General features: G+C 65.6%; 49 protein-coding genes and 2 tRNA genes (1 of these 51 only partly in view). 13 read left to right on the top strand and 38 right to left on the bottom strand.

What is annotated here, in order from left to right; all coding sequences use genetic code 11:
* Positions 1-657, bottom strand: the beginning of a protein-coding gene (locus tag AC1Q9M_RS24345) for a hybrid sensor histidine kinase/response regulator (protein WP_492436196.1). The gene continues 1659 nt to the left of window position 1, outside the view; only the first 657 of its 2316 coding nucleotides appear in the window; the start codon lies at positions 655-657; its stop codon lies off the left edge, out of view.
* Positions 658-872: 215 nt separating this feature from the next.
* On the opposite strand from AC1Q9M_RS24345, the gene AC1Q9M_RS24340 reads away from it, so the two are divergent.
* On the top strand, positions 873-1556 hold the full coding sequence (locus AC1Q9M_RS24340) for a histidine phosphatase family protein (protein WP_444688111.1): 684 nt from the start codon (positions 873-875) through the stop codon (positions 1554-1556).
* A gap of 2 nt (positions 1557-1558) precedes the next feature.
* Here the strand turns inward: AC1Q9M_RS24340 and AC1Q9M_RS24335 are convergent, their stop codons facing one another.
* On the bottom strand, positions 1559-2401 hold the full coding sequence (locus tag AC1Q9M_RS24335; RefSeq protein ID WP_492436193.1) for a creatininase family protein: 843 nt from the start codon (positions 2399-2401) through the stop codon (positions 1559-1561).
* A 45-nt stretch (positions 2402-2446) separates the two neighbouring features.
* On the opposite strand from AC1Q9M_RS24335, the gene AC1Q9M_RS24330 reads away from it, so the two are divergent.
* Positions 2447-3226 carry an alanyl-tRNA editing protein gene (locus tag AC1Q9M_RS24330; protein WP_382322974.1) on the top strand — a complete coding sequence of 260 codons (780 nt, stop codon included), beginning with the start codon at positions 2447-2449 and terminating at the stop codon, positions 3224-3226.
* Between the two features lie 62 nt (positions 3227-3288).
* On the opposite strand, the gene AC1Q9M_RS24325 is transcribed toward AC1Q9M_RS24330, so the two are convergent.
* Entirely contained in the window at positions 3289-4509 is a 1221-nt protein-coding gene (locus tag AC1Q9M_RS24325; RefSeq protein WP_382322973.1) for a class I SAM-dependent methyltransferase, read from the bottom strand.
* Positions 4510-4733: 224 nt separating this feature from the next.
* Here AC1Q9M_RS24325 and AC1Q9M_RS24320 point away from each other — a divergent pair, with 224 nt between their 5' ends.
* The 4 genes from AC1Q9M_RS24320 (at position 4734) to priA (ending at position 11402) form a co-directional block, all read left to right on the top strand.
* Positions 4734-6953: a protein-disulfide reductase DsbD family protein gene (locus AC1Q9M_RS24320; RefSeq protein ID WP_492436190.1), complete on the top strand. Its 2220-nt coding sequence runs from the start codon at positions 4734-4736 to the stop codon at positions 6951-6953.
* Positions 6954-7000: 47 nt separating this feature from the next.
* Positions 7001-7627 carry a thioredoxin family protein gene (locus AC1Q9M_RS24315; protein ID WP_382322972.1) on the top strand — a complete coding sequence of 209 codons (627 nt, stop codon included), beginning with the start codon at positions 7001-7003 and terminating at the stop codon, positions 7625-7627.
* A 76-nt stretch (positions 7628-7703) separates the two neighbouring features.
* Positions 7704-8807 (top strand): uroporphyrinogen decarboxylase, encoded by a 1104-nt coding sequence (gene hemE, locus AC1Q9M_RS24310; protein WP_492436188.1) that lies wholly within the window; start codon positions 7704-7706, stop codon positions 8805-8807.
* Between the two features lie 447 nt (positions 8808-9254).
* A complete protein-coding gene (gene priA / locus AC1Q9M_RS24305; protein WP_492436186.1) occupies positions 9255-11402 on the top strand; it encodes a replication restart helicase PriA in 2148 nt (715 codons plus the stop codon).
* Between the two features lie 95 nt (positions 11403-11497).
* Here the strand turns inward: priA and AC1Q9M_RS24300 are convergent, their stop codons facing one another.
* Both AC1Q9M_RS24300 and AC1Q9M_RS24295 read right to left on the bottom strand, forming a co-directional pair.
* Positions 11498-11905: a response regulator gene (locus AC1Q9M_RS24300; protein ID WP_492436184.1), complete on the bottom strand. Its 408-nt coding sequence runs from the start codon at positions 11903-11905 to the stop codon at positions 11498-11500.
* A complete protein-coding gene (locus tag AC1Q9M_RS24295; protein ID WP_291117651.1) occupies positions 11902-12405 on the bottom strand; it encodes a GAF domain-containing protein in 504 nt (167 codons plus the stop codon). The genes AC1Q9M_RS24300 and AC1Q9M_RS24295 overlap by 4 nt, the downstream gene beginning before the upstream one ends.
* Before the next feature lie 140 nt (positions 12406-12545).
* Between AC1Q9M_RS24295 and AC1Q9M_RS24290 the strand changes: the two genes are divergently transcribed.
* Positions 12546-13511 carry an MBL fold metallo-hydrolase gene (locus AC1Q9M_RS24290; RefSeq protein ID WP_382327590.1) on the top strand — a complete coding sequence of 322 codons (966 nt, stop codon included), beginning with the start codon at positions 12546-12548 and terminating at the stop codon, positions 13509-13511.
* 7 nt (positions 13512-13518) lie between these two features.
* On the opposite strand, the gene AC1Q9M_RS24285 is transcribed toward AC1Q9M_RS24290, so the two are convergent.
* From AC1Q9M_RS24285 to AC1Q9M_RS24270, 4 genes are all read right to left on the bottom strand, one after another.
* Positions 13519-14454, bottom strand: a complete 936-nt coding sequence (locus AC1Q9M_RS24285) for a type III secretion system chaperone family protein (protein WP_492436181.1) — start codon at positions 14452-14454, stop codon at positions 13519-13521.
* A 9-nt stretch (positions 14455-14463) separates the two neighbouring features.
* The gene (locus AC1Q9M_RS24280) at positions 14464-15189 is read right to left on the bottom strand and encodes a hypothetical protein (RefSeq protein ID WP_492436179.1); all 726 of its coding nucleotides are present in this window, start codon (positions 15187-15189) and stop codon (positions 14464-14466) included.
* Between the two features lie 197 nt (positions 15190-15386).
* Positions 15387-17531, bottom strand: coding sequence for a catalase/peroxidase HPI (katG, locus tag AC1Q9M_RS24275; protein ID WP_492436177.1), 2145 nt, complete (start codon positions 17529-17531; stop codon positions 15387-15389).
* Positions 17532-17664: 133 nt separating this feature from the next.
* On the bottom strand, positions 17665-18627 hold the full coding sequence (locus tag AC1Q9M_RS24270; RefSeq protein WP_382162620.1) for an AEC family transporter: 963 nt from the start codon (positions 18625-18627) through the stop codon (positions 17665-17667).
* A gap of 102 nt (positions 18628-18729) precedes the next feature.
* Between AC1Q9M_RS24270 and AC1Q9M_RS24265 the strand changes: the two genes are divergently transcribed.
* Both AC1Q9M_RS24265 and AC1Q9M_RS24260 read left to right on the top strand, forming a co-directional pair.
* Positions 18730-20808 carry an ATP-dependent helicase gene (locus AC1Q9M_RS24265; protein ID WP_444688105.1) on the top strand — a complete coding sequence of 693 codons (2079 nt, stop codon included), beginning with the start codon at positions 18730-18732 and terminating at the stop codon, positions 20806-20808.
* Positions 20805-21287: a hypothetical protein gene (locus tag AC1Q9M_RS24260; protein WP_382162625.1), complete on the top strand. Its 483-nt coding sequence runs from the start codon at positions 20805-20807 to the stop codon at positions 21285-21287. The genes AC1Q9M_RS24265 and AC1Q9M_RS24260 overlap by 4 nt, the downstream gene beginning before the upstream one ends.
* Before the next feature lie 15 nt (positions 21288-21302).
* Here AC1Q9M_RS24260 and AC1Q9M_RS24255 read toward each other — a convergent pair whose 3' ends face one another.
* From AC1Q9M_RS24255 to AC1Q9M_RS24240, 4 genes are all read right to left on the bottom strand, one after another.
* Positions 21303-21554, bottom strand: a complete 252-nt coding sequence (locus AC1Q9M_RS24255) for a hypothetical protein (protein WP_382162628.1) — start codon at positions 21552-21554, stop codon at positions 21303-21305.
* On the bottom strand, positions 21554-22837 hold the full coding sequence (locus AC1Q9M_RS24250; RefSeq protein WP_382322962.1) for a TRAP transporter large permease: 1284 nt from the start codon (positions 22835-22837) through the stop codon (positions 21554-21556). The genes AC1Q9M_RS24255 and AC1Q9M_RS24250 overlap by 1 nt, the downstream gene beginning before the upstream one ends.
* Positions 22838-22860: 23 nt before the next feature.
* Positions 22861-23376, bottom strand: a complete 516-nt coding sequence (locus tag AC1Q9M_RS24245; RefSeq protein ID WP_382162635.1) for a TRAP transporter small permease — start codon at positions 23374-23376, stop codon at positions 22861-22863.
* Between the two features lie 71 nt (positions 23377-23447).
* Positions 23448-24431: a TRAP transporter substrate-binding protein gene (locus AC1Q9M_RS24240; protein WP_382163770.1), complete on the bottom strand. Its 984-nt coding sequence runs from the start codon at positions 24429-24431 to the stop codon at positions 23448-23450.
* Between the two features lie 107 nt (positions 24432-24538).
* On the opposite strand from AC1Q9M_RS24240, the gene AC1Q9M_RS24235 reads away from it, so the two are divergent.
* Complete coding sequence (locus tag AC1Q9M_RS24235; protein ID WP_382162638.1) at positions 24539-25456, top strand: LysR family transcriptional regulator; 918 nt, start codon at positions 24539-24541, stop codon at positions 25454-25456.
* A 7-nt stretch (positions 25457-25463) separates the two neighbouring features.
* On the opposite strand, the gene AC1Q9M_RS24230 is transcribed toward AC1Q9M_RS24235, so the two are convergent.
* The 6 genes from AC1Q9M_RS24230 to AC1Q9M_RS24205 all read right to left on the bottom strand — a co-directional run bounded on the left by AC1Q9M_RS24230 (position 25464) and on the right by AC1Q9M_RS24205 (position 31386).
* Positions 25464-26108 carry an N-acetyltransferase gene (locus AC1Q9M_RS24230; protein ID WP_382322960.1) on the bottom strand — a complete coding sequence of 215 codons (645 nt, stop codon included), beginning with the start codon at positions 26106-26108 and terminating at the stop codon, positions 25464-25466.
* Positions 26109-26509: 401 nt separating this feature from the next.
* Entirely contained in the window at positions 26510-26911 is a 402-nt protein-coding gene (locus AC1Q9M_RS24225) for a hypothetical protein (protein WP_382322959.1), read from the bottom strand.
* 275 nt (positions 26912-27186) lie between these two features.
* Positions 27187-28554, bottom strand: a complete 1368-nt coding sequence (locus tag AC1Q9M_RS24220; protein ID WP_492436172.1) for a phosphoribosyltransferase-like protein — start codon at positions 28552-28554, stop codon at positions 27187-27189.
* A 7-nt stretch (positions 28555-28561) separates the two neighbouring features.
* Entirely contained in the window at positions 28562-29482 is a 921-nt protein-coding gene (locus tag AC1Q9M_RS24215; RefSeq protein WP_492436170.1) for a hypothetical protein, read from the bottom strand.
* Between the two features lie 930 nt (positions 29483-30412).
* Positions 30413-31015, bottom strand: coding sequence for an ImmA/IrrE family metallo-endopeptidase (locus AC1Q9M_RS24210; protein WP_492436168.1), 603 nt, complete (start codon positions 31013-31015; stop codon positions 30413-30415).
* A 2-nt stretch (positions 31016-31017) separates the two neighbouring features.
* On the bottom strand, positions 31018-31386 hold the full coding sequence (locus AC1Q9M_RS24205) for a helix-turn-helix domain-containing protein (protein WP_492436166.1): 369 nt from the start codon (positions 31384-31386) through the stop codon (positions 31018-31020).
* Between the two features lie 314 nt (positions 31387-31700).
* Between AC1Q9M_RS24205 and AC1Q9M_RS24200 the strand changes: the two genes are divergently transcribed.
* Complete coding sequence (locus AC1Q9M_RS24200) at positions 31701-32297, top strand: recombinase family protein (protein ID WP_492436164.1); 597 nt, start codon at positions 31701-31703, stop codon at positions 32295-32297.
* A gap of 667 nt (positions 32298-32964) precedes the next feature.
* Here the strand turns inward: AC1Q9M_RS24200 and AC1Q9M_RS24195 are convergent.
* On the bottom strand, positions 32965-33450 hold the full coding sequence (locus AC1Q9M_RS24195) for an SHOCT domain-containing protein (protein WP_492436162.1): 486 nt from the start codon (positions 33448-33450) through the stop codon (positions 32965-32967).
* Between the two features lie 133 nt (positions 33451-33583).
* Here AC1Q9M_RS24195 and AC1Q9M_RS24190 point away from each other — a divergent pair, with 133 nt between their 5' ends.
* Positions 33584-33838, top strand: a complete 255-nt coding sequence (locus AC1Q9M_RS24190; RefSeq protein ID WP_492436160.1) for a helix-turn-helix domain-containing protein — start codon at positions 33584-33586, stop codon at positions 33836-33838.
* Positions 33839-33962: 124 nt separating this feature from the next.
* A complete protein-coding gene (locus AC1Q9M_RS24185) occupies positions 33963-35204 on the top strand; it encodes an HNH endonuclease (RefSeq protein ID WP_492436158.1) in 1242 nt (413 codons plus the stop codon).
* A gap of 54 nt (positions 35205-35258) precedes the next feature.
* Here AC1Q9M_RS24185 and AC1Q9M_RS24180 read toward each other — a convergent pair whose 3' ends face one another.
* The 18 genes from AC1Q9M_RS24180 to AC1Q9M_RS24095 form a co-directional block, all read right to left on the bottom strand.
* Complete coding sequence (locus AC1Q9M_RS24180) at positions 35259-37067, bottom strand: DUF6538 domain-containing protein (RefSeq protein WP_492436156.1); 1809 nt, start codon at positions 37065-37067, stop codon at positions 35259-35261.
* A 94-nt stretch (positions 37068-37161) separates the two neighbouring features.
* Positions 37162-37237, bottom strand: a tRNA-Phe gene (locus AC1Q9M_RS24175).
* A gap of 58 nt (positions 37238-37295) precedes the next feature.
* Positions 37296-38000 (bottom strand): response regulator, encoded by a 705-nt coding sequence (locus AC1Q9M_RS24170; protein WP_382322953.1) that lies wholly within the window; start codon positions 37998-38000, stop codon positions 37296-37298.
* A 30-nt stretch (positions 38001-38030) separates the two neighbouring features.
* Positions 38031-40319, bottom strand: coding sequence for an ATP-binding protein (locus tag AC1Q9M_RS24165; RefSeq protein WP_382322952.1), 2289 nt, complete (start codon positions 40317-40319; stop codon positions 38031-38033).
* 5 nt (positions 40320-40324) lie between these two features.
* Positions 40325-41008, bottom strand: coding sequence for a DUF4390 domain-containing protein (locus tag AC1Q9M_RS24160; protein WP_382162653.1), 684 nt, complete (start codon positions 41006-41008; stop codon positions 40325-40327).
* 34 nt (positions 41009-41042) lie between these two features.
* Entirely contained in the window at positions 41043-42404 is a 1362-nt protein-coding gene (gene rsmB, locus AC1Q9M_RS24155) for a 16S rRNA (cytosine(967)-C(5))-methyltransferase RsmB (protein WP_492436153.1), read from the bottom strand.
* A gap of 44 nt (positions 42405-42448) precedes the next feature.
* Positions 42449-43471 (bottom strand): M48 family metalloprotease, encoded by a 1023-nt coding sequence (locus AC1Q9M_RS24150; protein WP_382162659.1) that lies wholly within the window; start codon positions 43469-43471, stop codon positions 42449-42451.
* Complete coding sequence (locus tag AC1Q9M_RS24145) at positions 43471-44064, bottom strand: LemA family protein (protein ID WP_382322950.1); 594 nt, start codon at positions 44062-44064, stop codon at positions 43471-43473. Before AC1Q9M_RS24145 ends, AC1Q9M_RS24150 begins: the two co-directional genes overlap by 1 nt.
* 248 nt (positions 44065-44312) lie before the next feature.
* Positions 44313-48533, bottom strand: coding sequence for a DNA-directed RNA polymerase subunit beta' (rpoC, locus tag AC1Q9M_RS24140; RefSeq protein WP_444688053.1), 4221 nt, complete (start codon positions 48531-48533; stop codon positions 44313-44315).
* 26 nt (positions 48534-48559) lie between these two features.
* Positions 48560-52684, bottom strand: a complete 4125-nt coding sequence (gene rpoB, locus AC1Q9M_RS24135; protein WP_291121844.1) for a DNA-directed RNA polymerase subunit beta — start codon at positions 52682-52684, stop codon at positions 48560-48562.
* 308 nt (positions 52685-52992) lie between these two features.
* Positions 52993-53373, bottom strand: a complete 381-nt coding sequence (gene rplL / locus AC1Q9M_RS24130) for a 50S ribosomal protein L7/L12 (protein ID WP_291121845.1) — start codon at positions 53371-53373, stop codon at positions 52993-52995.
* A gap of 43 nt (positions 53374-53416) precedes the next feature.
* Positions 53417-53944: a 50S ribosomal protein L10 gene (rplJ, locus tag AC1Q9M_RS24125; protein ID WP_291121846.1), complete on the bottom strand. Its 528-nt coding sequence runs from the start codon at positions 53942-53944 to the stop codon at positions 53417-53419.
* 232 nt (positions 53945-54176) lie between these two features.
* The gene (gene rplA / locus AC1Q9M_RS24120) at positions 54177-54872 is read right to left on the bottom strand and encodes a 50S ribosomal protein L1 (RefSeq protein ID WP_291121847.1); all 696 of its coding nucleotides are present in this window, start codon (positions 54870-54872) and stop codon (positions 54177-54179) included.
* Entirely contained in the window at positions 54873-55304 is a 432-nt protein-coding gene (gene rplK / locus AC1Q9M_RS24115) for a 50S ribosomal protein L11 (protein WP_137922451.1), read from the bottom strand.
* A 116-nt stretch (positions 55305-55420) separates the two neighbouring features.
* Positions 55421-55987 (bottom strand): transcription termination/antitermination protein NusG, encoded by a 567-nt coding sequence (gene nusG / locus AC1Q9M_RS24110; protein ID WP_291121848.1) that lies wholly within the window; start codon positions 55985-55987, stop codon positions 55421-55423.
* Entirely contained in the window at positions 55984-56367 is a 384-nt protein-coding gene (gene secE / locus AC1Q9M_RS24105; protein WP_291121849.1) for a preprotein translocase subunit SecE, read from the bottom strand. The genes nusG and secE overlap by 4 nt, the downstream gene beginning before the upstream one ends.
* A 158-nt stretch (positions 56368-56525) precedes the next feature.
* Positions 56526-56601 (bottom strand) — tRNA-Trp (locus AC1Q9M_RS24100).
* Between the two features lie 29 nt (positions 56602-56630).
* Positions 56631-56706: EF-Tu C-terminal domain-related protein (locus tag AC1Q9M_RS24095; protein ID WP_198556962.1), on the bottom strand; the 76-nt coding region annotated here is incomplete at its 5' end.

Here is a 56706-nt window from a genome sequence, read left to right as displayed (position 1 = left end):
GCGGATCAGCAGGCCCTGGCGCGCGCGATCGCCTTCGAGCCGCAGCCGGTAGGTCACCAGGGCCCCATAGAGCACCACGCGCAGCAGGCCCGCGAGCAGGAAGAAGAACACCGTGACCGGCCCCACCTGCGACAGCGGCAGGCCCGCCACCGGCCCGGCCAGGGCGAACAGCAGCATGGCGACGAACTCCACCGCGGTCAGCAGCTTGAGGGCCTGCATCTCGGGCACGCGCCGCTGCGGGTCGGCGCTCACCATGTCCCGGTACGCCATGCCCATGACGATGAGCACCGCCAGGGCGAACACGGCCTGGCGCGCCTGCGGCAGGTCCCACACGAAGATGAACACGGTCTGCAGCGCGGCCGCCACCAGGCCGGCCGCGGCCACCCGCGCCACCGGCTGCAGGAACTGCAGGTGGCTGCGAAGGCCCATCCAGGCCAGCAGGGGCGCGATGCACAGGGCCGCGTTGCCGACGCCGTAGGCGAGGAAGTCGGGCACGCTGCCACGCAACCACAGGCCCAGCGACCCCAGGATGGACACCGTGGCCGACAGCGACCACCAGCCCGGCCCCCCGATGGTCGGGTAGCGGCGCAGCAAGCCAAAAAATGCCAGGGCCGTGAGCCCATCGATGCCGACCCGCATCGCGAGCAGGGTGGGCATGTCAAACAGCATGGCAACGGGAAAAGACGCACATGCCGACGATTGAAGCACAGGGCCTGTGCCGCCTAGCAATGGAAAAAGACCGCAAAGCCGCGCGAGTTCGGGCGACCGACATCCGTCACGGTTGCGGGGGCAGACACCTGCGCGACTGCCGGGCGGCTGCCCAGTCGCTGCCGGGACAAAGTCGGGCCGCCACGCGGCCACAGAATGCCGCCATGGGAACCCTCTACCTTGTGCGCCACGGCCAGGCCTCGTTTGGCTCGGACGACTACGACCGGCTCAGCGACATGGGCCAGCGCCAGAGCGTGCAGCTGGGCCGCTACTGGGCCGAGCGCGGGATGGTGTTCGACGCCGTGATCACCGGCACCCTGCGCCGGCACCAGCAGACCTGGGCCGGCATCGCCGAAGGCGCGGGGCTCTCACACGAACCCCTGGCCTGGGCCGGCCTGAATGAGTACGACAGCGAGGCGGTGATCCGCGCCATCCACCCGCACCCCTTGCAGAAGCCGCGCAGCGCCGCCGAGGCCCCCGAGCTCTACCGCCACCACTTCCGCCTGTTGCGCGACGGCCTCGCGCAGTGGATGGCTGGCACCGTGAGCCCGCAAGGCATGCCCAGCTACACCGAGTTCGTGCGCGGCGTGACGGGCGCGCTCGACCATGTGCGCGCGAACCACCACGGCCAGAACGTGCTGCTGGTGTCCAGCGGCGGGCCGATCTCCACCGCCGTAGGGCATGTGCTCGGGCTGAGCCCCGAGGCCACCATCGAACTGAACCTGCGCATCCGCAACAGCGCGGTGACCGAGTTCCAGTTCAACCCCAAGCGCCACACGCTGCTGAGCTACAACACACTGCCACACTTGGACCGGGCAGAGTTCAGGGACTGGATGACCTACGCCTGAGGCTAGACCTTGGGCGGATAGGCGACGCGCTCGGTGAGCGTGTCCGGTGGCAGCCGGTCGATCTCGCTCAAGAGTTGGGCCAGCGCGCGGCCGGCGGCTTCGAGCACGGCCTGCCCCTTGTCGGCGCTGGCGGCGGCGGCGTTGCCCACGGCACCCTGTGGGTTGTAGTCCTGCATCTGCCAGGCCAGCTTCGCGCTCTTGCCGTTGCCCAGGATGGGGAAACGCTGGGCACGGCCCTGCGAGGCCGACCGGAAGTGCTCGGCCTCGCGCAGGTGCACCCGCTCGGGTGACAGCGCGAGCATGAGCGAGGTCTCGATCTCGCCCGCGTGAATGCCGAAGCGGTGCTCCTCGGCGCTGAACAGCGCGTTCAGGTCGTGCCCCTTGGCGTCGGTCAGCGGCAGGTGGAACCAGTTCACGCTGTAGACCAGCATGCCCAGCCGCGCGCGCAGGTCGCGCGCCACGAGGTCGAGCGCGCCCACCTGGCCGCCGTGCGCGTTGAACAGCACGAGCTTCTTCACGCCGCTGGCCGCCACGCACTCGGCCAGCTCGGTCCACACCCGCATCAGGGTCTCGATCCTGAGCGTGAGCGTGCCCGCGAAACCGGTGTGCTCGGGGCTGTAGCCCACGGCCTGCGTGGGCAGCACCAGCACCGGCAGCTCGCTGGCGATGTGCGGCAAGGCCGCGCGCAGCACGCCGTTGACGATGTCGGTGTCGACCGACAGCGGCAGGTGCGGCCCGTGCTGTTCGGTGGCGGCCACCGGCAGCACGGCGATGGCGCGCGCGCTGTCCAGCGCGGCGAAATCGGCGGTGGTGAGGTCGGACCAGAAGCGGGATGGGGCGGACATGCCCGCATCTTAAGTGCGTTAAGCGCGCCCCCGTAAGATGGCGCGATGACCCACGACCTTTTCCGCCAGGACGCCTACCTGCAGCAGTGCGACGCCACCGTGGCGCGCACCGACGACCACGGCATCGTGCTCGACCGCACGGTGTTCTACCCGCTCGGCGGCGGCCAGGCTGGCGACGCCGGCACGCTCACGCTGGCCGACGGCACGGCCATCGCGATCGCCGACACCCGCAAGGGCAAGGACGCCGAAGGCCGGGCCACCGCCGACATCGTGCACGTGCCGGCGCCGGGCCAGGAGGCGCTGCTGACCCGGCTCGCCGCCGGCCTGCCGGTCACCGCGCGCATCGACTGGGACCGCCGCCACCGCCTGATGCGCTTTCACACCGCGACCCACCTGCTCTGCCACCTCGTGCCGGTGCCGGTGAACGGCTGCTCGATCACGCCCGACTACGCGCGCATGGACCTGCACCTGACCGACCCGCTCGACAAGGAGGTGCTCACGCAAGGCCTGGCACGGCTGGTGGCCGAGTCGCACCCGCTGACCGTGGGCGCGATCACCGACGCCGAACTCGACGCCAACCCCGCGCTGGTCAAGAGCATGAGCGTGGCGCCGCCGCGCGGCAGCGGCACGGTGCGCACCATCCGCATCGGCGAGGGCGATCTGCTGATCGACCTGCAGCCCTGCGGCGGCACGCACGTGGCCAACACGGCCGAGATCGGCCGCGTGGTGGTCACCAAGATCGAGAAGAAATCGGCCACCACCAGGAGGGTGGTGCTGGGGTTTCAGGAAACACCCCCCGCGTCGCCTTCGGCGCCTCCCCCCTGAAGGGGGACGACACCTATGGTCCGGCAAAGCCGGTTCCTCGGTGCCTCTGGACGGGCTCGTTGCTAGCGGTAGATGAAGCGCCGCGACCAGGGCAGGCCTTGGGCGGGCTGGCCCGCCGCGCGGCAGATCACCTGGTAGATCGACACCTCGTCGTGTTCGAAGGCCCAGGCGCAGCCCGCGAGGTACACGCGCCAGATGCGCCATTTGCGCTCGTCCACCAGCGGCTTGATCTGCGCCGTGCGCGCCTCGAAGGCCTCGCTCCAGAGCTGCGTGGTGCGCATGTAGTGGCGGCGCAGGCTCTCGATGTCGAAGGCTTCGAGCCCGCCTTCCTGCATGGTGCGCAGCACGGTGCCGATGTGCGGCAGCTCGCCCTGCGGGAACACGTAGCGGTCGATGAAGGTGCCACCACCGTGCCGCGTCTCGCCATCCTGCGGATCGGTGCTGGTGATGCCGTGGTTCATGGCCCAGCCGCCGGGCTTGAGCAGCGAGCGGATGTGCCCGAAATACCCCGCCAGGTGGTTCAGCCCCACGTGCTCGAACATGCCCACGCTGGTGATGCGGTCGAACGGGCCGTCCTTCACGTCGCGGTAGTCCTGCAGGCGAATGTCGATGCGGTCTTCCAGGCCGGCGGCCTTCACGCGCTCGCGCGCCAGCTCGTGCTGGTTCTTCGAGAGCGTCACACCCACGCAGTGCGCGCCGAACTTCTGCGCCGCGCGCAACACCAGCGCGCCCCAGCCACAGCCGATGTCGAGCAGGCGCTGGCCGGGCTGCAGCTGGATCTTGGTGAGGATGTGGTCGATCTTCTTGACCTGCGCCTCGTCCAGCGTTTCGTCGCCGTTCTCGAAGTAGCCGCAGGAATAGACCATGCGCTCGTCCAGCCACTGGGCGTAGAACGCGTTGGACACGTCGTAGTGGTACTGGATGGCCTCGCTGTCGCTCTCGCGCGTGTGGGCGAAGCGCCGGCGCAGGCGCCCGAGCAGGCCGCCATCGGGTTCGGCGGTCTCGGCCAGGCGGTGCGCCACGGCCAGGATGTCCGCCATCGAACCCTCCACGTCGATCAGGCCCTCCACATAGGCCTGGCCCAGGGTGTCCAGGCCGGGGTCGATGAGCAGCGGCAGCGCCGAGGCGTCGCGCACCCGGATCTCCACCTGCGGCGCATCGAACTCGCCCAGGGACAGCGAAGACGAGCCCCGCTCACCCCAACTCAGGCGAACCGGCAGGTTCACCCGCGACTTGACTCTTTGCGCCCATGGCAGCAAGGCGCGTTCAACGATCGATCCCATGCACAAAACCCTCCATGCTGGTCAACCACCCGTCCGCCCCCGGTTGTACCCAAACATGAAAGCCCTGTGAAGCCTGGGTGAAAAGCCCCCAGCGTGTCGCGGCGCACAGACAAACAGTGCTCGCTTATATTTGAGCGGCCTGCCCCAGGAACTTGGGCGCGCCCGGCCTCTCATACCCACGGGCGGCGCCACCGCCCCGCCCCGATCCCCCTGCCTGTTGCCCGATGCCCCTCAACGCCTTTTCCTCGGTCCGCCACGCCACGCGCCACCTGCTCGGCGCCCTGCTGCTGGCGCTCGCCCCCCTCTCGGTGCCCGCCCAGGGCCTGCTGTCGGGCGCGGCGCCCGCGCAGACCGTGGTGCAGAGCGACCAGGCGCGCGCCGAGCTGCTGGCCCACGCCCCCGAAGGCGCCGGGCCGGGCCAGCCGGTCTGGGTCGGGCTGCAGATCACCCACGCGCCCGACTGGCACACCTACTGGAAGAACTCGGGCGACTCCGGCCTGCCCACCGACCTGCAGTGGACGCTGCCGCCGGGCGTGACGGCCGGGGCCATCGCCTGGCCCACGCCGCGCAAGTTCCCGATCGGCAACCTCGCCAACTACGGCTACGACGGCACCGTGGTGCTGCCGGTGCCGCTGACCGTGGACCCCGGTTTCACCGGCAGCCACATCGACGTCAAGCTCCAGGCGACCTGGCTGGTCTGCCGCAAGGAATGCATCCCGGAAGAAGGGAGCTTCGCCCTGCGCCTGCCGGTGCGCGGCTCCACCGGCCTGCACGGCGCCGCCTTCGACGCCAGCTTCCAGACCGCGCCCAAGGACCAGCCGGCGCAGGACAGCCGCGCCGCCCCCGAGCCCGGCTTCCTGAATGTGGCACTCAACGGCCTGCCCGCCGCCTGGCGCGGCCAGGCGCTCGAATTTTTCCCCGAGGCCGCCGGCCTGATCGAGCCCGGCCAGCCCTGGACACAGGCCTGGGACGGCGAGCGCTGGACCGCGCGCGTGCCGCTCTCGCCGCACCGCAGCGACAGCCCGGACCGGCTCGTGCTGGTGGTGGCCCAGGCCTCGCCCGCGGGCCAGGGGCCGGGCAGCCCCGGCGTGCGCCTGGACGTGCCGGTGCAAGGCACCTGGCCGGCCGCCGCGCCCCTGCCCGCCGCGGTGCCCGAGGCGCTGCAGGCCGCACTGGACGCCAATGCGGCCCGCGCGACCGCCGCCACCCCCGCGGTCGGCGCCACCTCGCTCACCCTGGGCGCGGCCCTGCTGGGCGCGCTGCTCGGCGGGCTGATCCTCAACCTCATGCCCTGCGTGTTCCCGGTGCTGGCCATCAAGGTCCTGGCCTTCGCCCAGCACGCCGACAACCGCCGCGCCCACCGCGCCAACGGCATCGCCTACACCGCCGGCGTGGTGCTCTCCTTCGTCGCGCTCGGGGCGCTGCTGCTCGGGCTTCGCGCGGCCGGTGAACAACTCGGCTGGGGCTTCCAGCTGCAAAGCCCGGGCGTGGTGGCCGCGCTGGCCGTGCTGTTCACCCTGATCGGCCTGAACCTGGCCGGCCTGTTCGAGTTCGGCAGCGTGCTGCCCAGCCGCATCGCCAGCCTGCAGGCGCGCAACCCGACCACCGACGCCTTCCTCACCGGCGTGCTGGCCACCGCCATCGCCTCGCCCTGCACCGCGCCGTTCATGGGCGCCTCACTCGGCCTGGCCATCGCCCTGCCCGCCGCGCAGGCGCTGGCCGTGTTCGCCGCGCTCGGCCTGGGCATGGCCCTGCCCTACCTGCTCGCCAGCTGGGTGCCGGCGGTGGCGCGCGCGCTGCCGCGCCCGGGTGCCTGGATGGCCACCTTCCGCCACCTCATGGCCTTCCCCATGTTCGCCACCGTGGTCTGGCTGCTGTGGGTGCTGGGCCAGCAAAGCGGCATCGACGGCGCGGCCGCGCTGCTCATGCTGCTGGTGGTGCTCGCGCTGCTGGTCTGGGCCCTGGGCCTGCGCGGGCGCGGCCGCACCGTGATCGCCGGGCTCTCGCTCGTCGGCCTGGCCTGGCTGGGCTGGACCATCGGCCCGAACGTGACGCGCCTGCAGGACCCCACCCCCGGCCAGGCCGTGGCCACGGCGGTCGAGGGCGTGAGCTGGCAACCGTGGAGCCCGCAGGCGCAGGCCGAGCTGGTCGCGCAGGGCCGCCCGGTGTTCGTGGACTTCACCGCCGCCTGGTGCGTGACCTGCCAGTACAACAAACGCACCACCCTGGCCGACGCCAGCGTGCTCGGCGACATGGCCGGCAAGAACGTGGCCCTGCTGCGCGCCGACTGGACGCGCCGCGACCCGGCCGTGACGGCCGCGCTCGCCAGCCTGGGCCGCAATGGCGTGCCGGTGTACGCGATCTACAAGAACGGCCAGACCCCGCAGGTGCTGACCGAAGTGCTCAGTGTCGAGGAGGTCCGCGCGGCGCTGGCCCGGCTGTAGACAGGCCAGCCCCGTTGTTCTTCAACCGTGTTTTCAGGAGTGCCACCATGCAACGCCGTCCCCTGCTCGCCCTGGCCGTCTTTTCGCCCCTGGGCACGATGCTGGTCACGCCCGCGTTCGCGGCCCCCGGTGTGGGCCAGCCCGCGCCCGACTTCAGCCTTCAGGACACCACCGGCAAGCCCGTCAAGCTCTCGGACTTCAAGGGCAGGACCGTGGTGCTGGAATGGAACAACCCGGGCTGCCCCTTCGTGCGCAAGCACTACCAGGGCAACATGCAGGCGCTGCAGAAGGAAGCCACCGCCCAGGGCGTGGTGTGGCTCGCGATCAACTCCACGCGCGACGACAGCGCCGACTACCAGTCGCCCCAGCAGCTCGGCCGCTGGATGACCGAGAAACAGGCCAGCCCCACCGCCACGCTGATGGACGAGGACGGCAAGGTGGGTGAGGCCTATGCCGCGCGCGTCACGCCGCACATGTACATCGTCAATGCGCAGGGCCTGCTGGTGTACGCCGGCGGCATCGACAGCATCCCCTCGGCGCGGGTGGACGACATCCCGAAGGCCACCAACTACGTGCGCCAGGGCCTGGGCGAACTGCGCTCGGGCAAACCGGTGAGCGTGGCCACCAGCCGTGCCTACGGCTGCGGCATCAAGTACAAGAACGGCGCGGCGTAGCCGACCTGCGCCTGCGCCCTGGGTGGGGGCCGATAATCCCCCGATACCCCCCCCCACCCCAGTCCCCGATACCGACATGCCCTTTGCTCCCCTGCAGAACGACACCTTTCTGCGTGCCTGCCTTCGCCAATCCACCGACCACACGCCCGTCTGGCTCATGCGCCAGGCCGGCCGCTACCTGCCCGAGTACCGCGCCACGCGCGCCCAGGCCGGCAGCTTCATGGGGCTGGCGACCAACACCGACTACGCGACCGAAGTGACGCTGCAACCGCTGGAGCGTTACGCGCTGGACGCGGCCATCCTGTTCAGCGACATCCTCACCGTGCCCGACGCCATGGGCCTGGGCCTGTCGTTCGCCCTCGGCGAAGGCCCGAAGTTCGAGAAGACCGTGCGCACCGAGGCCGACGTGGCCGCGCTGGCCGTGCCCGACATGGACAAGCTGCGCTACGTGTTCGACGCCGTCACCTCGATCCGCAAGGCGCTCAACGGCCGCGTGCCCCTGATCGGTTTTTCGGGCAGCCCCTGGACGCTGGCCTGCTACATGGTCGAAGGCGGCGGCAGCGACGACTACCGCGCCGTGAAGTCGCTGATGTACGCGCGCCCCGACCTGATGCACCGCATCCTCGCCGTCAACGCCGACGCCGTGGCCACCTACCTCAACGCGCAGATCGACGCCGGCGCCCAGGCCGTGATGGTGTTCGACAGCTGGGGCGGTGTGCTGGCCGACGGCAAGTTCCAGGACTTCAGCCTGGCCTACACGCGCCGCGTGCTGGCGCAGCTCAAGCGCGAACACGGCGGCGTGGTGATTCCGCGCATCGTCTTCACCAAGGGCGGCGGCCTGTGGCTGGACGACATGAAGGACCTCGACTGCCACGCCCTGGGCCTGGACTGGACCGTGAACCTGGCCCGCGCGCGCGCCCAGGTGGGCGAAGGCGCCCACGGCAAGGCGCTGCAGGGCAACATCGACCCCAACGTGCTGTTCGCGCCGCCCGAGCGCATCGAGGCCGAGGTGGCCGCGGTGCTCGAGAGCTTCGGCCGGCCGCACCAGGGCGCCGGCACCGGCCCCACGCACATCTTCAACCTGGGCCACGGCATCAGCCAGCACACCCCGCCGGAGCACGTGTCGGTGCTCGTGGATGCGGTGCATTCGCATTCCCGGCGGCTGCGTCAGGCGGCCTGAAGCGCTCCCGTTTTTGCAGCTGGACCGGGGCTTTTGGCCTGCCCCGGCGCCCTTGGGGCGGCGGATGCAACGCCCCCCGTTCTGGCGTCATGAAGGCGTCAAAAAGCCGCCGACTGAACCGGCCATAACACAAATAATGCCGAAAAAGTCACTTGACACGCCTTACTTATGCACAAAACTCGTGCTGCGGTGCGCCATGAGGCCCGCCGCGGCCAGGCGCCAGACAAATCCTACAAGTGCCTCGTAAGTTATTGATTCATATAGATTTTATTTTCTGCTTTTTTTGCGGGCAGTTTAAGCAAACCCTTGATTTGCAAGGCTTCCGACGGCGCGCAGGCAAACTATCAACAAAGTTATCCACAAAAAGTCTGGATATGTTCCGATGCTCTGTCAAATCAACAACTTAGCGCGCGTTCCGACAGTCCAGCTGAGGAATGGGCGCTAAGCATGGCTTTCTGGCCCAGCGTCGTCGTGGCCACCCCGGCCCACAGCGGGGTGGGCGCCAGCCTGACTTACCGGAGTGAGTTGTCGCTCGCACCGGGCACCTTGGTGCGGGTGCCGCTGGGTGCCCGGGAGGTGCTGGGCGTGGTCTGGGAATGCCCCGACCAGCCCCCCGAAGGCCTGAGCGAAGCCCAGACCAAAACCGTGGCCGGCGTGCTCGAAGGCCTGCCGCCGCTCAACGCGCGCTGGCGCCAGCTGCTGCGTTTCGCGGCGCAGTACTACCAGCGCAGCCTGGGCGAGGTGTCGCTGGCGGCCCTGCCGCCGCAGCTGCGCGACCTGAACACCGTGCAGCTCGCCCGACGCCTCAAGAAAAGCCAGAAACAGCAGGCCGCCCGCGCCCCGCAAGCCCCGCCCGACGGCACGGCCACCGACATCGGCCTGGACCTGAGCGACGAACAGCGCGAGGCCCTGCAGGCGCTGGAAGCCGCGCAGGCCCCGGTGCTGCTGTACGGCGCCACCGGCAGCGGCAAGACCGAGGTCTACCTGCAGGCCACGCAGCACGTGCTGCAGGCGCAGGCCGACGCGCAGGTGCTGGTGATGGTGCCGGAGATCAACCTCACGCCGCAGCTGGAAGCGCGCTTTCGCGAGCGCTTCGAGCCCCTGTTCGGCGCGGGTGCCCTGGTCTGCCTGCACAGCGGCATGACGCCCGCGCAGCGCCTGGCCGGCTGGCTCGCGGCGCACACCGGCCAGGCGCGCATCGTGCTGGGCACGCGCATGGCGGTGCTGGCCAGCCTGCCGGGGCTGCGCCTGATCGTGGTCGACGAAGAGCACGACCCCAGCTACAAGAGCCAGGAAGGCGCACGCTATTCGGCGCGCGACCTCGCGGTCTACCGCGCCAAGGTGGAAACGGAGGCGCTGGTGGCCGAGACGGGCGATGCGGCGGCGCGCTGCCGCGTCGTGCTCGGCTCGGCCACGCCCTCGCTGGAGAGCTGGCACGCGGCCGACCAGGGCCGCTACCTGCGCCTGGCCATGCCGGCGCGCATCGGCGGCGGCGCGCTGCCGCGCCTGCGCCTGGTCGACATGAACCACCAGCCCAAGGGCGCGGTGCTCGCCCCGCCCCTGGTGGCCGCGATGGCCGAGCGCATCGCGCGTGGCGAACAATGCATGGTGCTGCTCAACCGGCGCGGCTACGCCCCGGTGCTGGCCTGCCACGACTGCGGCTGGAAGAGCGCCTGCCCGCACTGCAGCGCCTTTCGCGTGTTCCACAAGCTGGACCGCACGCTGCGCTGCCACCACTGCGGCTTCACCGAGCGCGTGCCGCGCGCCTGCCCCGAGTGCGGCAACCTCGATATCGCGCCCATCGGCAAAGGCACCGAGCAGGTGGAAGAGCAACTTGCCAGCCTGCTGGCCGACGTGAAGCGCCCCGACGGCGGCCCCGCGCGCGTGGCGCGCATGGACGCCGACTCGACCCGCCTCAAGGGCAGCCTGGAACAGCAGCTCGCCACCATGCACAGCGGCGAGGTGGACGTGCTGGTGGGCACGCAGATGATCGCCAAGGGCCACGACTTCCGCCGCATCACGCTGGTGGCCGGCATCAACGCCGACTCGGGCCTGTTCGCCAGCGACTACCGCGCGCCCGAGCGCCTGTTCGCGCTGCTGATGCAGGCCGGTGGGCGCGCCGGGCGCGACGCGGTGTTCGTGAGCAGCCAGGGCAGCGAGAGCGAGCTGTGGGTGCAGACCTGGACGCCGCAGCACCCGCTGTTCGCCGCGCTGCGCCGGCACGACTTCCCGGCCTTCGCCGCGCAGCAGCTGGGCGAGCGCGAAAGCGCGGGCATGCCGCCCTTCGGCCACCAGGCGCTGCTGCGCGCCGACGCGAAAACCCAGCAGGCGGCCCAGGCCTACCTGAACGCGGCCGCGCAGGCCGCCGACGGCCTGCCGCACCGCGACGAGATCACGCTCTACCCAGCGGTGCCGCTGACCATCCAGCGCGTGGCCAACGTGGAGCGCGCGCAATTGCTGGTGGAGGCCGTCTCGCGCGCCGCGTTGCAGCGCTTCCTGAGCGCGTGGCAACCGGTCTTGCTGGAGTGCCGGGGCCTGCCGCAGGCGCGTGGATTGGTGCGGTACGCGGTGGACGTGGACCCGCTCGCGATCTAGAGGGATCCCCCTGCGCCGCCTGCGGCGTCACCCCCCAGGGGGCAACACCTGCGGGCCGGCGAAGCCGGACCCGCGGTGTTCTGGAGGGCGCCTCTTCAGGCGACGAGGATTTCCGGCATCGGCCAGAGCTGCTCCAGCGTGTGCACCACGTCGCGCAGGCGAAAGGGTTGCAGCAGCAGGCGGCGCACGTCCAGCTCCTTGAGGCGCACCACCAGCTCCGCGTCGGCGCTGGCCACCATCACCGCCACCGGAATGTCGGCCTCGCAACGCAGTTCACCCGCGCGCAGCCGCGTGAGCAGCGCCAGCGCCGCGTCGCGCTCGGCCAGCGAGAGCAGCAGGCCGTGGTCCACGTTGCTCTGCATCCATTTTTCGCCCTGGGCGATGCTGGTCGCCTGCTGCAGCCGCACCAGCTGCAGCTCGCGGCACACCGAGGCCACGGTGCCGCGCACCAGGCCATCGGGCTCGATCAGCAGCACCTGCGGCCGGCCCGCAGCGGCGCTCACGACACGGCCTCCTCGCGCCGGAACAGCTCCTCCACCACCAGGTCGCGCAGGCCGTTGAGGATGGCCTCGTCCAGTTTGTCGAAGTCGCGCGGGCGCCGGTCCATGATGCACAGCGTGCCCACCACCTGCCCGTACGGCAGGCGCAGCAGCGCCCCGGCGTAGAAGCGCACATAGGGCTGGCCCACCACCATGGGGTTGTCGGCGAAGCGGGGATCGGCCAGCGCATCGGGCACGATCAGCGTCTTCGCCATCGCCACCGCGTGGCCACAGAAGGAAATGTCGCGCGGCGTTTCCTGCACGTCCTCCAGGCCGAAGGACGACTTGAACCACTGGCGATCGTGATCGACCAGCGACACCAGCGCGATCGGCACGTTGAACTCTTTCGCCGCGAACGCCGAGATGCGGTCGAAACGCGCCTCGGGCGGCGTGTCCAGGATCACCAGGTCGCGCAGCGCCTTCAGGCGCTTCGCTTCGTTGTGCGGCAAAGGGGGCTTGATCATGCGGGCTCCTGGCCGGTCATGTCGCCGGCTCGCCTTGAAGATCGGCAGTCGGCCCGAAAACGTGAGACCCGCAAAGCCGACCGCGCTCAAATATAAGTAAATTGCGATATAAGAGCAGGCAAGACTACTGGAGACGACCCGTGCCCCGACTTTCCCTTCGCTGGTGGCTTGCGCCCCTGATCGCCCTGGCCACCTTCGCCGCCCAGGCCCAGCCCGCCGCCGACACCGGCCCGGCCATGACCGTGGAGGCGGTCGGCCCCCACAGCTACTACGTGCAGGGCCTGACCCAGCTGGGCTCGACCAGGAACCAGAACTTCATCAGCAACGCCGGTTTCGTGGTCACCCCCGAGGGCGTGGTGGTGGTGGACGCGCTGGGCTCGCCCCGGCTGGCCGAGCGGCTCACGCAGGCGATCCGCCAACGGACCGACAAGCCGATCACCCACGTGATCCTGACCCACTACCACGCCGACCACATCTACGGCCTGCAGCACTTCAAGCAGCTGGGGGCGAAGATCATCGCGCACAGCGCGTCGCGCGAGTACATCCAGTCCGACACCGCGCGCCTGCGCCTGGAGGCCTCGCGCACCGACCTCGCGCCCTGGATCAACGAGCAGACCCGCATCGTGCCGGCCGACGTCTGGATCGACGGACCCACCGCCCTGAAGGTCGGTGGCGTGGTGTTCGAGCTCACGCCGGTCGGGCCCTCCCACACGCCCGAAGACCTCACGGTGTTCGTGCCTTCGGAAAAGGTGCTGTTCGCGGGCGACCTGTTCTTCAACGGCCGCCTGCCCTTCGTGGGCCAGGCCAACAGCCGCCAGTGGATCCTGTCGCTGGAGCGCCTGCTGGCCTTCGACGCCAAGGCGGTCGTGCCGGGGCACGGCGCCGCGTCCACCGACCCGAAGAAGGACATCGGCACCACGCGCGACTACCTCAAGCACCTGCGCCAGAGCATGGGCGAGGCGGTGGAGAACTTCGTGCCGTTCGAAGAGGCCTACGACAAGACCGACTGGTCCGCCTTCGAGACCATGCCCATGTTCGGCCCGGCCAACCGCATGAACGCGTACAACACCTACCTGCTGCTGGAGCAGGAGGCCTTGAAGCGGTAGGCAACCGTCAAGGCGCGCTCAAGCGTCGACCCGCCTGGGCCGGCGGGCCTGCCGGCATGGCGGTTTCCATCCGCGAGACCGTGTCGCGCAGGGTGTCCCAGACACCTTGGCCTTGTGCCGCCAGGGCATGCAGCAGATCGCAGAACTCCTGCGCGCTCGGTTCGACCGGCAAGGTCTGCTGCAGCGTCATCACCACCGCCTCGCGCTGCGGGAGCACGCTGAACAGCACATCGCCGCCCGCGCCCATCAGAAAGTTGCTCCACAGCAGGCCCTGCCACAGCTTTTCACGCGGGCCGATTGGCGCCATGCCCAGGTCGAGGCTCACCTGGAAACGCCCGGGCACCAACGGGTCGTGCCGCAGCAGCATGTCCACGCCGTCCACCCGCAGGCTACCCTCGCCACGCCGCAAGGCATGGCGCTCGGCGATGCCCACGTGGTCGCAGAGCGCGTCGATCAGCGGCTCCCAGCCATCGGGCTGCGTGGACACGGGCCGCCGGGTGCGGCGCAGCGGAGCCAGGGCCTGGAGGTCGGCCATGGCCTGCCGCGACGGCAGGGCCTGCCAATGCGCCCGCGCGCAGACCAGCAGCTCACGCAGCCAGGCGGCCAGCTCGGCACCCGTGGTCTGCGTGTCCAAGGGGTGGTGCGCGGTGAGCATGGCCAGATCGCCCTCGGGTGACAGGCTCCAGCCCAGGCTGCCGCTGCAGGCCCATTCGAAGTTGCTGACCAGCAGCCGGTGCCAGATCCATTCGCGCTGGTGCGGGTCGGCCGGTCCCAGGTTCAGGCGCGCCTGGACCAGGTGTGGCGCATTTTCTGCGTCGTGATGCAACAGCATCTCGTGCCCGCCCACCTCCAGCAGCCCGCCGTCCTGCAGGCGGTGCGCGTCCCGCAGGCCGAGGTGTTCGCCCATCTGCGCCAGCACCCGTTCGAGCTCGGAGCGCGCCATCGACCCGGCCTACCGCGCACGCACCCAGGTGCCGGACCGGAAGCGGTAGCTGGGCGCGAGCACGCCCTGGTCCTTCGTCCAGGTGTCGTAGATCGACCCCGCCTGGCACGCCCATGCGCGTTCGGAAAATCCGTTCGACAGGTTGTCGAACAGGCCCGACGCGCCGTGCACGGAAAACACGGCGGACTTCACCAGCAACACCGGCAGGCAGACGCACAGCATCGCAAGCACGCCCTGCACCTTGCCGTCGCCGGTGGCCAGCCAGTCGGCGAAACCGTCGCCCCACAGCGCCCGCACCAGCCGGCTTTTGCCCAAGGACTGGGCCAGGCCCCCATCGCCCCACTCCTTCGAGACGCATGCCACGGCATGCGCCAATGGAATCGCGACCGTGTTCAACGCCAGCAGCAGCGGAAACGCCAGCACGGCCGTGAAAACACGGAACACCCTGGCCAGAAGCGGGTGCCTTTGCGCAAACGTGGGCAGGCTTTTCACGGCCTGGACATCCTGGTGCACCAACACCCGCGCCCTCACCGAGGGAGGGTCCTCTCGCAGCGACGGCGCGGAGATCGAAATGCCCGAAACCTCATCAGAACTCGGCAAGGGGCCAGAGCCGGCCTTCGTCGATGCCCAGGTGTTGCCAGGGCTGAGCGCAATGCCCCTGGGGCTTTCCACCTTTTTGAAGGGGTCGACCCCGACCTGGGCGACCCTCCTCGCGCTGAACCCGACCACGTCCATGAACCACATCCTCACAACACGAACACAACACCCGTCCCCATCGCACCGCGACGGGTCCAGCATGAGTGCGCCCCCATGATCGAAAGTTTGGTTGATGCAGCAACAGCATGGGCCTCGCCGCCGGGGACATCGGCCCATGCCCAAAACAAAAGCCCCGGGATTCGGCATCCCGGGGCTTGGACGGATGCACGAAACGATCAGGCGATGTCGAACCGGTCCAGGTTCATGACCTTGGTCCAGGCGGCCACGAAGTCCTTGAGGAACTTCGACTGGCCATCCGCGCTGGCGTACACCTCGGCATAGGCGCGCAGCACCGAGTTGGAGCCGAACACCAGATCGTTGCGGGTGGCGGTGTACCGCAGCTGGCCGCTCTGGCGGTCCTTGCCTTCGAACACCTCGGCCTCGGCATCCACCGGCGTCCACACGGTGTTCATGTTCAGCAGGTTGACGAAGAAGGCATTGGTGAGTGCGCCGACCCGGTCGGTGAACACCCCGTGCTGGCTGCCGTCGGCGTTGGCGCCGAGCACGCGCAGGCCCCCCACCAGCGCGGTCATCTCGGGCGCCGTCAGCGTGAGCAGCTGCGCCTTGTCGACCAGCAGCGCTTCCGTCGACGCGGCGCTCTTGCCCGCCTTGTAATTTCGGAAGCCATCGGCCTCGGGCTCCAGCACGGCGAAGGATTCGACGTCGGTCTGGTCCTGCCGCGCATCGACCCGCCCGGGCGTGAACGGCACGTCCACGGCGACCCCCGCGGCCTTGGCCGCCTGCTCGACACCGACCCCACCGGCCAGCACGATCACGTCGGCCAGCGAGGCCTTGCCCGAGGCTTTCTGGATCTCCACCAGCTTGGGCAGCGCCCTCACCGCCACCTGGTTGACCGCCCAGTCCTTCTGCGGCGCGAGCGCCAGGCGCGCGCCGTTGGCGCCACCGCGCTTGTCGCCACCACGGAAGGTGGAGGCCGAAGCCCAGGCCACCGAGACCAGCTCGCTCACCGACAGGTCCGAGGCCGCGATCCGGGCCTTGAGGTCGGCGATGTCCGCCGCCGTGGGGTTGTGCGTGGCCGCGGGCAGCGGGTCCTGCCAGATCAGGTCTTCCTTCGGCACTTCAGGGCCAAGGTAACGCGCCTTGGGTCCCATGTCGCGGTGCGTCAGCTTGAACCAGGCACGGGCGAAGGCCTCGGCGAAGGCTTGCGGGTCGTTGAGGAAGCGCTGGGAGATCTTGCCGAACTCGGGATCGAAGCGCATGGTCAGGTCGGTGGTGAGCATCTTGGGCTTGTGCTTCAGACCGGGCACGTGCGCATCGGGGATGATCTCCGGCGCGTCCTTGGCGACCCACTGCCTGGCGCCCGCGGGGCTGCGCTCCTCTTCCCATTCGAACTTGAACAGGTTCTCGAAGAAGTTGTTGCTCCATTGCGCGGGGGTGGTGGTCCAGGTCACTTCCAGGCCGCTGGAGACGGTGTCCTTGCCATGTCCACTGCCGAAGTCGCTGGTCCAGCCCAGGCCTTGCGCTTCGATCGAACCGCCCTCGGGTTCCTTGCCCTTGTGCGATTCCGGCGCCGCGCCGTGCGCCTTGCCGAAGGTGTGACCACCGGCGATCAGCGCGACGATTTCCTCGTCGTCCATGGCCATGCGGTAGAAGGTGGCGCGGATGTCCTTGGCCGCGGCCATGTAGTCGCCGCTGGCGTTCGGGCCTTCGGGGTTCACATAGATCAGGCCCATGTGCGTCGCGCCCAGGCTCTTGACCAGGACACGGTCGCCCTCGAAGCGCTGGTCATCGCCTAGCCACTTGGTCTCGGCGCCCCAGCTCACGTCGGTATCGGGTTCCCACACGTCCTCACGGCCCGCCGCGAAGCCGAAGGTGCGAAAGCCCATGGACTCCAGCGCCACGTTGCCCGCGAGGATCATGAGGTCGGCCCAGGAAATCTGCTGGCCGTATTTCTGTTTGATCGGCCACAGCAGGCGGCGCGACTTGTCGATGTTGACGTTGTCGGGCCACGAGTTGAGCGGCGCGAAGCGCTGCTGGCCACGGCCGCCGCCGCCACGGCCGTCGGTGGTGCGGTAGGTGCCGGCCGAGTGCCAGGCCATGCGGATGAACTGCGGGCCGTAGTGGCCGAAGTCGGCGGGCCACCAGTCCTGGCTGTCGGTCATCAGCTTGTTCAGATCGGCCTTGAGTGCCTTGTAGTCCAGCTTCTTGAATTCGGCCGCGTAGTCGAACGATTCGCCCAGCGGGTTGGACTTGGCGGAGTGCTGGTTCAGCACGTCCATGCGCAACTGGTTCGGCCACCAGTCCTTGTTGCTGGTTCCGACACCGGAACCGTGGTGGAAGGGACACTTGGCTTCTGACATGGGGATCTCCTTTGTGGTTGGCGGGGATGAGCCAACGCACTTTAGAGAGCCACCCCGAGGGTGTCAAAACAAAAGCCTGGATGAAGGACATAGGCAGTGCCTATCGAAGCTTCATTCTCCCGTCACGAAAGCTTCAGGTCAGCAGCGCCACGGCCCCGGAGAACGTGAGGAAGGCGGCCGCCGTGGTCACGAGGATGATGCGGGCGATGCGCCCGTTGTCGGCGCCGAAGCGCTCGGCCAGCAGCGAGACGTTGCTCGCGCTGGGCAGCGCGGCCACCAGCACCATCACCACCAGCGTCGGCCACGACAGTGGGGCACCCGCGCGGATGGCCAGCCAGCCCACGGCGAGCACCAGCAGCGGGTGCACGAAGAGCTTCATCAGCGCCACCGGCAGGTAGTCGGCCAGGGGCATGGGGTGGTTGGCCGTCATCTGCGCGCGCGCCAGCACCGCGCCAATGGTGAACAGCGCCACGGGCGAGGCCGAATCGGCCAGCAGCCACACCGTCTGCTCCACCGGCTTGGGCAGGGTGAAGGCCCAGGCCGAGGCCAGGCCGCCGAGCACGATGGCCCAGGGCATGGGGTTGGTGAGCACGCCCTTGAGCGCCTTGCGCGTGGCCTCGGCCACCGCCGAGCGGCCCTGGCCCTGCGCCTCGTCCAGGCGCGAGAGCGCGATGCACAGCGAGCTGGTGATCACCATGTCCACCACCATGGTGAGGATCACGGTGCCCGCCGCCGACGCGCCGAGCAGGGCCACGATCAGCGGCACGCCCATGAAGCCCGAGTTGGGAAAGGCCGCCACCAGCGCGCCCAGGGAGGCGTCGTTCCAGCGGATGCGCGCGTTGCGCGTGAAGGCGATGGTGGCGCCCACCACGATGAGACCGCACAGCAGGTACAGGCCGGCCACCCAGCCGTCGAGCAGCTGCGCGATCGGTGTGGTGGAGCCGAAGCGGTACAGCATGCAGGGCAGCGCGAAGAACAGCACGAAACCGTTGAGCCCGGGAATGGCCTCCAGCGGCAGCATGCGCCGGCGCGCGGCCACGTAGCCGGCGAGCACGAGCGCGAAGAAGGGGAAGGTGACCAGCAGGATGTGCAGCACGGGGCCGATTGTCTCAGGCGCCCGTGGGCGGCCCGCGACACCCCGCCCGGTATGATCCAACGCTCTTTTCCCGCCTTTCCCGACGCCCGCCCGCCTCCCTCCATGTCCCACGGCCTGAACCTCGCGCAACTGGAAGCCGTGAACCACCTGGCGGGGCCCTGCCTGGTGCTCGCGGGCGCGGGCTCGGGCAAGACGCGCGTGATCACGCACAAGATCGGCCGGCTCATCCAGGCCGGCCTGGCGGCCGACCGCATCGCCGCCATCACCTTCACCAACAAGGCCGCCGCCGAAATGCGCGAGCGCGCGGCGCAGCTGGTGGGTCGCGACGCGCGCAAGGTGCTGATCTGCACCTTCCACGCGCTGGGCGTGCGCCTGCTGCGCGACGACGGCGAGGTGCTGGGCTTGAAGAAGCAGTTCTCCATCCTCGACACCGACGACATCACCAGCCTGCTCAAGGACTGCGGCGGCACCACCGACGCGGCCACCGCGCGCGGCTGGCAGTGGGGCATCAGCGCGTGGAAGGGCGCGGGCATGAACGCGGCACAGGCCCTCGCTCAGGCCAAGGACGAAAACGAGCGCGTGATGGCGACCATCATGGCGCGCTACGAAGAGCGCCTGGTGGCCTTCCAGAGCGTGGACTTCGACGACCTCATCACGCTGCCGCTCAAGCTGCTGCGCGAGCACGAAGACGTGCGCGCGCGCTGGCAGAAGAAGATGGGCCACGTGCTGGTGGACGAGTACCAGGACACCAACGCCACGCAGTACGAGCTGCTCAAGCTGCTGGTGGGCGAACGGGCGCGCTTCACCGCCGTGGGCGACGACGACCAGTCCATCTACGGCTGGCGCGGCGCCACGCTGGACAACCTGAAGAAGCTGCCGCACGACTTCCCCGAGCTCAAGGTCATCAAGCTGGAGCAGAACTACCGCTCCACCAGCGCGATCCTTCGCGCGGCGAACAACGTCATCGGCCCCAACCCCAAGCTGTTTCCCAAGACGCTGTGGAGCGACCTGGGCGAGGGCGAGCCGGTGCGCGTGGTCGATGCCGACAACGAGGAACACGAGGCCGAGCGCGCGGTGGCGCGCATCCTGAGCCTGCGCGCGAGCTCGCAGCACAAGGAGTGGCGCGACTTCGCCATCCTCTACCGCGCCAACCACATGGCGCGCCCGTTCGAGCAGTCGCTGCGCCGCGCGCAGGTGCCGTACAAGGTCTCGGGCGGCCAGAGCTTCTTCGACAAGGCCGAGATCCGCGACCTCTGCGCCTGGCTGCGCCTGCTGGTGAACAACAACGACGACCCGGCCTTCCTGCGCTCGGCCACCACGCCCAAGCGCGGCATCGGCCACACCACGCTGCAGCAGCTGGGGGCCTTCGCCACGCAGTACAAGCTGAGTCTGTTCGAGGCGCTGTTCGCCAACTCGCTGGGCACCGCCCTGCCCCCGCGCGCGGTGGCCACGCTGCACGAGTTCGGCCGCGCGGTGAACGACCTAGAGTACCGCGCGCGCCACACCGTGGGCCACGAGGCCGGGCGCGCCTTCCTCACCGAGTGGCTCAAGGACATCGACTACGAGAAGCACCTCTACGACAGCGAGGACAACGAGAAGGTGGCGGCCGCGCGCTGGACCAACGTGATGGACTTCTGCGACTGGGTGGCCGGGCGCTGCGGCGGCAAGCTGGAGGAAGAGGACGGCGTGAAGATCGAGAGCGAGCGCAAGAGCCTGCTCGAGGTGGTGCAGACGATCGCCCTGCTCTCCACGCTGAGCGAGCGCGAGCAGGACCAGAACGTCGTGACGCTCTCGACGCTGCACGCCTCCAAGGGCCTGGAGTGGCCGCACGTGATGCTGGTCGGCGTGAACGAGGGCCTGCTGCCGTTCAAGATGGACGAGGAGCCCGGCCAGAGCGACGCGCAGGCGGCCGACATGGCGCAGCGCCTGCAGGAAGAGCGCCGCCTGATGTACGTGGGCATCACGCGCGCGCAGCGCACGCTGGCGGTGAGCTGGCTCAAACGCCGCAAGAAGGGGCGCGAGAGCGTGCCCGGGCAGGCCAGCCGCTTCATCAAGGAGATGGCGCTGGACCAGGCCACCGTGAAGGAAGACCCACGCGAGAAACTGCGCGCGCTGCGCGCCGAGTTCGCGCAACGCGCCACCGACCAGGCCGCCCAGAAGGCGGCCGACCCCGCCTCATGAAACACCTCTGCCTCGCCGCCGCGTGGGCGCTGCTGGCCGGCGCCGGCCATGCGCAAGCGCCGGCCACACCCCCGACCGTCTGCAGCCAACCCGGCGACATGGCGCCCAGCCAGCTCTACGGCCTGTGGCAGCTGGTGCTCTGGCCGCAGGCGGGGGGCAGCGAGGCCGCGCCCGCCTCCACCGGCGCGCTGCTGTTCGAGCGCCACCCGGAGTACCCGGACAGCGTGCGCGGCAGCCTGAAACGCAGCACCGCCGGCAACGACCGGCAGGCGGTGGTGTCCGGGGACGTCATGGACGGCGAGTTCAACCTCGACGAGTCGGCCGACGGCGTGAGCATGGACGCGGTGTGGGAAGGCCACGTCACCGCCTCGGGCTGTGGCCAGGAACTGCGCGGCATCCGCCGCTCGGCCCAGGGGCGCGGCACACCGGCCGAACCGGCGATGAACTTCGTGCTGAAGAAGGTGCCGGGCTGGCGCTGAGCCACCCCTGCGAGGTCAAGGCCGGGGGTCGACCGGCGGCTGCAGCAGGTGCCGGTTCTCCGGCGCCTGGAAAAAATCCACCAGCACCTGCAGGTCGCGCTTGTTGAACTGCGCGTAGCCCTCGCCGGACTCGATGCGCGAGGACAGCACGGCCACGCCCTCGTCGAAGAAGTGCAGCGACAGCCCGCGATCGAGCACCACGTCGGTGATCTCGCCCTGGGGCGAGACGGCCGCGTCAGGGCTGGAGCGGCGGGCGGCGCGGCGCATCAGAAGCCCAGCGCGTGCGGCAGCCAGGTGGAGATCGCGGGCACGAAGGTGAGCAGCAACAGCACCACGAGGTGGGCCCACAGGAAGGGCGGCAGCTCGCGCGTGAGGGCCATGAGCGGCACCTTGGTCGCCACCGAGGTGACGAACAGCAACCCGCCCACGGGCGGCGTGATCATGCCCAGCGTGAGGTTGACGATGACCACCATCGCGAAGTGGATCGGGTCGATGCCCAGCGCGGCCGCGATCGGCGCCAGGATGGGCACGAGGATGGTGACGCCGGGCAGCGGCTCCATGAAGATGCCGAACAGCAGCAGCAGGATGTTCACCGCGATCAGGAAGGTGACGGGCGAGAGGTCCCAGCCGATGATGGCCTGCGCCAGGTCCTGCGGCACGCCTTCGATGGTGAGCACCCAGGCGAAGGCCGACGAAGCGGCCACCACGAACAGCACCGAGGCGGTGAGCATGGCCGAGCGCGCCGCGATGCCGGGCAGCGCCGACCACTTGAGCGTGCCGTAGACCCACTTGCCGCAGACCAGCGCGTAGAACACCGCGACCACCGAGGCTTCGGTGGGCGTGAAGACGCCGAAGCGGATGCCGACCAGGATGATCACCACCAGGAACAGCGCGGGCACCGCCTTGATGGTGTTCATGAGCATCTCGCGGCCGGTGGGGCGCGGGGCGTCGGAGCGGAAGTCGCGCCGGCGGCAGACCCACCAGTTGACCCAGCTCATGGCGGCCGCGATCAGCAGGCCGGGGATGAAACCGGCGATGAACAGCGCGCCGACGGAGACGTGCTCGTCCTGCAGCGCGTAGATGATCATGATGATCGAGGGCGGGATGATGGGCCCCACGATGGCGGTGCTGGCGGTCAGCGCGGCCGCGTAGGCGCGGTCGTAGCCGGCCTTGTCCATCATGCGCACCATCATCGAGCCCGGGCCGGCGGCGTCCGCCAGGGCCGAGCCCGAGATGCCCGAGAAGATGGTGAGCGACAGCACGTTGGCATAGCCCAGGCCGCCGCGCAGGTGGCCGACGAACTGCGAGGCGAAGCGCAGCAGCACCAGCGTGAGCGCCCCGCCCGACATGATCTCGGCCGCGAGGATGAAGAAGGGCACCGCCATCAGCGGGAAGCTGTCCACGCCGGTGAACATTTCCTTGAAGACGATGATCTGCGGGTACTGCCCGCCCAGGGCCACGGCCAGGGCGGCGGCGATGGCGAGCGAGAACGCCACGGGCACGCCGATCAGCATGAGCACGACGGCGGCGACGAACAGGGTGATGACCATGGTGGGGGTTCCGCGTCAGGGGCTCAGAGCGAGGCGGCCGCCTCGGCGTCCATCTCGGGCGACTCGTGGAAGCGGCCGTCGATCACGTAGCGGCGCACCAGAAAGGCCAGGTGCACCAGCATCAGGATGAAGCCCGCGGGCAAGGCTGCGTAGATCCAGGCGAACGAGATGCCGGTGGCGGGCGTGGTCTGGAACCGCATCACGCTGGTGTAGACAATGGAGAAATACGTCATCGAGACGCAGAAACCGGCGATCAGCAGCACGACGAGCGCGCGCAGCACCCGCGCCAGCGGCGTGGGCACGGCCTGGTGCAGGTTGTCGATGGCCACGTGCCCACCGAAGCGCAGCACCAGCCCGGCGCCGAGGAAGGTGCCCCAGATCATGAGGTGGCGCGCGACCTCTTCGGCCCAGACGATGGAGTCGTTGGTGGTGTAGCGCAGCACGACGTTGGCGAACACGATGACGGACATCGCCGCCAACAGCAGGATCAGCACCCAGCGGTTGACGGCCACCAGGGCGTTCTCGAATCGGTCGATCATGGGGATTTCCTGCAGCGCGCGTGCACAAGCGCACCACCCGGCACGGGGCCGGGCGGTGCGGGGTCAGACGGTCACTTCGCGTTGGCGATGCGGTCGATCAGCTCTTTGCCGTACTTGGAGGCGTACTGCTGGTAGGCGGGCGAGAGGGCCTGCTGGAACGGCGCCTTGTTGGGCACCTCGGTGATCTGCATGCCCTGGGCGCGCAGCTCGTCCACGCCCTTCTTCTCGATGTCGTCGACGAACTGGCGCATGGCCTTCGCGCCGTCCTTGGCGCCCGCGGTCACGGCGGCCTTCTGACTGTCGTTGAGCGAGTCCCAGAACTTGGGCGAGACCAGCAGCATGGCCGGCGAATACACGTGGCCCGTGAGCGCCAGGTGCTTCTGCACCGCCGAGAGCTTGGCCGAGGCGATCACCGAGATCGGGTTCTCCTGGCCGTCGATGGTGCCCTGCTGCAGCGCGCCGGTGACTTCGGGCCAGGCCATGGGCGTGGGCGCGGCGCCCAGCGTGCGGAAGGCGGTGATGTGCACCGGGTTTTCCATCGTGCGGATCTTCAGGCCCTTGAGGTCTTCGGGCTTGGTGATCGGGTGCTTGCCGTTGGTGATGTGGCGGAAACCTTGCTCGCCCCAGGCCAGCGCGACCAGGTTGCGCGACTTGAACTTGCCCAGCAGGTCCTGGCCGATCGGGCCGTCGAGCACGCTGCGTGCGTGGTTGATGTCGCGGAACAGGAAAGGGATGTCGGTCACACCGACTTCGGGCACGAAGTTGCTCAGCGTGCCGGAGGAGACGATGGCCGCTTCCACGGTGCCCAGCTGCAGGCCTTCGAGCAATTCGCGCTCGCCACCCAGGGCGCTGGAGGGGAATTGACGGAACTTGAACTGGCCGTTCGTGGCCTTCTCGAACGACGCGGCCCAGGCGTTGGCGCCGGCACCGTAGTGCGAGTTCGGGGCCAGGGCGTAGCCGATCTTGACTTCGCGGGTCTGGGCATGCGCAGCGGTGCTGATGGCAAGGACTGCGGCGCCCACGGCCAGCAGGCCGGCGCGGCGGGAAATGGACATCATGTTTGTCTCCGATCGTTGTATGCCGGGTATGGCGGTCGCCACTGTATTGAGATGCCGGCATTCGAGCCAATACCGTTTGCAGGCCTCTGTTATATGATTTTCGTATGCCTGACATCCGGCAACTCCGCTATTTCATCGCCGTCGCCGAAGAGCTGAACTTCATGCGCGCGGCCGAGCGCCTGCACATCAGCCAGCCGCCGCTCTCGGTGCAGATCAAGGCGCTGGAGGAAGAACTCGGCGTGCAGCTGTTCGAGCGCACCAACCGGGGCGTGGTCATGACGCCGGCCTCGCAGACCTACTACGTGGAGGTGCGCGCCGTGCTCGCTCGGCTGGAGCACGCGCGCATCCTGGCCCAGCGCAGCGCGCGCGGCGACACCGGCTCGCTGGCGGTGGGCTTCGTGTCCATCGCCAACGTCACCATGCTGCCCCAGGCCCTCAAGCTCTGCCGCGAGCGCTACCCCGGCATCGAGCTGCACCTGTCGGAAGAGACGCTGGACATGCAGGTGCCCAACCTCAAGACCAACAAGATCGACATCGGCATCGCGCCCGGGCCGATCAACGAGCCCGGCCTGTCGTTCCAGCCGCTGTTCGACGAGCGCCTGGTGCTGGCCCTGCCCGACAGCATGAAGGAGGCGCACATGAAAAGCCCCAGCATGAAGCTCTTCAAGCACCAGCCCTTCGTGCTGTTCGGCCGCCCGATGGCGCCCGGCCTGTACGACGCGGTGCAGGACTACTGCGCGCGCGCCGGCTTCACGCCCGAGATCGTGCAGTACGCGCGCCAGATGCAGACCATCATCTCCATCGTGTCCACCGGCCTGTGCATCTCGCTCATTCCGTCCTCGCTCTCGCAGCTGCAGCGCCCGGGCGTGGCCTACGTGGTGCCGAAGGAGCCCAGCCCGATCGTTCGCATGGGCCTGCTCTACCGCACGCAGGACCGCAACCCGGCGGTGAAGAACTTCATCGACATCGCGGCCGAGGCGTCGCGCTCGTGGAAGAAGCGGCGCCCGCCCGCTCTGCGCTGAGACCCGCTCAGACCCCTCGCATGCCGGTGGCGGCGGCGAAGCGCGCCAGCGTCCAGCCGCTGCCAAGCAACAACATGCGCGTGTGCAGCTCGTCCATCACCTCGGGCGCCACCTCCGGCCCGAGGTAGGTCAGGGTCTTGTCCTGCAGGCGCACGCAGCCCAGCTCATGGTCGCGCGCCAGCGAACGCCACAGCGCGTGCGCACCCGGCGACTGGCGCGCGCCGGTCACCAGGCACAGGCCCGCGCCCAGACCCCAGCGGTAGATGGCGCTCGCCAGGCCGCGCCGCTGGTAGGCCTCACCGTAGCTGGAATGGGGCGCGCGCACCACGCGGTCGGCCGCGCGGTTGACTTCGATGAGGCGGTTGAACACCGTGTAGCCCGCCAGCCGGCGGTGCCGGACGTCTTCCACATACACATAGAACTCGCCATCGGCCTCGCGGTAGCGCACCACGAGGTCCGGGTCGTTCAGCGGGATGGCGGGAATGCCATGCAGGCGATCACCGGGCTGGTGGATGCGGTCGTAGATCGAACCGAAGGCGTCCTCCATGGGCTGGCTGGGGCGCTCCACGTCGATGCGCAGCTCCGTGCACCGGCGCCACCACGCGGGTGGCGCGAACGACCAGGAAGGCGGAGGCGAAAGGGTGAGAACCATGGACGGAAAACTCCAGACGTGCAGGCACGGCCGCGCGCGAGCGCGGGCATGGAACGGCCTTGGCGAAGAAGGCCGGGCGGCAGGTGCGTGGAGGGGGGTGGACTCGGACCGCGGGCTAGCCGCGGGCCTCGATGCGCCGGAGGCGTTGACCTGTCACGCTCAGGTCAACGCGAAACGAATGTGCGGCCAGGGGCCCACGGGCATGGCGGCGCGGCCGACGAGGGCATCGGCGATGAAGAACGGGCGCGCGCAGACCCACGCCATCATCGAGATGGCGCGGGCTTGTGTGAAGAGGCACACCCGACATGAAGAAACAAACGCTCCGCTGGACGACTGGTGGTTGTCAACGCGGGGATGTTAGTGGCGCACCCATACCGCACGCGGGAGGTGCGGTATTGCGTTCAGGCAGTTTCCGCGGCGGCCGCCGCGACAGGCACATCGGGCACACCGACCAGCAACTGGCTCAGGTGCGCCGGCACATCGTTGTCGAAGCTCATGAGCGCATCGCTGGGCTGCGCGGCGGCGGCGGCCTGCAGCAGGTCGCGCACGGCCGCCTGCTGCCCTGCGTCGGCCGGGTGACCGAGCCGCGCTTCCACTGCGCAGAGCACCGCCTCCCGCAGCCGCTCGGAGCCGAGCACGTGCCAGGCGTAATCGATCTCGTACCGGTCCACCGCGTTCTTCAGGCTTTCGCCATCCAGCCGGGCCTCATCGGCCACATGCGCCAGCGTGCGGGTCACGAGGCCTTGGGTGAAGCGGCTCAACAGGTCGTCATCGCGCGCAAGCGCCGGGGTCACAACAGGCATCGGATCTCCAGAAGGGGAATGGGCGCTGGCTTCGAGCCGATCGCGTGGAAAGGCCGAGCCCGGAAATGAAAAAGCCCATCGCGAGGGATGGGCTTTTGCGAGATTTGGTGGCCTGGGGCGGAATCGAACCACCGACACGCCTAGCGCCGCCCTATCTCATTGATTTTGTTGGAATTTTTCAAAAAATTTAGGGCTGCAGTGTACCAACCGCATGTACTATGTCAAACAACGATCCGAGCAGGTCATTAACCAACTGCGCTAGGTTTCTACGTGACCTACGCGTTCGGGAACAGCGGCTCCCATTGCACATTGCGCCGGCCATACACAATCTCTCCTCCACCCCACAAAAGAGGCAGAGTGGCCTTGGGAATCGAGTGTCCAAAAGCATGGGTAAGTCCCAGTCCGTGCATCCCGAGACTTGCACGCTGGCGCTTCACCTCTGCCCAAGGCCCCCAGCCTCTCACTTGCCGCATATGCTCTAGATAGTGGTCGAGCAGTTGCCGCCCAACGTCAGCAATAAAAGCCCGGGCGTCATCCACTGCGTTCGCCGGACGGCCGCTACGCACTAGAGCGGTGAAAACATGGGGGCTGAGCTCGCCTGGCTCTGGGCCATTGCTGAGCAAGTCGGCGAATCCTGCCGCGTCTGTGCCCTGCAATCTAGCCAAGAGACTTGGCGTAGCAACCTCGACGGTTTCCTTCGTCCAAACATGAACATTCGTCAGACCACGTTGGTCCAAAAAGCGACGGAGCAGGGCTCTCCCGTAATCGGTTCCTATGCCATAGGCCAGTGTGAGGTCGACAGAATGTAATGTGCTTGGGTCTTTGAGAGGAGTAGTCTTAATCCTTCCACTGGTGGCTCGAAGGCCGAGAAGGCTTTCAACTATGCCAACAGCTTCAGTCCCCGACCACAAACCGTCTTCGTAGACGACTACTCGGCTCGCCCCCCCAATCTCAATTGCCTCAGCGGGAGACGGGTGAATCACCGTTCCGTCATATCGCTTACCAAGCAGGTTTGCAACAATCTCACCACTCTTCGATCCTCCCCGCGGGTCACGATTCACGCAAAGGGCTGCACCATCAGCGCCCTCAAGCGTGTTGAGCATGTTGCCGAGCGCAGCTTGCTCAATCATTCGGGTGTAGCCGAGAATGCTTTCCGCTACCCACTTGTAAGGGCCCAATCGGCAAAATTGTTCAATCCACGCATCTACCTTGCGACGGTCGACCTGGGCATGACCCCAATGGCTGAGGAGCTTTGCGCTAGCCGATCTCAAAGAAAGCCCACATTGGTTGAGGATCCGCTCTAGCGGCGGTGGCCCGCCGCTTCCAGAGGACAGCTTCTCAAGGTCTGCGATTGACTTTGGTAGCTGCTCCAAATTGAAGGCAGTTGCCAATGGCCGAAGCCGCATGGGTCGGGCAGCAGTGTGCGTGAAGCAAACGAGCGGGTGCTCCGTCGCGCCCGGCTTCGGCACTCGAATCCAATCCACCAGCGTGTTTCGCTCAGCATCGAACTGGCCGGCGTGCTCAACGTCGATCGGCAACAGCAGAACAAACTGCTCAAGAACAGCAGGGTGGCAGAACGTCGCAAGCACAGCGCGTACCGCTTGTGCCTTTGACGCTTCACAGACTACAACCAGCGGCCGCATCTCGCTGTCAACGGACGCTGGTACGAGCTGCGTCTTGTAGAAGTCCGGCAGGTATGCGAATTTCCCGAAGCTCCGCCAGGGACATAAGGTCAACTGCTTCGTGAATGAGATTCCTTAGGGAATCAGCCTCTGTCAACCGATGCTCCATGCGGCGAGAGGTCGTGGAGGCAGCACGCGTCGAGCTTCCTACCTGGGCGGCCTTTAAGACCTTCTGGGCAGCTGTAGGCCGGGCAACCAGCACGATTTCGGCGGCGCGTGATTCATCGATGCCGCTTTGCAGCAGCTCTTTGCGTAATAGGCTCGCTACATACTCACTGCGGAAAGACTCCCATGCACGTAGCAGATTGGAATCGACTGTGCCAAGGCGTCGAAGAGCCGCGATCCAAGGTGTGTAGAAGTCCCCTGACTCGGAAAGCGCCACACTGAGAAGAGCGCGTGTCGTTTCGTCCTGCTTCTCCGCAAACTGCTTGGCCAACTCTCGATATTGATCGATAGTGGGACGGTCTAGCTGTCTGCCGCCGTCAGGCAGCGGAGCCGCAGTTCCTAGCGTGTAGATAGCGCCACCAGTGACCGCGACGAGCCTGGAGACTAGCTTCGGATTCGAAAATAGTTTCCAAAGCTCTTGACCTGCCACCTCTCGCGCTCCGTTGTTAGGCGCTGGGCTGAGAACCGGCGTGGGTTCTGCTCTGATCTCAAAAGCGACGTCCGAGCTAGTTTGGTTTGCACTCAGTGCCACCACATCTCGGAGGTATGTATCTGCAATCGCACGCAACCCGCCAAGCTCGCGCAGCGAGCGCGGACGAATTTGAACACTAATGAGTATTCCCAACTGAGCGCCAAGGATCCGTGCGCCTCGTTGTGCGGCGTGCTCTTGCACAGCGCGGGCTATGGCCGCGACTTCAAATTTTGTAAGCGTCTGCACTTGCATCCCCATAAGTACGATCACCTCAAGCAAAGTAGCTTGAGGTGAACTAGTTTCCGGAGTATGCACAATGTGCCCGGCGGCAACACTGCGAAAGGGCAGACACCCTTCACGCGCCCCACCTTACGGTGACCTGTCTTAGATCCACGGGGGCTAGCCTCTTTCAGTCACTCTTGGCCGAGGGGCGCTCAAGAGAAGAAGTTGGCGCAGAAGACAACCACACTATCCGAACGTGATGAATCACGCGCTACTGCTCCAAACGTCCTGGTCGCATCTTGCGATCCACGTCTGTCGGATGTCGAGGAGTATGACTTGACTACGAAGACACGTCAAGCACGGCCGTATGACGCAGTTCACAACTATTCTTCTCTGACGCTCCTGTAGCCCGCCTCTCATCCCGCGTAGGACGGCAGAGACCTCCCGGCACAGGGAAGCCTGTAGCAGAATTTGGGTTGCATATTTGAGAGCTCTCGTTCGATTCGTCAGCTCTTGATCGCCCCCCGTACCCCCGTATTCTTCTTGCATGCGCACAAACACTGTGTTAATATACAGCCCAAAAAAAGCCCCGCGCTGGCGGGGCTTTTGTGAGTTGCCCACTAGTGACACTAGTAGGCCACCGGGCGTAGCCCGGGCAGCTAGCTTTCCAGACTACGGATTAATCCTTGACCCAGAATTTGAAGAATTGCCCCTTCTTTGGATAGATCACTCGTCCATTCTTGCGAATGGAACGGCAGTAAACCCATCGTCCGCCGGCAGCGTTCTCGTTTGTAGTCATCTTAGACCTTTCACGACACGTTGCAGGGTTGTTTTACTTGCCCACAATCCAGAGACCATCTAAACTCACGAGGTCGTTGCTGACTGGTTTGGGAAGCTCGGTTCGACCCTGATTCACCTGACCAAAGGAGCCTGAGAGTGTTAGCGCACTCTTGGGCTTTTTTATGCGGTGCCGTACTCCCACAGTGTGTGGCTGGGCTGAAGTAGCTTCAGCCTTACCAAAGTTTGGATTCTGTAGCGTGCCGACTCTTCGCTAGTACCGCACATCTCCGCGAGATGTGATGGCGATCTTGCGGCGCGAGCTGCTTCCAGAGGCATCATGATTGCGGCCGTAAGTGCTTTAGCCTGCCACTCTGAATCCTCATAAAACGCATGTTGTCCTAACGCTCCGCCACGGAATAGCGTCACGTGGTGCTGAAGTGCAATATGACTCAGCTCATGAACCACGGTGCTGCGGCCATATGCTTGGTTGCCATGAAGCTTGTCGTACACGTCCTCGCGGAGAACAACGACTTTTTGTGCTGGGATAGTGAAAGCGGCACATTCATCGACCTCGTCAACCTCGACGGTGCGGTAAGCGTAGCCTGCCGCAGGGAGTGACCGTTCAAAGATCGAAACGCAGTCGAGCTTGAAGCGCTCCCCAGCGACAAGGGGAAGCCCGGGGCGAAGCATGTCCGCCGTGGTCTCAAGCTTTGCGTAGCTTTGGCCCTTGACCTTCAAGCCGCTCGGGCTTCTGAAGACGCCGTCTTTCACTATCGTGGTCATTCTCAGTCCTGATTCTTTGAGCGGTTGTTGAGCCAGTTCATGATCTCTGGGGTGGGCGTGCTCCCCTCCTGAAGCTTGCGAGCAAAGGCTGCGACAAAGCCTCGCTCGGTAGTCGAAAGATCACTGGTGTCGATGATTTGCTTGGAACGCTCAGCAGCGGAGAGCAGTTCGTTGAGCTGCTCCGGCGAGACCTTGTCTTTAAAAAAGGCAGCGGCAGCGTCGATATGTTTTTGCGCCAGCCGCTTCTCACCGAACTCTATTGAGCTCAAGTACGGCGAGCTGATGTTCATTGCTTCAGCCATTTGTTTAAGCGACAGCCCGTACTTCATCCGAAGTACCCTGGCTGCCTCTCCGAAAGGCGTGAGTTTCATTACTTTCTCCTACTGCCGGGGGAATGTGGTTGACGTTGAGGCTGTGTATGGGATTCATGGTGTTCGCAGTGTCCTTTGCCCGGCAGACTTCATGGTAACGAACTTTTCTAAAAAGTAAAGTATTTTTTTGAAAAGCGATGCTTGTCGCTTTCTTGAAAATTTCAGGCCCGCGCATCATGTTCGTGAGCTTCGCCCCCTGTTCAAAACCGACCGATTAAGGACACCTCTGCATGGCATGTCCATAAGGTAGCTTGACATAGTTATGGACATGTCTGATGATTCGTACATCCATTTTGGACACAAAGGATGTGCACATGAGTCGAGTCTTTGCTTACTGCCGCGTCAGCACTATTGACCAGAACACCGAGAATCAAGCCCAGGAGATCACGCAGGCCGGTTTCAAGGTCGCCCCTCAGAGGATCATTGCGGAGACCGTTTCTGGGTCGGTAATGGCCTCTGAGCGCCCCGGGTTTTCCCGTCTCATGGATCGGCTCGAAGCAGGGGACATTTTGGTTGTCACCAAGCTGGACAGATTGGGACGCAATGCCATGGATGTGCGGGCCACCGTTGAGGCCCTTGGCGTTGCTGGCGTCCGTGTGCATTGCCTCGCGCTTGGAGGGATGGACCTAACCAGTCCTGCCGGAAAAATGACGATGGGCGTGATTGCGGCTGTCGCTGAGTTTGAGCGCGACTTGCTGATTGAACGCACGCAGGTGGGTATGGCCCGTGCCAAAGCCTCAGGAGCCGCCATAGGACGCCCGCGCAGCTTGGATGAGGGTATGGCGGCTGAAGCCCTGAAAATGCTCTCACAGGGCGATTCCGTGGCTGCCGTAGCCCGTGCCCTTGGCACTAGCCGCCAGACCGTCATGCGGGCTAGAGACGCCCAAACCAACGCGGTGTCATATAGTTGATTTTGAATACTTAGGTCTTACAAAATGAGATCGGGATTTGATGCTGGACATATAATGACCATGCAAGTTCGGGTCGGTGGCAGTGATGTGGACTTACCGTTCGTCGGGCTCCGCGTCTCTGTTACGCATACACAGACATAGCCCGCCCTCAATCCCCACCATAACCGCCTGCGGCACCATACCCTGGACCACCCCACGAATGCGATGGGTCTACCCACGGTCAGGCATTGACGCAAAAAAAGACTCCCCATCCCTGACCATTGGGAGAGGCCATGGATACACACTAACGCCTGCGGCAGCCCCAACGCGCGGGCATGCACGCAGTGAGCAATGCATCACATCATCGGATGTCACACATCAATGCATGGTCGATGGCGAGTCACCACATAGAGCAATGACGCCTGCGGCACAAAAGCGCACGCCAACACCAATAGAGGAATCGGATGCGACTGCAACAGTAAACGCATCACGTGTCGCCTGTCTGTGCCGAAAGCGAAGATGCAAGGCAAAGCTGCGGGACTCCAAGCAACGCAGATGGTCCTGGGCACTGCGGCTATCCAATCTATCTCTTTTGGCTGCCTCTTAGTCGCACTTCGGCAAAGAAAAAGGCTGCCCTAGGCAGCCTCTCGATTCGCACATACGAACATGCCGTCACTAGCCAGTGTCTCTAGGGGGCGGAGAGAAGCTTCTTCTTTTGTGCCTCGAATTCGGCGTCGTTCAGGATGCCGCGCTTTCGCAAATCCTCAAGCTTGAGAAGTTCGGCATACGTATCCTTTGATTGCCCCTGTGCCGGTTGTGAAGGCTGTGCCGACGGGACAACCTGAATAACCTGATCCGCTGTCCGTTGCAGCTTCGGACGACCCAACTCATGGTCTCCATCGGAGAGGCACATGAACTGGACCTCTGCTGTCGCATTCACCCCAAAGCTCATGTCGCGCTCATTGGTGTTCACAACCTGCATTTTCTTCCCCTGACTCGCGCAGAACTGCGTTGCCTCACGGAACGCTGCGGCCTTCACCTCCGCGCCAGAGTAACCACCTGGGCTTTTTCCACTACCGCCAACCATGTATGTGTCTTGCCCAATCGGCACGACGCCGGTTGTTGTAGTGCAGGCCACGAGCACAGGCAACAGGAGAGCTGAAAACTTGCGCAAAAGATTCTCCTCAGAAGCAGTTTGAACTTGGCACCTAGAGCGTTGACCCTCTGCGCCTCTTGGGGCCGCAGTCTGCCATAAATCAAACGGATAGTGTGTGTACTGATAGTGTGAGTGCCGGAAGACTCGGGGCATGGTTAAGCCCCATTCCAAAGCACCCACCAAGGAAAAGGCCCAAGTGACCTTTGGTGCGGCGTTGAGGGCCTACCGTGAGGAACAGGGACTGACGCAAGAACGATTGGCCGAGCGGGCCGACCTGCACACGAACTACGTCAGTTCCGTGGAGCGGGGCGAACGCAACCTGTCCTTGCACAACATTGCCAAACTGGCCTATGCACTGGAGATCGATGTGTCTGCCCTAGTGAGCTGCCTGGACAGACATCACTAGGGTCGTGCTGCTATCAGGTTGGTGTCACGCCTTGTGAGGCTAGCCACACACGAGCAATGTCGATGGTTGGAGGCATAGTTAAACTCCACGCGCCAATCACTACATCGAGTGGGAGGAAGGGCTCATGGCCAAAAGAACATCGTCAATTCTTCAAGTGGGTGAGGTGTACTCACGCAACAAACTGAAGGAACTTTTTGCGATTCATGACGCAACGCTGAACAATGGCATCTTTAGACCAAAAGGACATGATTCGGTTTGGCTCTTCGTCACTGAGGAGAAGCAAGAAGACAGAACTCAATACGAAGATCAGCTTAACGGTGACACGTTAAAAATTCAGGGGCAGACGCAAGGCAGGACTGACGACCTGATCCTCCATCACATTGCAAAAGGTCTTGAGCTCCTTCTTTTCCATCGCATTCGAAAAGACAGCTATCCAGAATACGGATTTCGCTACGAAGGTGAGTTTGACCTCCACGCCAGCGAAGGATCAAAGCCAAGGTCTTTTATCCTGAAACGCGCCGCTGGTCAGTTTAAGTATGGCGTCAAGCCAACGTGGCGAATCGTGCTTGACGCAGTCGAGGAACTAGGGGGTGCTGCCAGCATGGCACAGATCAGAGAGGCGGTGCTGAGAAAAACTCCAAGCTTCGCTCGTGGAAACTTTAATCCCGACGTTTCCACATTGAGCGTGAACAGTGCATCTAGGGGGCACTATGGAGTCAACTTCCATGCTCGTCGCACCGACACCGGCAGTCAGTACGACAGGCTTTATCAGAATGGAACGGGGCAAACATCATTTTTTGAACTCTACAACCCGCTGAGGCATGGGGTCTGGGAGTTGTACGACTCCGGGGAAGGCCAGCGGCTCAAAGTTCGGCGGGTCGAAGATCCGGTTGATGTTGAGCTAGCGAAGGCCGAGGAAGTCGCGGCTTCGGTCCATGCGTTTGATCCCACCAATGTGGAAGATGCTAGGGATAGAACGATCGCGTCCATCGTTCGTCGGCGCGGTCAATACGCGTTCAGAAATACGTTGATAACTGAATACGACGGCAAATGTGCAATCACCGGCTGCAGTGTCATCGCGCTCTTAGAGGCAGCTCACATCTCGCCATACAAAGGCGTGCGCACCAACGTAGCTGAGAACGGGCTACTGCTCCGAGCAGACATTCACACCCTCTTTGATCTGCGTCTTCTTTGCATTGATCCCGCAGCAATGACGGTACGCCTACACCCGAACCTTATGGAGTCGGAGTACGCTGATCTCGTGGGCAAAAGAATCAAACAGCCGAAGAGCAGGGGAGCGACCCCCAGCACCGAAGCGCTGGGCTTGCATTCGGCGCAGTGCACTTGGCTCACGCAACCGAGCTAGAGCGATACATGAACTAGCCAAAACGACTCTCGATCCTGTGGACTGACCTTACATTCAGGCAGCAGGTTTGTCGGCGCTCTCCGTCGCGAGACTCGCGATGGCCGGAAACTTCGCGATCTCCTGCGCGAGCACGACGAAGGGCATGCGGCCATAGCTGCGGCCCACTTTATTCCCCCCCGCGTGGCCGGTGATGGCATCCATTACGTCCTCGGCAATACGCGCCTCGCGACACAATGTCTTAAAAGTATGACGAAAGCCATGCGCAGGCGTGGCAGATGCTGAAAGCTTCACTACCTCCGTCAGGTAGCTCGCCCAGCGTTTTCCAAAGTTGGCGCCGAAATAGCCCGCACGGTTCGGCGTGAGCTTCGGGAAAAGTTGCCCCGTGTGCGGCAACGACTTCACATAGTCGAGAAAGCCGCGATGAATCAGATCAGGATGCAAGGGAAGTCGGCGGCGACTGCCTTCGGTTTTCACACTTCGAGCACCATCCTCCCCGTCCTCGGTTTCAAGTACGCTGAGATAAAAATGCTCACCTTCACATTGCAAATCGGCTACAAGGAGTTGGGCAAGCTCCTCACGTCTCGCCCCGGTGTAGTACAGCAGCAGCGGTATCCAATACCAAGCTTTACCGAAATCAGCGCGAGGAGACCTCCATCCTTCTTTCGAAAAAATCGGGCTGGTAAAGATCGCATGCAGCTCTGCCCTGCTGTAGTCCTTGCGCCTCCTGCTTGCAGCCGCTTGCCGAGAGGCAGCCTTTGCCGCGCCCTTGCTCGCGCCACTTGCAAGCACAGCGTTCTCGGTCAAGATCCCAGTGCTCACTCCATGGCTAAGCACCGCCGATAAGGCGCGGAGGTTATTGCGAACAGTGGCGGCAGAGATTCGCGGAAGATTTTCAGCGTCCGCCTTCGCGATGAGTTCGACAACTGTCAGTCCGCGCGTTCCTTCTCCCTTCGCTGGAACCCGCGCAAGCTGCTCGCGGTATGCATTCACCGTCGCCCGAGAAATCTGATCGACTGTCAGATCACCACACAGGCCAATGAAACGCTCCATGCAGGCTCGATAGCTCCGCAGCGTCTTCTTTGTGACGCGGGTATCACCGTCGTCAAGCCGCTTCTTGGCGGCATAGAGATCGAACAAGGCAAGCAGGCCCATGCCCTTCGCCTTACGCACCGTAGACGCTTTGGACGCTTCGTACCCGACAGAGAGGGGGGCATGGGGCGCTAGCTGCGCTTGCGCTGTCCAATTGCCGTCGGCACGGGCAGACGCAATTTCCGTCAACTGCTCATGCTGGAGACGAAATGCGCGAACCAAGGCCACATGCGTCTTCGATCCAACAGGCGGCATGGGGATGCCCTGGGTGCGCAATGCTTGCGCTGCACGGCTAAGCGCCATGCCATCCCAATCCCATTCGTCACCCTGTTGCAAGGACTGACGGACCGTCAGGTACTCCGTATTCCATTCAATGGGCTGCCCTGGGCGCTCGTAGCCCCACTCATCGCCAGGGATGAGAACACGTACAAAATCACCGTCGATCTCCAGCTTGTCCAGCTCGGTGCGAAACCACCGGGCGGCCAGCTGCTGGATGTCCCTTTCCGTGAGCACTTCAGCGCCGGCAAGTTGCGCACGCGCCATCGCGAATGCTTGGTCCGACTTCACCCTCTCCTCTGCATACCGCCGCTTAGCCTCGGCGAGATCGCGCGTCTTGAGCGACCGCTTGTACTCCCGTCCGAGAACGGAGCGCAAAGCCTCCGGCACCTTGCGGCGTATCTGGTACATCCCGGACGCAGCGGAAATAGTCAAAGTCATTGAGAGGCTGCGGCGAGTCGTTTTTCTGCCGGCGATTCTATGGGTCGAAGTTGTCACGGTGTACCTGCTTGGTGTACCAAACCAAGAGATAGGGCGACATCCAGAAACTAAAAAGCCCCTGACTCTGTTAAGAATCAAGGGCTTAGCGTTCTGGTGGCCTGGGGCGGAATCGAACCACCGACACGCGGATTTTCAATCCGCTGCTCTACCAACTGAGCTACCGGGCCTTTGGAAGAAGCGAGATTGTAGCAGCTTCCGGCGCCTGGTTTTTCCGCCATCGGGCGCTCAGAGCGCGTTGCGTTTGCTGCGCGCCAAGTCCACGCCGAGTTGCTTGAGCTTGCGGTACAGGTGGGTGCGCTCCAGGCCCGTCTTTTCGGCCACGCGGGTCATGGAGCCGGACTCTTTGGCGAGGTGGTATTCGAAGTAGGCTTTTTCGAAATCGTCCCGCGCCTCGCGCAGCGGGCCATCGAGGTTGAACGACTGCAGCGACTGCGGGCCCAGGTCCATCATTGCCGGCTCGGGCAAAGCGCTGCCACTGACGGCGGCCTCCACCGCGATGTCGGTCGATGACAGCATGCCACCGCCCATGCGCAGGGCGGACACGACGGGGCCGCTGGGCTTGGCGGGGGCCTTGTTGAGCCCCTGGTCCACCGCCTTGAGCAGCTTGGCCATGGTGATGGGCTTTTCGAGGAAAGCGGTGGCACCGATGCGCGTGGCCTCGACGGCAGTGTCGATGGTGGCGTGGCCGCTCATCATGATCACGGGCATGGAGAGCAGGCCACCGCTGGCCCACTCCTTGAGCAGGGTCACACCGTCCGTGTCGGGCATCCAGATGTCGAGCAACACCAGGTCGGGGCGCAACTGGGCGCGCACAGCGCGGGCCTGTGCGGCGTTTTCAGCGAGTTCGACCGTATGGCCTTCGTCGTTGAGGATCTCCGAGAGCAGGTCTCGAATCCCCAGTTCATCGTCTACGACCAGAATAGTTGCCATGGCGCGGTGTGTGTCCCTCGGAACGTGTTGTCAATTTGCAACTGCGAATGATAACGACACTTGCGCGCCGATCACCTTGCCTTCGGTCATGCGGTTGCTCAGATCCACGCGGCCGCCGTGTTCGTCCATGATTTTCTTGACCACCGCAAGGCCCAGGCCGGTGCCCTTGACTTTGGTGGTGACGTAGGGCTCGAACGCCCGTTTGAGAATGTGTTCGGCAAAACCCGGGCCTTCGTCGAGCACCGACAGGCGCACCCACTGGCCGGAGTCGGAGCGCCGGGTGCGCAGCAGCACCTGGGCGTCGGGCACGCCGGCCATGGCGTCCTGCGCGTTCTGCACCAGGTTGTGCAAGGTCTGCCGCACCTGCTGCGGGTCGGCCATGGCCTTGGGCAGGTCGTCGGCGAGTTCCAGGCGCACCGGCACGGCGGCGTTGTCGTACAGCACGACGATGTCGCGCACCAGGGCGTTGAGGTCGACCGGCATGAGTTGCGCGGCGGGCAGGCGCGCGTAGTCGCGGAATTCGTTGACCAGGCGCTTCATCGCATCGACCTGGTCGACGATGGTTTTCACCGACTTGTTGAGAATGGCTTGTTCGGGCGGCTGTACCTTGCCGTCGAGTTTCATGGCCAGGCGCTCGGCCGAGAGCTGGATGGGCGTGAGCGGGTTCTTGATTTCGTGCGCGAGGCGGCGCGCGACCTCGCCCCAGGCCTTGGCGCGCTGGGCGGACACCATTTCCGAGACGTCGTCGAACACAAGCAGGCGTTCGTTGTTGGGCAGCAGGGCGCCGCGCGCGATGAGGGTGATGCCTTCGTCGAAGGGCGTGGTGCCGTCCGCGCTGAGCTCGAAGGACTGCTGCCAGTAGCCGCCTTCGTGTTGCGCCTGGTCGGACAGGAAGCGCTCGAACTGCTGCAGCACGCCGCCGCCAAAGGTCTCCAGTCCCGGCACCTCGGCCAATGGCTGGCCCATGTGCACGGCCAGCGGCGTGTGCAGGATGCGCGCCGCGCCGGGGTTGACGCTGCGCACACGGCCCTGCTCGTCGAGCACGACGACACCGGCGGTGAGGTTGTCCAGGATGGTCTGCAGGTTGTCGCGCGCGGCGTCTACCTGCTCCATGCTTTGCTGCACCGCGGCGCGCGCGTCCGAGAGGTCTTGTGTCATGTGCGCGAAGGTGCGCGTGAGGCTCGCGAGCTCGTCGCGCGAGGTCAGTGCGGTCTTGGGCGCGAGGTTGCCGGCCGCCACTTCGCGCATGCCCTCGGCGAGCACGAGCAGCGGGCGCACCAGCTGGTTGCCCAGCAGCACGGCCAGCAGCACGGCGCCGAACACGGCGAGGAACAGCGCCAGCGTGAGCGTGCCAATGTACATGCGGCGCAGACCTTCGCGGGTGAGCGCGCGCTCCTGGTACTCGCGGTTGGCGACCTGCACGGCCAGCGCGTCCGTCACCAGCGCACCGGGCAGCGGTGCCACCACCTGCAGGTAACGCGGCTCGGCGTTGAAACCGAAGTTGGGCGGGCTCACCAGGGCCAGCACCTTGATGCGTGGTTGACTGGCCGCGATCAGGGCCTCGATCTCGCCGCTGCCGTCCTCCTCCAAGCCTTCGATCTGGGCCACGACGCGGGCGTTGCGGGCGCTGCGCAGCTGGGCTGGCGTGGGGCGCTCGGGGTTGATGTCGAAACGCGAGCTGCCCGAGCTGCCCAAGGCCTGGCCGTTGGCGCTCCAGAGCACCAGGTCGGTCACGCCGAGCTGTTCGCGCACGCGCTCCAGCGCCAGCACGGCCGACGGGTTGGGCACGCGCGAGAGGCCCTCGGCGGCCACGCGGGTCTTGCTGCTGAGGTCGGCGGTCAAGGTGTCGAGCGTGGTGCGCCCGAGGTTGAGTCCGGCGACCAGCGCGGATTCCACGCGCACGTCGAACCAGCTCTCGATGGAGCGCGAAACGAACTGGTAGGACACGGTGTAGATCAGCAAACCCGGCAGGATGCCGACCAGGCCGATGATGGCGGCGAGCTTGATCAGCAGCCGACTGCCGAACTTGCCGCGTTTCAGGCGCAGGGCCAGGCGCAGGGCCAGCCACAGGATGACGAGCAACAGGAAGGCCGCCACCGCCACGTTGATGCCGACCAGCCAGTTGAAGTTCTGCTCGTAGAACGCGCGGTTGTTGGTGGCCAGGGTGAGCAGGAACAGCAGCACCATGCCCACGCCGGTCATGAACACCAGTCCGGCGCCGATGGCCCAGCGCACAGCGGCGGGCTTGGTCTTGGGGGCGGTGGTGTGGACCGGGGTCACGATGGGGTCCTGGCCGCGCGGGCCGCGCACGCTGGACATGGCCGCTAGCGCGTGGGCTCGCGCACGCTGGGTTCGCCGGTGAGCTCGACGGCGTGAACGCCGCCGGCCGTGTGGTCCGGGGCCTTGTCGGCCTCCGCCCGCCCGGGCACCGGCAGGGTCTGGCGGACTTCCACGGTCCATTCGGGCTGGTTGGCCATGCCGATCTGGAACGGCCGGGGCAGCAGGGTCAGATCCAGCCGGAACGAGAACTCGACTTCATGCTCGGCATCGGGTTCGAGCCGCGCCGCGTCGGCCAGCTTCCAGCGGGCCACGCGGCCCACGCCGGCCAGCGCCTCGTTGAGGGAGTCGAAGTTCTGGTGCAGGGCGTACTGCAGGCCGGCCCCGCCGGAGGCGGCGGCGGTCTCGTTGGACAGGCTCACGCGCCAGCGCCGGGTGAGCGGCTGGTAGGCCAGGCGCAGCGTGCGCGTGGCACTCGCCACGCGCTTGTCGGTCCAGTACCAGCGGGCACGGTAAACGTCGGCATGCCACACGAAATAAAGGGGAACGGCCTTGTACAGGGCGTCTTCGACCACCGGCGCGGGCTGGAGCTCCATGCGGGCCGAGAGGAACAGCGCTTCGGGGGTGCGCTGCAGACCGAGCTGCTCCACCAGCGGGGCCTGGGCGTGCGCGGGCCAGAACGCCAGCAGCGACAGCGCCAGCCCCAGGACAAACCCACGCCATCGGTTCATGGCGCGGGTCCGGCGGGTGGCGATGGGCGGTCGGTCAAGGCAGGGCCTTGTCGATGCGGGCATAGAAGAAACCGTCGTATCCACCTGGAGGATTGTCGTTGAACTCCCCCGACGGGGCGGCCGAACCGGGCAGCAAATGCCCCGGCGAAGGCCGATGAAGCGCGTCGGTGTGGCGCACAAGGAACGACTGGACCTGCCCGTCGCCTTCGGCGCGGAACACCGAGCAGGTGGCGTAGACCAGCCGGCCACCGGGTTTGAGCAGCGGCCAGAGGGCTTCGAGCAGGCCGCGCTGCGTGGCCACCAGCGCATCCACGTCGCTGGCGCGGCGCAGCCAGCGCACGTCCGGATGGCGCCGCACGATGCCCGAGGCGGTGCAAGGCGCGTCGAGCAGGATGGCGTCGAACGGCTGAGCGTCCCACCAGGCGGCGGGTTGTGCGGCATCGGCGCTGCGCACCGTGGCTTGCAGGCCCAGGCGCTGCAAGGTGTCTTCGATGCGCTCGCAGCGGCGCGGGTCCACGTCGAGCGCCAGCAGGTTCAGGTCGGCGCGTTCGAGCAAATGGGCGGTTTTGCCGCCGGGGGCGGCGCAGGCGTCGAGCACGCGGTCGGCCGCGGTCCAGGCCCGGCCTTCGAGCAACTGGTCGGCCGCCATCTGGGCGGCGGCGTCCTGCACCGAACAATGGCCCTGGGCAAAACCAGGCAGGCGCTCGACCGGCTGCGGAGTGTCCAGCACCAGGCCATCGCTGCCCGTGGGGGTGGCGGTGAGGCCGATGGCTTCCAGGGCCTGCTGGTAGGCGGCGCGTTCCACGCGGCGGCGGTTCACGCGCAAGGCCATGGGGCCGGGCTGGTTGTTGGCCTCCAGGATGGCGCGCCAGTGCTCGGGGTGGTCGCGCTGCAGGCGCTCGATCCACCACAGCGGGTGGTTCCAGCGCGCGACCGGGTCGGCCGCCACGTGCGCCAGCAGCGCCTCGCGCTCGCGCAGGAAGCGGCGCAGGCAGGCGTTGACGAACGCCGCCTGGCGCTCGGTGCGGCGGTCCTGGCGGGCGGCTTCCACCGCCTGGTTCACCACCGTGTGCGCCGGGTAACGCGGGGCATGTTCGTCGGTCGCGTCCAGCAGCAAGGCCACCGCGCTGCACATCAGGGCCTGCACCGGCGGCGCCGGCTTGCGCTCCACCAACTGGTTCACCAGGGCGCGCGCCGTCCCGAGGTGGCGCAAGGCGTGGAAAGTGAGCGCCTGCACGCCCGGCCGCAGCGCGGGCACCAGCTCGGGCAGCACCTCGCTCAGCGAACGCCCCTGCTCGACCGCGAGCACGCAACCCGCGGTGTGGCGCAACTGGGTGGCCAGGGTGGGACCCTGGAGGCTGGGAGCGGTGGAGGTCGGGGGGGCCGGAGCGGTCAAGGCAGGTTCCGTGGCAAGCGCAGACAAAGCGAAGACCGCGAGTGTCACACAGCGCGGGACGGGGTGGCGGGTTCGTCCTCCCTCAGCAGGGGCAGCGGCCCCATGTCACGGCCATAGATGCGGCGGATGCGTTGGGCCAGCGGCGGGTGCGAGTCGAGCCAGTGCTCGGTCTTGCCGCCCGCGTTCGCCACCAGCAGCATGTGCTGCACCATCGAGCCCACCTGGCGCGGCACCACCCCTTCGCGCTGCTGGCTCAGCACCTTGCGCAGCACGCCACCCAGGCCGTCGCGGCTGCGCGTCCATTGCACGGCGCGCGCGTCGGCCAGGTACTCGCGCTGGCGCGAGACGGCGGCCTGCAACGCGTGGCCGGCGAGCCAGCCCAGCCAGCCTGCGGCCATGATGGCGAGGCCGATCAGGGCCGTGATCCAGCGCCGGTCCCGGCTGTCGGGCTCGGCCAGGTCCTGGCCCATGCGAAACAGCATCTCCAGCCCGAACACCATGCCGACCAGCCGCATGTTCAGGCGCGTATCGCCTTCACCGATGTGGCTGAACTCGTGCGCCACCAGGCCCTGCAGTTCGTCTCGGGTCAGGTGGTCGAGCGCGCCCTGGGTCACGGCCACCACCGCGTCGTTCTCGTCCCAGCCGGCCGCGAAGGCGTTGATGCCCTGGTCGCGCGCCAGCACCATGGCCTGTGGCCGTTTCAGGCCCGATGAAATCGCCATTTCGTCGACGATGTTGCAGAAGCGCTGTTCGTCGAGGTCGCCCGAAGGCTGCGCGGGCCGCGCCCCCATCTGCTCGGCCAGGCGCGCCCCGCCGCCGTCGGCCAGGCGGGAGGTCTCCACCCACCAGCCCCCCAGCACGAAGAGCAGCGTGACCCCGGTGTTGACGGAGAAGAAATAGCGGGGGAAGCGCAGTTCGCCGGGCATCCAGAATCCCCAGCTCAGGCCCCAGGCCAGGGCCAGCGCGGCGTTCACCGCCACCAGCAGCAACAGCACGGTGAGGCCGAACGCGAACAGCAGGCGCCGGGTCTCACCCCGGGCGTCGCGCTGGAATTCGAAGAAGCGCATTACAGCTGGATGCGCAAGGCCTCGCGTTCGGCTTCGCTCGTGGTGGACGCCAGCATGGTCAAAGGCTGGAAGCCGAACAGCCGCGCAATGAGCAGCGTGGGGAACTGGGCGGCGGCGTCGTTGAACTCGAGCACGTGGTCGTTGTAGGCCTGGCGCGCGAAACCGACGCGGTTCTCGGTGCTGGTGAGCTCCTCGCTGAGCTCGCGCATGTTCTGGTCGGCCTTGAGATCGGGGTAGTCCTCGACCACCGCGAACAGCTTGCCCAGCGCGCCGCCCAGAGCCTGTTCGGCCCCGGCCAGGGCGCCGAGCGCCCCGGCGTTGAGCGGGCTGCCGGCCGCCGTCTGCTCGGCCGTGCGCGCCTGGTTGCGCGCCGCGATCACCGCCTCCAGCGTCTGGGCTTCGTGGGCCAGGTAGCGGCGCGCCACCTCCACCAGGTTGGGAATCAGGTCGTAACGCCGCTTGAGCTGCACGTCGATCTGGCCAAACGCGTTGGCGATCGCGTTTTTCAGGCGCACCAGCCGGTTGTAGGCGCCCACGGCCCAGAAGAACAGCACCAGGCCCACGGCCAGGAAGACCCACAGCGAGACGGACATGTTTGGAACTCCTTGTTGTTGGTGTTGAACCGCCTGCCGTGCGGCAAGCGCGGCCAATATACCCCGCAGGGCATCACCCGTGCCTGCGCGCGCGCCATGAAAAAAGCCCCCGGTCGGATGACCGGGGGCTTCTGTTGGCTCGAAGGCGAAAGTGCCCCTGTCCAGAAACACCGCGGAACCGGCTTTGCCGGGCCGCAGGTGTTGCCCCCTTGAGGGGGCGGCGCATAGCGCCGCAGGGGTGGGCTTGCTTACTCGGCGTCGTGGGTGCTCGATGCGTCGGCCTGATCGGCCTGGTCGGCAGCCAGCGAGATCGCGTCGGCTTCGGCGATGGCACGGCGTTCTTCGTCGTCCATCTTCTCCTTGACCTTGCGCGCCTCGTGGTAGGCCATGCCGGTACCGGCCGGGATCAGACGACCCACGATCACGTTTTCCTTCAGACCACGCAGCTCGTCGCGCTTGCCCATGATGGCCGCTTCGGTCAGCACCCGGGTCGTTTCCTGGAAGGAAGCGGCCGAGATGAACGAGTCGGTGGACAGCGAGGCCTTGGTGATGCCCAGCAGGATGTTGCTGTACACCGCCGGCAGCTTGCCATCGGCACGCAGCGCGTCGTTGGTGTTGAGGATTTCCGAGCGCTCGACCTGTTCACCGGCGATGTAGCTGGAATCACCCACGCTGTCGACGACCACACGGCGCAGCATCTGGCGAACGATCACCTCGATGTGCTTGTCGTTGATCTTCACGCCCTGCAGGCGGTAGACGTCCTGCACTTCATCAACGATGTAGCGGGCCAGCTCTTCCATGCCCAGCAGGCGCAGGATGTCTTGCGGATCGGCCGGGCCGTCCACCACGCTCTCGCCCTTGTTGACCACCTGGCCTTCGTGCACCAGGATGTTCTTCTCCTTGGGGATGAGGTCGTCCCACACCTTGCCTTCGGGATCGGTGATCTGCAGGCGAACCTTGCCCTTGGTCTCCTTGCCGAACGACACGGTGCCGGTCATCTCGGCCAGCATGCCCTTGTCCTTCGGGCTGCGGGCTTCGAACAGCTCGGCCACCCGCGGCAGACCGCCGGTGATGTCTCGCGTCTTCTGGCCCTCGACCGGGATGCGCGCCAGCACTTCGCCGGGGCCCACGTCCTGGCCATCGCGCACCTGGATCAGCGAGCCGATCTGGAAGCCGATGGTCACCGAGTGGTCGGTGCCGGGGATCTTCACCTCGTTGCCCGAGCCATCGATCAGCTTGACCTGCGGACGGACCACCTTGGCCACGCCGCGGCGCTTCGGATCGATCACCACCAGGGTGGACAGGCCGGTGACATCGTCCACCTGCTTGGCCACGGTGAGGCCTTCCTCGACGTTCTCGAACTTCACCTGACCGGCGAATTCCGTGATGATCGGGCGCGTCAGCGGATCCCAGTTGGCCAGGATCGCACCGGCCTTGATGGTCTGGTCGGCCTTGACCGACAGGATCGCACCGTAAGGCACCTTGTGGCGCTCGCGCTCACGGCCGTGTTCGTCGTGGATGACGATCTCGCCCGAACGCGCGATCACGACCAGCTCACCCTTGGTGTTGGTCACGTAGCGCATGGTGGCGTTGAAGCCGATCACGCCGCTGGACTTGGCTTCCACGCTGGAGGCCACCGCCGCGCGCGACGCCGCACCACCGATGTGGAAGGTGCGCATGGTCAGCTGCGTGCCGGGTTCGCCGATCGACTGCGCGGCGATCACGCCGACCGCTTCGCCGATGTTGACCAGGCCACCGCGGCCCAGGTCGCGGCCGTAGCACTTGGCGCAGATACCGAAGCGGGTTTCGCAGGTCAGTGCGGTGCGCACCTTCACTTCGTCCACCGCGGCGGCTTCGAGCACGTCGAGCAGGTCTTCGTCGAGCATCTCGCCGGCGGGCACCAGCATCTGGCGCGTTTCCGGGTGGATCACTTCCTCGGCCGTGGTGCGGCCCAGGATGCGGTCGCGCAGCGACTCGATCACTTCACCGCCCTCGACGATGGCGCGCATCAGCGTGCCATTGGACGTGCCGCAGTCCTGCTGGTTGACCACCAGATCCTGCGTCACATCCACCAGACGGCGGGTGAGGTAGCCGGAGTTGGCCGTCTTCAGCGCCGTGTCGGCCAGACCCTTTCGGGCGCCGTGGGTGGAGATGAAGTACTGCAACACGTTGAGGCCTTCACGGAAGTTCGCCGTGATGGGGGTCTCAATGATCGAGCCGTCAGGCTTGGCCATCAGGCCGCGCATGCCGGCCAGCTGGCGGATCTGCGCCGCGGAACCGCGGGCGCCCGAGTCGGCCATCATGTAGATGGAGTTGAACGACTCCTGGTCCACTTCCTTGCCGCTGCGGTCGGTGGTCTTCTGCTTGGCCAGCTGGGCCATCATGACCTTGGAGATCTCGTCACCGGCCTTGCCCCAGATGTCCACCACCTTGTTGTAGCGCTCGCCCGCGGTCACCAGACCGGAGGCGTACTGCTGGGCGATTTCCTTCACCTCGTTTTCGGCGCGGTCGATGATGGCCGGCTTTTCCTTGGGCACCAGCATGTCGTCCACGGCGATCGAGATGCCGGCGCGCGTGGCCAGACGGAAACCGTTCTGGAGCAGCTTGTCGGCGAACACGACGGTTTCCTTCAGACCGCACTTGCGGAACGAGGTGTTGATCAGGCGCGAGATTTCCTTCTTCTTCAGCGCCTTGTTCAGCACCTCGAAGGGCAGGCCACGCGGCAGGATCTCGGACAGCAGCGCACGACCGACCGTGGTGTCCACCAGCGAGGTGGAGGCCACGAATTCGCCGCTGGCCTTGTCCAGCGTGTGCTGGGTCAGGCGCACGGCAATCTTCGAGGTGATCTCGACCACACCGTTGTCCAGCGCGCGCTGCAGCTCGGCCAGGTCGGCGAAGTACATGCCTTCGCCCTTGGCGTTGATGCGCTCGCGGGTGGCGTAGTACAGACCCAGCACCACGTCTTGCGACGGCACGATGGAGGGTTCGCCGTTGGCCGGGAACAGGATGTTGTTCGAGGCCAGCATCAGCGTGCGGGCTTCGAGCTGGGCTTCCACGGACAGCGGCACGTGAACGGCCATCTGGTCACCGTCGAAGTCGGCGTTGAAGGCCGCGCAGACCAGCGGGTGCAGCTGGATCGCCTTGCCTTCGATCAGGATCGGCTCGAACGCCTGGATGCCCAGGCGGTGCAGCGTCGGTGCGCGGTTGAGCATCACCGGGTGTTCCTTGATCACCTCTTCCAGGATGTCCCACACCACCGGCGTGCCGGCTTCCACTTCCTTCTTCGCGGCCTTGATGGTGGTCGCGATGCCCATGGCTTCCAGGCGCGAGAAGATGAAAGGCTTGAACAGCTCGAGCGCCATCAGCTTGGGCAGGCCGCACTGGTGCAGCTTGAGCGTGGGGCCGACCACGATGACCGAACGGCCCGAGTAGTCGACGCGCTTGCCCAGCAAGTTCTGGCGGAAGCGGCCGCTCTTGCCCTTGATCATGTCGGCCAGCGACTTCAGCGCGCGCTTGTTGGCGCCCGTCATGGCCTTGCCACGGCGGCCGTTGTCCAGCAGCGAGTCCACGGCTTCCTGCAGCATGCGCTTCTCGTTGCGCGCGATGATCTCGGGCGCCTTGAGTTCGAGCAGGCGGCGCAGGCGGCTGTTGCGGTTGATGACGCGGCGGTACAGGTCGTTCAGGTCGGAGGTCGCGAAGCGGCCGCCGTCCAGCGGCACCAGCGGACGCAGATCCGGCGGCAGCACGGGCAGCACGTCGAGCACCATCCACTCGGGCTTGATGCCGGACTTCTTGAAGGCTTCCAGCACCTTCAGGCGCTTGGCGTTCTTCTTGATCTTGAGTTCGGAGCCGGTCAGGTCGTTGCGCAGCTTCTCGATCTCGATGTCGAGGTCGATCGCCTGCAGCAGTTCCTTGATGCCCTCGGCGCCCATCTTGGCGATGAATTCGTCGCCGAATTCCTTGCGCTTGGCGTCGTAGTCGTCCTCGCTCATGATCGCGAACTTCTTCAGCGGGGTCATGCCCGGATCGACGATCACATACGCTTCGAAGTACAGCACGCGTTCGATGTCGCGCAGCGTCATGTCCAGGATCAGACCCAGGCGCGACGGCAGCGACTTCAGGAACCAGATGTGGGCGCAGGGCGCGGCCAGGTCGATGTGACCCATGCGCTCGCGACGCACCTTGGTCTGCGTGACTTCAACGCCGCACTTCTCGCAGATGACACCGCGGTGCTTGAGGCGCTTGTACTTGCCGCACAGGCATTCGTAGTCCTTGATGGGACCGAAGATCTTGGCGCAGAACAGGCCGTCGCGCTCGGGCTTGAACGTGCGGTAGTTGATGGTCTCGGGCTTCTTGACTTCACCGAAGGACCACGAGCGGATTTTTTCCGGCGAGGCCAGGCCGATGCGGATCGCATCGAAGTGCTCGTCGGGCGTGAACTGCTTGAACAGGTCGAGCAAAGATTTCATGGGTTGCTTTCCTTAAGTTCGGTGAATCAGGAACGTTCCAGCTCGATGTCGATACCGAGCGAGCGGATTTCCTTGACCAGCACGTTGAACGACTCGGGCATGCCCGCGTCGATCGTGTGCTCGCCCTTGACGATGGATTCGTACACCTTGGTGCGGCCTTGCACGTCGTCGGACTTGACGGTGAGCATTTCCTGCAGGATGTACGAAGCGCCGTAGGCTTCCAGCGCCCACACTTCCATTTCGCCGAAGCGCTGGCCGCCGAACTGCGCCTTGCCGCCCAGCGGCTGCTGGGTCACGAGCGAGTACGGGCCGGTGGAACGGGCGTGCATCTTGTCGTCGACCAAGTGGTGCAGCTTCAGGAAGTGCATGTAGCCCACGGTGGTCTTGCGCTCGAAGGCGTCACCCGTGCGGCCGTCGTACAGCTGCGCCTGGGTGCGGGTTTCGGTCAGGCCCTTGAGTTGAGCGATGTCGTCCGGGTAGGCCAGCTTGAGCATCGCGCGGATCTCGTCTTCCGAGGCACCGTCGAACACCGGGGTGGCGAACGGCACGCCGGTCTGCAGGTTCTCGGCCATCTCGATCACCTCGGCATCGCTCAGCGCGGCCAGGGTTTCCTTCTTGCCAGCCGAGTTGTAGACGGTCTCGAGGAACTTGCGCAGCTCGGCCACCTTGGCCTCGGCCTGCAGCATGTCGCCGATGCGCTGGCCCAGGCCCTTGGCGGCCCAGCCCAGGTGGACTTCGAGCACCTGACCCACGTTCATGCGCGAAGGCACGCCCAGCGGATTGAGCACGATGTCGGCGGGGGTGCCGTCGGCCATGTGCGGCATGTCTTCCACGGGCACGATCTTGGAGACCACGCCCTTGTTGCCGTGGCGGCCGGCCATCTTGTCACCCGGCTGCAGGCGGCGCTTGACGGCCAGGTAGACCTTGACCATCTTGAGCACGCCAGCGGGCAGCTCGTCGCCCTGCGTGAGCTTCTTGCGCTTCTCTTCGAACGCGAGGTCGAAGCTGTGGCGCGTCTGCTCCATCGAGTTCTTGATGGACTCGAGCTGGGCGGCCACGGTCTCGTCGGCCGGGCGGATGTCGAACCAGTGGTACTTCTCGACGTCGTCCAGGTAGGCCTTGTCGATGGTCGTGCCCTTGGACAGCTTCTTCGGGCCACCGTTGGCGATCTTGCCGGTCAGCAGCTTCTCGATCCGGTCGAAGGCGTCGGCTTCCACGATGCGCAGCTGGTCGTTGAGGTCCAGGCGGAAGCGCTTGAGTTCGTCGTCGATGATCTGCTGGGCGCGCTTGTCGCGCGTGATGCCTTCGCGGGTGAACACCTGCACGTCGATCACGGTGCCTTGCGAGCCCTGATCCACGCGCAGCGAGGTGTCCTTCACGTCGGAGGCCTTCTCGCCGAAGATCGCGCGCAGCAGCTTCTCTTCGGGCGTCAGCGTGGTCTCGCCCTTGGGCGTGACCTTGCCCACCAGCACGTCGCCGGGCAGCACTTCGGCGCCCACGTAGATGATGCCGGAGTCGTCCAGGCGGTTGAGCTGCTGCTCGGCCAGGTTGGGGATGTCGCGGGTGATTTCTTCCGCGCCCAGCTTGGTGTCGCGCGCCATGACCACCAGTTCCTCGATGTGGATCGAGGTGTAGCGGTCGTCGGCAACCACGCGTTCGGAGATCAGGATCGAGTCTTCGAAGTTGTAGCCGTTCCAGGGCATGAAGGCGATCAGCATGTTCTGCCCGATCGAGATCTCACCCAGGTCGGTCGACGCGCCGTCGGCGATCACGTCACCCGAGGCCAGCTTGTCGCCCTTCTTGACGATGGGACGCTGGTGGATGTTGGTGTTCTGGTTGGAACGCTGGTACTTGATGAGGTTGTAGATGTCCACACCCACTTCACCGGCCACGGCTTCGGCGTCGTTCACGCGGATCACGATGCGGGTCGCGTCCACGTAGTCGACCACGCCGCCGCGCTTGGCGGTGACGACGGTGCCGGAGTCGATCGCGGCCACGCGCTCGATGCCGGTGCCCACCAGGGGCTTCTCGGGACGCAGCACGGGCACGGCCTGGCGCGACATGTTGGCGCCCATCAGCGCGCGGTTCGCATCGTCGTGCTCGAGGAACGGCACCAGCGAGGCGGCCACGGAGACGATCTGCGCGGGCGACACGTCCATGTACTGGATGGTGTCGGCCGGCGTCAGGATCGATTCACCCTTTTCACGCGCGGAGATCAGGTCACCGGTCAGGCGGCCTTCGGCGTCGAGCGCGGCGTTGGCCTGGGCGATGACGTACTTGCCTTCTTCGATGGCCGACAGGTAGTCGATCTGGTTCGTCACCTTGCCATCGATCACGCGGCGGTACGGCGTTTCGATGAAGCCGTATTCGTTCAGGCGCGCGTACAGGGCCAGCGAGTTGATCAGACCGATGTTCGGGCCTTCCGGCGTTTCGATCGGGCAGACGCGGCCGTAGTGGGTCACGTGCACGTCGCGCACTTCGAAGCCGGCGCGTTCGCGGGTCAGACCGCCCGGGCCCAGGGCCGAGACGCGGCGCTTGTGCGTGATCTCGGCGAGCGGGTTGGTCTGGTCCATGAACTGCGACAGCTGCGACGCACCGAAGAACTCCTTGAGCGCCGCGGAAATCGGCTTGGAGTTGATCAGGTCGTGCGGCATCAGCGGCTCTTGCTCGGCCTGGCCGAGGCGTTCCTTCACGGCCTTCTCGATGCGGGCCAGGCCGGTGCGGTACTGGTTTTCGGCCAGTTCGCCGACGCAGCGCACGCGGCGGTTGCCCAGGTGGTCGATGTCATCGACTTCGCCACGGCCGTTGCGCAGGTCCACCAGGATCTTGACCACGGCCAGGATGTCGTCGTTGGACAGCACCATGGGGCCGGTGGATTCGTCGCGGCCCACGCGGGCGTTGAACTTCATGCGGCCCACGCGCGACAGGTCGTACGTGTCCGGGTTGTAGAACAGGCGGTGGAACAGGGCCTGCACGGCGTCTTCGGTCGGCGGCTCGCCGGGGCGCATCATGCGGTAGATGGCCACGCGCGCGGCGAACTCGTCGGCGGTTTCGTCGATGCGCAGGGTCTGCGAGATGTAGGCGCCCTGATCGAGTTCGTTGGTGTACAGGCACTGCAGGTCCTGCACGCCGGCGGTGCGCAGCTTCTTCAGCAGCGCTTCGGTCAGCTCTTCGTTGGCCTTGGCGATGATCTCGCCGGTGTCGGTGTCCACGATGTTGCGCGCCACGACGCGGCCGATCATGAAATCTTCCGGCACGCTGATGTGCGTGGTGCCCGACTGCTCGAGTTCGCGGGTGTGGCGCACGGTGATGCGCTTGTCCTTGGCGACCACGACCTTGCCGCTCTTGTCGGTGATGTCGAAACGCGCCACTTCACCGCGCAGGCGCTCGGGCACGAAGGCCATCTGCGCGCCGCTGTCCATCAGGCGGAAGTGGTCGTTGACGAAGAAGTTGGCCAGGATGGCTTCCGGCGTCAGGCCGATGGCCTTGAGCAGGATGGTGACCGGCATCTTGCGGCGACGGTCGACGCGGAAGAACAGCACGTCCTTCGGGTCGAATTCGAAGTCGAGCCAGGAGCCGCGGTACGGAATGATGCGAGCGGAGAACAGCAGCTTGCCCGAGCTGTGCGTCTTGCCCTTGTCGTGTTCGAAGAACACACCCGGCGAACGGTGCAACTGAGACACGATCACGCGCTCGGTGCCGTTGATGATGAAGGAGCCCTTCTCGGTCATCAGGGGCACTTCGCCCATGTAGACCTCTTGCTCCTTCACTTCCTTGATCACCTTGGATTGCGCGGTCGAGGACTCGCGGTCATAGATGATCAGCTGGACGCGAGCACGCACGGCGGACGCGAAGGTCAGGCCGCGGGTCTGGCATTCGCGCACGTCGAACGCGGGCTTGGCCAGGTTGTACTCGACGAACTTCATCTCCACGAAACCGTTGTGGGAGACGATGGGGAAAGCGGCCTCGAACGCGGCCTGCAGGCCTTCGTTGGTGCGCTTCTTCGGTGCGCTGTCGGCTTGCAGGAACGCGGTGTACGCGTCCTTCTGCATTTGCAGGAGGTAAGGAATCGCGAGGACGTTTTCGCGGGTACCAAAGCTCTTGCGGATGCGCTTGCGTTCGGTGTATGAGTATTTCGATGCTGAGGCCATGAGATCTCCGGGCTTGAGGTCTGCGGCGACTGTCTTGCCTACCAGGGACGGATTCCTGGTGGCTTTCTTGGTGGCTGGCCTCTACCAACCATTGGCGGACGGCCTGTGCATTGCACACAAGCCCGAACCAAGTCGTTTTCTGCAGTCGGGGTCAGAAAACACTGCTAAGAAGACTCGAAAAATCTGCTTAGCGGTGTTTCAACAAAACACTCAAAAGCCGTTTCGTGAGACGGGCTTTTGGGTGTGCTCTGAAAGCACCAAAGGCTGGAGGCCCTTGTCGAGCACTCCAGCCCCTGAAACCGGGCGAATTACTTCAGCTCGGCCTTGGCGCCGGCTTCCACCAGCTTCTTGACAGCGGCTTCGGCGTCGGCCTTGGCGATCGCTTCCTTGACGTTCTTCGGTGCGCCGTCGACCAGGTCCTTGGCTTCCTTGAGGCCCAGGCCGGTGATTTCGCGCACGGCCTTGATGACGGAGACCTTGTTCGCGCCGGCTTCGACCAGCACGACGTTGAATTCGGTCTTCTCTTCAGCGGCTGCGGCAGCACCACCGCCAGCGCCGCCGGCAGCAGGAGCGGCCATGGCGGCAGCGCTCACACCAAACTTCTCTTCGATGGCTTTCACCAGTTCGTTGAGTTCCATGACCGTCATGCTGTCCAGCGCGGTCAAAAATGCGTCTTTATCGAATGCCATTTTGATTTCCTAACAATTGGTTTGAATGAAAGTGCCGCGCCACTCAGGCAGCAGCCGCTTCTTCGGCTGCCGGTGCGGCAGCGCCTTCGCCTTTTTTGGCCGCCAGCGCGCCCAGCACCACGGCCGTGCGCGAAATGGGCGACATCAGCAAGCCACACAGCTGCGCCAACAGGACTTCCTTCGAAGGAATGCTGGCAAGCGTCTTCACGCCGTTGACGTCCAGGGCCTTGCCTCCGTACACACCGCCGCGGATCACCAGCTTGTCGTTGGTTTTCGCGAAATCGGCCACCACCTTCGCGGCGGCCACAGCGTCTTCAGAGAAGCCATAGATCAGCGGGCCGGTCATCTGGTCAGCGGCCACTTCAAACGGGCTGCCAGCCACCGCACGGCGGGCCAGGGTGTTCTTCAACACACTCAGGCTCACACCATTGCTGCGGGCTGTCACGCGCAGTTTGTCCATGTTCGCGACCGTGATGCCACGGTATTCCGCCATCACGAGCGTTTGAGCTTTTGCGGCGAGGCTGGTCACTTCGGAAATGACCGCTTCTTTCTCACTGCGATTCAGACTCAAGGTCTACTCCTTAAATGTACCCTCGGTCCTTCAAGACCTGGGGCACGCCTCATTGCAGCGATTCAACTGTTTCGGAACGGATTCCATCTGCAGCGGGATCGCCATCTGCGTTGGCTTGTCACAATTAAGCCGGCTTGCACCAGCACCAACGGTCTTGGATGGCCCCCAGATCGGCTTTCGCCAGCCCGGGGCCCACCACACCCAGGCCCCGAAGGGCCCGAATTTCTTGCGATTACGCCGAGATGGATTGGGTGTCCACGCGGACGCCCACACCCATCGTCGACGACACCGCCACCTTGCGCAGGTACACACCCTTGCTGGTGGCGGGCTTGGCCTTGGTCAGCGCGTCGAGCAGTGCCACCAGGTTGCCCTGGAGCTTGTCGGCGTCGAACGAGCGGCGGCCGATCGTGCCGTGCACGATGCCGGCCTTGTCGACGCGGAACTGCACCTGGCCCGCCTTGGCGTTGCGCACGGCTTGTGCCACATCGGGCGTCACGGTGCCGACCTTGGGGTTGGGCATCAGGCCGCGCGGGCCCAGCACCTGACCCAGGGTACCGACGATGCGCATGGCGTCCGGCGAGGCGATGACCACGTCGAAGTTCATGTTGCCGGCCTTGATGTCGGCGGCGAGGTCGTCCATGCCGACGATGTCGGCACCGGCGGCCTTGGCTTCTTCGGCCTTGGCGCCTTGGGCGAACACGGCCACGCGCTTGGTCTTGCCGGTGCCGTTGGGCATCACGACGGCGCCACGCACCACCTGGTCCGACTTCTTGGCATCCACGCCCAGCTGGATCGCCACGTCGATGGACTCATCGAACTTGGCGTTCGCGCATTCCTTGATGATCGCCAGGGCGTCGGTCAGGCTGTACAGCTTGTTGCTGTCGACCTTGCCTTCGAAGGCTTTCTGTTTTTTGGTCAGCTTGGCCATTTACACGCCCTCCACAATCACGCCCATCGAGCGAGCCGAACCGGCGATGGTGCGCACAGCGGCGTCCACATCGGCAGCGGTCATGTCCTTCATCTTGGTCTTGGCGATCTCTTCGAGCTGGGCCCGGGTGATCTTGCCGACCTTGTTCTTGTTGGGCACCGAGGAGCCCTTGTCCAGCTTGATGGCCTTCTTGATCAGGGTCGTCGCGGGCGGCGTCTTGATGATGAAGGTGAAGCTCTTGTCCGCGAAGGCCGTGATCACCACGGGCAGCGGCAGACCGGGCTCGACGCCCTGGGTCTGGGCGTTGAACGCCTTGCAGAACTCCATGATGTTCAGGCCGCGCTGACCCAGCGCCGGACCGATCGGGGGAGAGGGGTTGGCCTTACCAGCTGGCACTTGCAGCTTGATGAAGCCGACGATTTTTTTCGCCATTTTTTAGCTCCTGCGAGTGCAGACGGTTGCCATCAAGACAACCTCCTCGCGGTTGGGGACCCGGGAAAGAAACAATGGCACAGGCGTCGGGCCGACCCGCCTGTGCCACGAAAGATTCAGGTCTTTTCGACCTGGCTGAATTCCAGCTCCACCGGCGTGGCACGACCGAAGATGGTCACCGACACGCGCATCTTGTTCTTCTCGTAGTTGACTTCTTCGACGGTGCCGTTGAAGTCGGTGAACGGACCTTCCTTGACGCGCACGTACTCGCCGACCACGAACTCGACCTTGTGGCGCGGCTTGTCGGTGCCTTCCTGCATCTGGTTGACGATCTTCTGAACGTCTTCCTCGGAGATCGGCGCCGGGCGGTTCTTCGCGCCACCCACGAAACCGGTCACCTTGTTGGTGTGCTTCACCAGGTGCCAGGTGTCGTCGTCCATCACCATTTCCACCAGCACGTAGCCGGGGAAGAACTTGCGCTCGGTGGTGCGCTTCTGGCCGTTCTTCATCTCCACCACTTCTTCGGTGGGGACCAGGATGCGGCCAAACTTGTCTTGCATGCCGGCGCGGTTGATGCGCTCGACGATGTTGCGCTCGGCCGCCTTTTCCATGCCGGAGTAGGCATGGACCACGTACCAGCGCATGCCTTCAGCGGCCACGGGACTGTGTTGCTCGGTCATCATTTCCTCCAGCCCAGGATCAGGTCGTAAAACAGCCATTCGACGGTCTTGTCGGTCAGCCACAGGAACAGGGCCATCACGAACACGAACGCGAACACATAGGCCGTCATCTGGATGGCCTCCTTGCGCGCCGGCCAGACCACCTTCTTGACCTCACGCCAGGCGTCACGGCCGAAGGCGATCAGCTGCTTGCCCGACTCGGACACCGCGAACACCACCACGGCCGCGCCCAGCAGCACGATCAGCGCACCCCATTGCGCCAGCGCACCGCGCGAGGACAGCAGGTAGAACGCCACGAACGAGCCCAGCAACAGCGCGATCGCCGCCGCCAGCTTGGCCTTGTCGGCGCCGGTGTGGACGGTTTGAACTTCGGAAGTGGCCATGAGGATCCAGACAATTCGTATCAAAAGGCGCGTCCAAAACCCGAAAGCTTGAGACACGCAAGCCCACCAGAGGTCTTCACGACTTCGGTGGGCTTGTTAACCACTCAACAGGGTGGATTCAGGTTCCTGGCTTCAGGTTCCGGCGACATCCTGTCGGGTGGCAGGGGCAGTAGGAATCGAACCTACAACCTTCGGTTTTGGAGACCGACGCTCTGCCAATTGAGCTATACCCCTACTGGCTTCTGCCCCACAAAGGGCTTTTCTTACGCGATGATTTTTGCGACGACGCCGGCGCCGACGGTGCGGCCGCCTTCGCGGATGGCAAAGCGCAGGCCTTCT

Source organism: Hydrogenophaga sp. GW823-FHT04C09 (genome assembly GCF_058796355.1).
This window is presented reverse-complemented; position numbering and strand designations above follow the sequence as displayed.

What these genes read in the sequence shown, in the direction of transcription:
- rplA (WP_291121847.1), bottom strand. Translation starts at nt 54,872, where the DNA reads ATGGCCAAGCTGACCAAAAAACAGAAAGCCTTCGAAGGCAAGGTCGAC.
- hemE (WP_492436188.1), top strand. Translation starts at nt 7,704, where the DNA reads ATGCCCTTTGCTCCCCTGCAGAACGACACCTTTCTGCGTGCCTGCCTT.
- AC1Q9M_RS24330 (WP_382322974.1), top strand. Translation starts at nt 2,447, where the DNA reads ATGACCCACGACCTTTTCCGCCAGGACGCCTACCTGCAGCAGTGCGAC.
- AC1Q9M_RS24220 (WP_492436172.1), bottom strand. Translation starts at nt 28,554, where the DNA reads ATGCGGCCGCTGGTTGTAGTCTGTGAAGCGTCAAAGGCACAAGCGGTA.
- nusG (WP_291121848.1), bottom strand. Translation starts at nt 55,987, where the DNA reads ATGATGACCGAGCAACACAGTCCCGTGGCCGCTGAAGGCATGCGCTGG.
- secE (WP_291121849.1), bottom strand. Translation starts at nt 56,367, where the DNA reads ATGGCCACTTCCGAAGTTCAAACCGTCCACACCGGCGCCGACAAGGCC.
- AC1Q9M_RS24200 (WP_492436164.1), top strand. Translation starts at nt 31,701, where the DNA reads ATGAGTCGAGTCTTTGCTTACTGCCGCGTCAGCACTATTGACCAGAAC.
- AC1Q9M_RS24210 (WP_492436168.1), bottom strand. Translation starts at nt 31,015, where the DNA reads ATGACCACGATAGTGAAAGACGGCGTCTTCAGAAGCCCGAGCGGCTTG.
- AC1Q9M_RS24145 (WP_382322950.1), bottom strand. Translation starts at nt 44,064, where the DNA reads ATGTCCGTCTCGCTGTGGGTCTTCCTGGCCGTGGGCCTGGTGCTGTTC.
- AC1Q9M_RS24235 (WP_382162638.1), top strand. Translation starts at nt 24,539, where the DNA reads ATGCCTGACATCCGGCAACTCCGCTATTTCATCGCCGTCGCCGAAGAG.
- AC1Q9M_RS24250 (WP_382322962.1), bottom strand. Translation starts at nt 22,837, where the DNA reads ATGGTCATCACCCTGTTCGTCGCCGCCGTCGTGCTCATGCTGATCGGC.
- AC1Q9M_RS24240 (WP_382163770.1), bottom strand. Translation starts at nt 24,431, where the DNA reads ATGTCCATTTCCCGCCGCGCCGGCCTGCTGGCCGTGGGCGCCGCAGTC.
- AC1Q9M_RS24315 (WP_382322972.1), top strand. Translation starts at nt 7,001, where the DNA reads ATGCAACGCCGTCCCCTGCTCGCCCTGGCCGTCTTTTCGCCCCTGGGC.
- AC1Q9M_RS24225 (WP_382322959.1), bottom strand. Translation starts at nt 26,911, where the DNA reads ATGCCTGTTGTGACCCCGGCGCTTGCGCGCGATGACGACCTGTTGAGC.
- AC1Q9M_RS24215 (WP_492436170.1), bottom strand. Translation starts at nt 29,482, where the DNA reads ATGCAAGTGCAGACGCTTACAAAATTTGAAGTCGCGGCCATAGCCCGC.
- AC1Q9M_RS24205 (WP_492436166.1), bottom strand. Translation starts at nt 31,386, where the DNA reads ATGAAACTCACGCCTTTCGGAGAGGCAGCCAGGGTACTTCGGATGAAG.
- AC1Q9M_RS24185 (WP_492436158.1), top strand. Translation starts at nt 33,963, where the DNA reads ATGGCCAAAAGAACATCGTCAATTCTTCAAGTGGGTGAGGTGTACTCA.
- AC1Q9M_RS24335 (WP_492436193.1), bottom strand. Translation starts at nt 2,401, where the DNA reads ATGTCCGCCCCATCCCGCTTCTGGTCCGACCTCACCACCGCCGATTTC.
- AC1Q9M_RS24265 (WP_444688105.1), top strand. Translation starts at nt 18,730, where the DNA reads ATGTCCCACGGCCTGAACCTCGCGCAACTGGAAGCCGTGAACCACCTG.
- AC1Q9M_RS24170 (WP_382322953.1), bottom strand. Translation starts at nt 38,000, where the DNA reads ATGGCAACTATTCTGGTCGTAGACGATGAACTGGGGATTCGAGACCTG.
- katG (WP_492436177.1), bottom strand. Translation starts at nt 17,531, where the DNA reads ATGTCAGAAGCCAAGTGTCCCTTCCACCACGGTTCCGGTGTCGGAACC.
- AC1Q9M_RS24320 (WP_492436190.1), top strand. Translation starts at nt 4,734, where the DNA reads ATGCCCCTCAACGCCTTTTCCTCGGTCCGCCACGCCACGCGCCACCTG.
- AC1Q9M_RS24190 (WP_492436160.1), top strand. Translation starts at nt 33,584, where the DNA reads ATGGTTAAGCCCCATTCCAAAGCACCCACCAAGGAAAAGGCCCAAGTG.
- AC1Q9M_RS24340 (WP_444688111.1), top strand. Translation starts at nt 873, where the DNA reads ATGGGAACCCTCTACCTTGTGCGCCACGGCCAGGCCTCGTTTGGCTCG.
- rplK (WP_137922451.1), bottom strand. Translation starts at nt 55,304, where the DNA reads ATGGCGAAAAAAATCGTCGGCTTCATCAAGCTGCAAGTGCCAGCTGGT.
- AC1Q9M_RS24245 (WP_382162635.1), bottom strand. Translation starts at nt 23,376, where the DNA reads ATGATCGACCGATTCGAGAACGCCCTGGTGGCCGTCAACCGCTGGGTG.
- AC1Q9M_RS24285 (WP_492436181.1), bottom strand. Translation starts at nt 14,454, where the DNA reads ATGGCGCGCTCCGAGCTCGAACGGGTGCTGGCGCAGATGGGCGAACAC.
- AC1Q9M_RS24280 (WP_492436179.1), bottom strand. Translation starts at nt 15,189, where the DNA reads ATGGACGTGGTCGGGTTCAGCGCGAGGAGGGTCGCCCAGGTCGGGGTC.
- AC1Q9M_RS24150 (WP_382162659.1), bottom strand. Translation starts at nt 43,471, where the DNA reads ATGCGCTTCTTCGAATTCCAGCGCGACGCCCGGGGTGAGACCCGGCGC.
- rpoB (WP_291121844.1), bottom strand. Translation starts at nt 52,684, where the DNA reads ATGGCCTCAGCATCGAAATACTCATACACCGAACGCAAGCGCATCCGC.
- AC1Q9M_RS24255 (WP_382162628.1), bottom strand. Translation starts at nt 21,554, where the DNA reads ATGCGCCGCGCCGCCCGCCGCTCCAGCCCTGACGCGGCCGTCTCGCCC.
- AC1Q9M_RS24295 (WP_291117651.1), bottom strand. Translation starts at nt 12,405, where the DNA reads ATGATCAAGCCCCCTTTGCCGCACAACGAAGCGAAGCGCCTGAAGGCG.
- priA (WP_492436186.1), top strand. Translation starts at nt 9,255, where the DNA reads ATGGCTTTCTGGCCCAGCGTCGTCGTGGCCACCCCGGCCCACAGCGGG.
- rpoC (WP_444688053.1), bottom strand. Translation starts at nt 48,533, where the DNA reads ATGAAATCTTTGCTCGACCTGTTCAAGCAGTTCACGCCCGACGAGCAC.
- AC1Q9M_RS24260 (WP_382162625.1), top strand. Translation starts at nt 20,805, where the DNA reads ATGAAACACCTCTGCCTCGCCGCCGCGTGGGCGCTGCTGGCCGGCGCC.
- AC1Q9M_RS24230 (WP_382322960.1), bottom strand. Translation starts at nt 26,108, where the DNA reads ATGGTTCTCACCCTTTCGCCTCCGCCTTCCTGGTCGTTCGCGCCACCC.
- AC1Q9M_RS24160 (WP_382162653.1), bottom strand. Translation starts at nt 41,008, where the DNA reads ATGAACCGATGGCGTGGGTTTGTCCTGGGGCTGGCGCTGTCGCTGCTG.
- AC1Q9M_RS24325 (WP_382322973.1), bottom strand. Translation starts at nt 4,509, where the DNA reads ATGGGATCGATCGTTGAACGCGCCTTGCTGCCATGGGCGCAAAGAGTC.
- rplL (WP_291121845.1), bottom strand. Translation starts at nt 53,373, where the DNA reads ATGGCATTCGATAAAGACGCATTTTTGACCGCGCTGGACAGCATGACG.
- AC1Q9M_RS24165 (WP_382322952.1), bottom strand. Translation starts at nt 40,319, where the DNA reads ATGTCCAGCGTGCGCGGCCCGCGCGGCCAGGACCCCATCGTGACCCCG.